This is a genomic window from Novosphingobium sp., from assembly GCF_025351285.1.
Classification (GTDB): Bacteria; Pseudomonadota; Alphaproteobacteria; order Sphingomonadales; family Sphingomonadaceae; genus Novosphingobium.
Genome location: NZ_JANXWG010000082.1, coordinates 1 through 55,751, shown reverse-complemented (window position 1 = coordinate 55,751; position 55,751 = coordinate 1). Strand labels below are relative to the sequence as shown.

56 protein-coding genes, 1 tRNA gene and 1 pseudogene (1 of these 58 running past the window's edge) are annotated in these 55,751 nt (G+C 63.8%); 4 read left to right on the top strand and 54 right to left on the bottom strand.

What is annotated here, in order from left to right:
* The 16 genes from Q0R16_RS09910 to Q0R16_RS09835 all read right to left on the bottom strand — a co-directional run.
* Positions 1-810: the 5' portion of a gamma-glutamyltransferase gene (locus Q0R16_RS09910; RefSeq protein WP_295635727.1), read on the bottom strand. Its footprint begins 771 nt before the window's first position; 810 of the gene's 1,581 nt are visible here — the first part of the coding sequence; the start codon lies at positions 808-810; the stop codon falls past the left edge of the window.
* A gap of 7 nt (positions 811-817) precedes the next feature.
* Positions 818-1,738: a 5'-methylthioadenosine/S-adenosylhomocysteine nucleosidase gene (locus Q0R16_RS09905; protein WP_295635726.1), complete on the bottom strand. Its 921-nt coding sequence runs from the start codon at positions 1,736-1,738 to the stop codon at positions 818-820.
* Entirely contained in the window at positions 1,735-3,108 is a 1,374-nt protein-coding gene (locus tag Q0R16_RS09900; protein WP_295635725.1) for an NCS2 family permease, read from the bottom strand. Before Q0R16_RS09900 ends, Q0R16_RS09905 begins: the two co-directional genes overlap by 4 nt.
* On the bottom strand, positions 3,105-4,481 hold the full coding sequence (locus Q0R16_RS09895; RefSeq protein ID WP_295635724.1) for an AtzE family amidohydrolase: 1,377 nt from the start codon (positions 4,479-4,481) through the stop codon (positions 3,105-3,107). The genes Q0R16_RS09900 and Q0R16_RS09895 overlap by 4 nt, the downstream gene beginning before the upstream one ends.
* Entirely contained in the window at positions 4,478-4,657 is a 180-nt protein-coding gene (locus Q0R16_RS09890) for an AtzG-like protein (RefSeq protein WP_295635723.1), read from the bottom strand. Before Q0R16_RS09890 ends, Q0R16_RS09895 begins: the two co-directional genes overlap by 4 nt.
* Before the next feature lie 595 nt (positions 4,658-5,252).
* The gene (locus tag Q0R16_RS09885) at positions 5,253-6,452 is read right to left on the bottom strand and encodes an McrC family protein (RefSeq protein WP_295635722.1); all 1,200 of its coding nucleotides are present in this window, start codon (positions 6,450-6,452) and stop codon (positions 5,253-5,255) included.
* A 122-nt stretch (positions 6,453-6,574) separates the two neighbouring features.
* On the bottom strand, positions 6,575-7,294 hold the full coding sequence (locus tag Q0R16_RS09880) for a TerB family tellurite resistance protein (protein WP_295635721.1): 720 nt from the start codon (positions 7,292-7,294) through the stop codon (positions 6,575-6,577).
* Positions 7,295-7,445: 151 nt separating this feature from the next.
* Entirely contained in the window at positions 7,446-7,850 is a 405-nt protein-coding gene (locus Q0R16_RS09875) for a hypothetical protein (protein WP_295635720.1), read from the bottom strand.
* A 95-nt stretch (positions 7,851-7,945) separates the two neighbouring features.
* Positions 7,946-8,692: a hypothetical protein gene (locus tag Q0R16_RS09870; RefSeq protein WP_295635719.1), complete on the bottom strand. Its 747-nt coding sequence runs from the start codon at positions 8,690-8,692 to the stop codon at positions 7,946-7,948.
* A complete protein-coding gene (locus tag Q0R16_RS09865) occupies positions 8,689-11,310 on the bottom strand; it encodes an AAA family ATPase (protein WP_295635718.1) in 2,622 nt (873 codons plus the stop codon). Before Q0R16_RS09865 ends, Q0R16_RS09870 begins: the two co-directional genes overlap by 4 nt.
* A gap of 41 nt (positions 11,311-11,351) precedes the next feature.
* Positions 11,352-14,387 (bottom strand): type I restriction endonuclease subunit R, encoded by a 3,036-nt coding sequence (locus tag Q0R16_RS09860; RefSeq protein WP_295635717.1) that lies wholly within the window; start codon positions 14,385-14,387, stop codon positions 11,352-11,354.
* Positions 14,384-14,920 carry a restriction endonuclease subunit S gene (locus Q0R16_RS09855; protein ID WP_295635715.1) on the bottom strand — a complete coding sequence of 179 codons (537 nt, stop codon included), beginning with the start codon at positions 14,918-14,920 and terminating at the stop codon, positions 14,384-14,386. Before Q0R16_RS09855 ends, Q0R16_RS09860 begins: the two co-directional genes overlap by 4 nt.
* A gap of 5 nt (positions 14,921-14,925) precedes the next feature.
* A complete protein-coding gene (locus Q0R16_RS09850) occupies positions 14,926-15,618 on the bottom strand; it encodes a restriction endonuclease subunit S (RefSeq protein WP_295635713.1) in 693 nt (230 codons plus the stop codon).
* Positions 15,615-16,631 (bottom strand): virulence RhuM family protein, encoded by a 1,017-nt coding sequence (locus tag Q0R16_RS09845; protein ID WP_295635711.1) that lies wholly within the window; start codon positions 16,629-16,631, stop codon positions 15,615-15,617. The genes Q0R16_RS09850 and Q0R16_RS09845 overlap by 4 nt, the downstream gene beginning before the upstream one ends.
* Positions 16,628-18,202 carry a type I restriction-modification system subunit M gene (locus Q0R16_RS09840; RefSeq protein ID WP_295635709.1) on the bottom strand — a complete coding sequence of 525 codons (1,575 nt, stop codon included), beginning with the start codon at positions 18,200-18,202 and terminating at the stop codon, positions 16,628-16,630. Before Q0R16_RS09840 ends, Q0R16_RS09845 begins: the two co-directional genes overlap by 4 nt.
* The gene (locus Q0R16_RS09835; RefSeq protein WP_295635707.1) at positions 18,199-18,396 is read right to left on the bottom strand and encodes a type II toxin-antitoxin system Phd/YefM family antitoxin; all 198 of its coding nucleotides are present in this window, start codon (positions 18,394-18,396) and stop codon (positions 18,199-18,201) included. The genes Q0R16_RS09840 and Q0R16_RS09835 overlap by 4 nt, the downstream gene beginning before the upstream one ends.
* A gap of 826 nt (positions 18,397-19,222) precedes the next feature.
* On the opposite strand from Q0R16_RS09835, the gene Q0R16_RS09830 reads away from it, so the two are divergent.
* On the top strand, positions 19,223-19,447 hold the full coding sequence (locus tag Q0R16_RS09830) for a helix-turn-helix domain-containing protein (protein WP_295635705.1): 225 nt from the start codon (positions 19,223-19,225) through the stop codon (positions 19,445-19,447).
* Here Q0R16_RS09830 and Q0R16_RS09825 read toward each other — a convergent pair.
* A complete protein-coding gene (locus tag Q0R16_RS09825) occupies positions 19,425-20,663 on the bottom strand; it encodes an integrase arm-type DNA-binding domain-containing protein (RefSeq protein WP_295635703.1) in 1,239 nt (412 codons plus the stop codon). The two genes, Q0R16_RS09830 and Q0R16_RS09825, sit on opposite strands and share 23 nt — an antisense overlap.
* Before the next feature lie 158 nt (positions 20,664-20,821).
* Positions 20,822-20,908 (bottom strand) — tRNA-Leu (locus Q0R16_RS09820).
* Between the two features lie 243 nt (positions 20,909-21,151).
* Between Q0R16_RS09820 and Q0R16_RS09815 the strand changes: the two genes are divergently transcribed.
* Positions 21,152-22,117, top strand: coding sequence for a complex I NDUFA9 subunit family protein (locus Q0R16_RS09815; RefSeq protein ID WP_295635700.1), 966 nt, complete (start codon positions 21,152-21,154; stop codon positions 22,115-22,117).
* A 9-nt stretch (positions 22,118-22,126) separates the two neighbouring features.
* Here the strand turns inward: Q0R16_RS09815 and Q0R16_RS09810 are convergent, their stop codons facing one another.
* The 23 genes from Q0R16_RS09810 to Q0R16_RS09700 all read right to left on the bottom strand — a co-directional run bounded on the left by Q0R16_RS09810 (position 22,127) and on the right by Q0R16_RS09700 (position 44,320).
* The gene (locus tag Q0R16_RS09810; RefSeq protein ID WP_295635698.1) at positions 22,127-22,795 is read right to left on the bottom strand and encodes a glutathione S-transferase family protein; all 669 of its coding nucleotides are present in this window, start codon (positions 22,793-22,795) and stop codon (positions 22,127-22,129) included.
* A 64-nt stretch (positions 22,796-22,859) separates the two neighbouring features.
* Positions 22,860-24,374 carry a Ppx/GppA family phosphatase gene (locus Q0R16_RS09805; RefSeq protein WP_295635696.1) on the bottom strand — a complete coding sequence of 505 codons (1,515 nt, stop codon included), beginning with the start codon at positions 24,372-24,374 and terminating at the stop codon, positions 22,860-22,862.
* Between the two features lie 116 nt (positions 24,375-24,490).
* Complete coding sequence (locus Q0R16_RS09800) at positions 24,491-26,689, bottom strand: RNA degradosome polyphosphate kinase (protein WP_295635694.1); 2,199 nt, start codon at positions 26,687-26,689, stop codon at positions 24,491-24,493.
* Positions 26,690-26,811: 122 nt separating this feature from the next.
* Entirely contained in the window at positions 26,812-27,684 is an 873-nt protein-coding gene (locus tag Q0R16_RS09795; RefSeq protein WP_295635692.1) for a ParA family protein, read from the bottom strand.
* A gap of 111 nt (positions 27,685-27,795) precedes the next feature.
* Positions 27,796-28,530: a ParA family protein gene (locus Q0R16_RS09790; RefSeq protein ID WP_295635690.1), complete on the bottom strand. Its 735-nt coding sequence runs from the start codon at positions 28,528-28,530 to the stop codon at positions 27,796-27,798.
* Between the two features lie 205 nt (positions 28,531-28,735).
* Entirely contained in the window at positions 28,736-29,113 is a 378-nt protein-coding gene (locus Q0R16_RS09785) for a flagellar protein FliS (protein WP_295635688.1), read from the bottom strand.
* Positions 29,113-30,618, bottom strand: a complete 1,506-nt coding sequence (gene fliD / locus Q0R16_RS09780; RefSeq protein WP_295635686.1) for a flagellar filament capping protein FliD — start codon at positions 30,616-30,618, stop codon at positions 29,113-29,115. Before fliD ends, Q0R16_RS09785 begins: the two co-directional genes overlap by 1 nt.
* 30 nt (positions 30,619-30,648) lie before the next feature.
* Positions 30,649-31,812: an EscU/YscU/HrcU family type III secretion system export apparatus switch protein gene (locus tag Q0R16_RS09775; RefSeq protein ID WP_295635684.1), complete on the bottom strand. Its 1,164-nt coding sequence runs from the start codon at positions 31,810-31,812 to the stop codon at positions 30,649-30,651.
* Positions 31,813-31,815: 3 nt separating this feature from the next.
* Complete coding sequence (fliR, locus tag Q0R16_RS09770) at positions 31,816-32,598, bottom strand: flagellar biosynthetic protein FliR (protein ID WP_295635682.1); 783 nt, start codon at positions 32,596-32,598, stop codon at positions 31,816-31,818.
* Positions 32,595-32,873 carry a flagellar biosynthetic protein FliQ gene (locus Q0R16_RS09765; protein ID WP_295635756.1) on the bottom strand — a complete coding sequence of 93 codons (279 nt, stop codon included), beginning with the start codon at positions 32,871-32,873 and terminating at the stop codon, positions 32,595-32,597. Before Q0R16_RS09765 ends, fliR begins: the two co-directional genes overlap by 4 nt.
* Entirely contained in the window at positions 32,873-33,676 is an 804-nt protein-coding gene (fliP, locus tag Q0R16_RS09760; RefSeq protein ID WP_295635755.1) for a flagellar type III secretion system pore protein FliP, read from the bottom strand. Before fliP ends, Q0R16_RS09765 begins: the two co-directional genes overlap by 1 nt.
* A 14-nt stretch (positions 33,677-33,690) precedes the next feature.
* Entirely contained in the window at positions 33,691-33,966 is a 276-nt protein-coding gene (locus tag Q0R16_RS09755) for a flagellar biosynthetic protein FliO (RefSeq protein WP_295635680.1), read from the bottom strand.
* Positions 33,966-34,247 (bottom strand): flagellar motor switch protein FliN, encoded by a 282-nt coding sequence (gene fliN / locus Q0R16_RS09750; RefSeq protein ID WP_295635678.1) that lies wholly within the window; start codon positions 34,245-34,247, stop codon positions 33,966-33,968. Before fliN ends, Q0R16_RS09755 begins: the two co-directional genes overlap by 1 nt.
* A 24-nt stretch (positions 34,248-34,271) precedes the next feature.
* Positions 34,272-35,174 (bottom strand): FliM/FliN family flagellar motor switch protein, encoded by a 903-nt coding sequence (locus Q0R16_RS09745; RefSeq protein WP_295635676.1) that lies wholly within the window; start codon positions 35,172-35,174, stop codon positions 34,272-34,274.
* 48 nt (positions 35,175-35,222) lie between these two features.
* Positions 35,223-35,825, bottom strand: a complete 603-nt coding sequence (locus tag Q0R16_RS09740; protein ID WP_295635674.1) for a flagellar basal body-associated protein FliL — start codon at positions 35,823-35,825, stop codon at positions 35,223-35,225.
* Positions 35,826-35,875: 50 nt separating this feature from the next.
* Complete coding sequence (locus tag Q0R16_RS09735; protein ID WP_295635672.1) at positions 35,876-37,465, bottom strand: hypothetical protein; 1,590 nt, start codon at positions 37,463-37,465, stop codon at positions 35,876-35,878.
* 4 nt (positions 37,466-37,469) lie between these two features.
* Positions 37,470-37,925 (bottom strand): hypothetical protein, encoded by a 456-nt coding sequence (locus tag Q0R16_RS09730; protein WP_295635671.1) that lies wholly within the window; start codon positions 37,923-37,925, stop codon positions 37,470-37,472.
* A 10-nt stretch (positions 37,926-37,935) separates the two neighbouring features.
* Positions 37,936-39,246: a FliI/YscN family ATPase gene (locus tag Q0R16_RS09725; protein WP_295635669.1), complete on the bottom strand. Its 1,311-nt coding sequence runs from the start codon at positions 39,244-39,246 to the stop codon at positions 37,936-37,938.
* Positions 39,240-39,875, bottom strand: a complete 636-nt coding sequence (locus tag Q0R16_RS09720; RefSeq protein ID WP_295635667.1) for a FliH/SctL family protein — start codon at positions 39,873-39,875, stop codon at positions 39,240-39,242. Before Q0R16_RS09720 ends, Q0R16_RS09725 begins: the two co-directional genes overlap by 7 nt.
* Positions 39,868-40,878: a flagellar motor switch protein FliG gene (locus Q0R16_RS09715; protein ID WP_295635665.1), complete on the bottom strand. Its 1,011-nt coding sequence runs from the start codon at positions 40,876-40,878 to the stop codon at positions 39,868-39,870. Before Q0R16_RS09715 ends, Q0R16_RS09720 begins: the two co-directional genes overlap by 8 nt.
* On the bottom strand, positions 40,875-42,563 hold the full coding sequence (fliF, locus tag Q0R16_RS09710) for a flagellar basal-body MS-ring/collar protein FliF (RefSeq protein WP_295635663.1): 1,689 nt from the start codon (positions 42,561-42,563) through the stop codon (positions 40,875-40,877). The genes Q0R16_RS09715 and fliF overlap by 4 nt, the downstream gene beginning before the upstream one ends.
* 3 nt (positions 42,564-42,566) lie before the next feature.
* A complete protein-coding gene (fliE, locus tag Q0R16_RS09705) occupies positions 42,567-42,938 on the bottom strand; it encodes a flagellar hook-basal body complex protein FliE (protein ID WP_295635661.1) in 372 nt (123 codons plus the stop codon).
* Entirely contained in the window at positions 42,935-44,320 is a 1,386-nt protein-coding gene (locus Q0R16_RS09700) for a sigma 54-interacting transcriptional regulator (RefSeq protein ID WP_295635659.1), read from the bottom strand. The genes fliE and Q0R16_RS09700 overlap by 4 nt, the downstream gene beginning before the upstream one ends.
* 282 nt (positions 44,321-44,602) lie before the next feature.
* On the opposite strand from Q0R16_RS09700, the gene Q0R16_RS09695 reads away from it, so the two are divergent.
* Positions 44,603-45,427, top strand: a complete 825-nt coding sequence (locus Q0R16_RS09695) for a flagellin (protein ID WP_295635657.1) — start codon at positions 44,603-44,605, stop codon at positions 45,425-45,427.
* 221 nt (positions 45,428-45,648) lie between these two features.
* Positions 45,649-45,903: a GlsB/YeaQ/YmgE family stress response membrane protein gene (locus tag Q0R16_RS09690; RefSeq protein ID WP_295635655.1), complete on the top strand. Its 255-nt coding sequence runs from the start codon at positions 45,649-45,651 to the stop codon at positions 45,901-45,903.
* Between the two features lie 235 nt (positions 45,904-46,138).
* Here Q0R16_RS09690 and Q0R16_RS09685 read toward each other — a convergent pair whose 3' ends face one another.
* The 13 genes and pseudogenes from Q0R16_RS09685 to flgB all read right to left on the bottom strand — a co-directional run.
* Positions 46,139-47,038 (bottom strand): flagellar motor protein MotB, encoded by a 900-nt coding sequence (locus Q0R16_RS09685; RefSeq protein WP_295635654.1) that lies wholly within the window; start codon positions 47,036-47,038, stop codon positions 46,139-46,141.
* Between the two features lie 6 nt (positions 47,039-47,044).
* Positions 47,045-47,908 (bottom strand): flagellar motor stator protein MotA, encoded by an 864-nt coding sequence (gene motA / locus Q0R16_RS09680; protein WP_295635652.1) that lies wholly within the window; start codon positions 47,906-47,908, stop codon positions 47,045-47,047.
* Positions 47,909-47,983: 75 nt separating this feature from the next.
* Positions 47,984-48,913 (bottom strand): flagellar biosynthesis protein FlgL, encoded by a 930-nt coding sequence (locus tag Q0R16_RS09675; RefSeq protein ID WP_295635650.1) that lies wholly within the window; start codon positions 48,911-48,913, stop codon positions 47,984-47,986.
* 4 nt (positions 48,914-48,917) lie between these two features.
* On the bottom strand, positions 48,918-50,255 hold the full coding sequence (flgK, locus tag Q0R16_RS09670; protein WP_295635648.1) for a flagellar hook-associated protein FlgK: 1,338 nt from the start codon (positions 50,253-50,255) through the stop codon (positions 48,918-48,920).
* 3 nt (positions 50,256-50,258) lie between these two features.
* Positions 50,259-50,621 (bottom strand): rod-binding protein, encoded by a 363-nt coding sequence (locus tag Q0R16_RS09665; protein ID WP_295635646.1) that lies wholly within the window; start codon positions 50,619-50,621, stop codon positions 50,259-50,261.
* Positions 50,618-51,715 carry a flagellar basal body P-ring protein FlgI gene (locus Q0R16_RS09660; RefSeq protein ID WP_295635644.1) on the bottom strand — a complete coding sequence of 366 codons (1,098 nt, stop codon included), beginning with the start codon at positions 51,713-51,715 and terminating at the stop codon, positions 50,618-50,620. The genes Q0R16_RS09665 and Q0R16_RS09660 overlap by 4 nt, the downstream gene beginning before the upstream one ends.
* 9 nt (positions 51,716-51,724) lie before the next feature.
* The gene (locus Q0R16_RS09655; RefSeq protein ID WP_295635643.1) at positions 51,725-52,447 is read right to left on the bottom strand and encodes a flagellar basal body L-ring protein FlgH; all 723 of its coding nucleotides are present in this window, start codon (positions 52,445-52,447) and stop codon (positions 51,725-51,727) included.
* On the bottom strand, positions 52,444-53,232 hold the full coding sequence (flgG, locus tag Q0R16_RS09650) for a flagellar basal-body rod protein FlgG (RefSeq protein ID WP_295635641.1): 789 nt from the start codon (positions 53,230-53,232) through the stop codon (positions 52,444-52,446). The genes Q0R16_RS09655 and flgG overlap by 4 nt, the downstream gene beginning before the upstream one ends.
* Before the next feature lie 14 nt (positions 53,233-53,246).
* Complete coding sequence (gene flgF, locus Q0R16_RS09645; RefSeq protein WP_295635639.1) at positions 53,247-54,008, bottom strand: flagellar basal body rod protein FlgF; 762 nt, start codon at positions 54,006-54,008, stop codon at positions 53,247-53,249.
* Complete coding sequence (locus Q0R16_RS09640; RefSeq protein WP_295635637.1) at positions 54,008-54,820, bottom strand: flagellar hook-basal body complex protein; 813 nt, start codon at positions 54,818-54,820, stop codon at positions 54,008-54,010. The genes flgF and Q0R16_RS09640 overlap by 1 nt, the downstream gene beginning before the upstream one ends.
* A gap of 16 nt (positions 54,821-54,836) precedes the next feature.
* Positions 54,837-55,166, bottom strand: a complete 330-nt coding sequence (locus Q0R16_RS09635) for a flagellar hook capping FlgD N-terminal domain-containing protein (protein WP_295635635.1) — start codon at positions 55,164-55,166, stop codon at positions 54,837-54,839.
* Between the two features lie 29 nt (positions 55,167-55,195).
* Complete coding sequence (flgC, locus tag Q0R16_RS09630; RefSeq protein ID WP_295635633.1) at positions 55,196-55,618, bottom strand: flagellar basal body rod protein FlgC; 423 nt, start codon at positions 55,616-55,618, stop codon at positions 55,196-55,198.
* A gap of 2 nt (positions 55,619-55,620) precedes the next feature.
* Positions 55,621-55,751 (bottom strand): annotated as a pseudogene (gene flgB / locus Q0R16_RS09625) (flagellar basal body rod protein FlgB); the annotation flags it as partial.

Genomic DNA, 55,751 nt, shown 5'->3' with positions numbered 1-55,751 from the left:
TGCGGCGCGCAATCGGTCGAACAGCGCGAGGATCAGCAGCGACGCTGCGCCCTGCGTCGGTGGCGCGCTATTATAGAGGCGCGCGCCGGCGATCTTGGTGTTCAGTGGCGCGGGCTGTGTGGCCCGATGCGCGGCAAGGTCGGCGCGGCTGACCGGACTGCCGAGCGCAGACAGATCCTCAGCCACCAGATCGGCCAGCGTGCCGGTGTAAAAATCCTGCGGACCATGCGCGGCGATGTGGCGCAGCGTCCTCGCCAACATCGGCTGGCGCAGCGTATCGCCCTCGCGCAGCGGGCGGCCTTCGCGCTCGAAAATCGCGGCATAAGCGCCCGGCTGCCCGCGCAATTCGCCGCCCTTGGTCGCCGCGATGGCCGCTCCGCCTGCGGTGACCGCCACGCCGGCTTCGGCGTGCGCGATCGCGTCGCCAAGCAGGCGGTCGAGCGGCAGCGTGCCGCCGGCTTGTTCAAGCGCGCACCCCCACGCTGAAAGGGTCCCCGCCACGGTGTTCGCAGCCAGCGGTCCGCGCGTGGGCACTGCGTCATATCCGGTGTAAAGAGTCAGGTCGGCGTTGGCCGCAGCCCCACCGCAGCCATGAACCGCGTGAACCCGGCCGTCAGGCTCGGCGATCAGCCAGAACCCGTCGCCGCCGATCCCGGTCATGTGCGGATAGACCACCGCCAATGTCGCTGCGACCGCGACCGTCGCCTCGACCGCGTTGCCGCCGTCGCGCAGCACGCCAAGGCCCGCCTCCGCCGCAACATAGTGCGGCGCGGTGACCATGCCGTTCCGACCTGTGACTGTGGTCAACATGGCCGCATCACTTTGGCAGTGCAGCGACGAACGCTTTCACCACGGTCGCCGAATTGACCGAGGCGAGCGTCATGAACGTGTTCATCTGGTTGGCGCCGGCATCGCCGCCGGCCAGGTCCGACAAGCTGCGGAATACGATCACCGGTACGCGGTTGGCGAAAGCAACCTGCGTCACCGCTGCGCTTTCCATGTCGAGCACGCGCGCGTTCCATGCCTTGGACAGATAGTCGCGAAATTCGGCGTTGTCAGCAAACACCCCGGCGCTGACCCCGGTTCCGCCGACGACGATCTTCGGTTCATGCGCCAGGCAGCCTTTGGCTTGCCGGCTGGCGTCCGGGCCGATGCAACGCCGCAGCGCAACGCCCGCCGCAACCTTGCGCGCGAGCGCCACCAGCGCCGGATCAGCCGCAAGCGTGTAGTGCCGCCGTGCCGGTTCGGCGGCGTTGCCCACGCGGACCCCGCGCGGAAACATCATGCCGTTGTTGGCCGGTGCGATGGCATCGACCGGCTCGGGCGTCACCCAGTTGCCGGGTGTCCCGCGCGCAAACGACACTTCGAGATATTGCCCCCATTGTTCGGGCACGATTACATCCCCGATCGCCAGAGCCGGATCGACCCCGCCGGCAATGCCCGAAAAAACGATGCGCCTGACGTTGAAGCGATCGAGCACCAGTTGCGTGTTCATGGCGGCGTTGACCATGCTGACCGCGCTTTGCATCAGCACCACCGGCTTGCCCGCCATCGTGCCGGTCAGGAAGACCAACCCGTTGATATGATAGGCTTTCTGGCTTTTGATCGCGGGGACGAGCGCGTCCCATTCGGGCGGAAACGCGGTCATCACCACGGTACGCGGAGTGGCGTTGAGCCGTTGCGCGCAGGCCGGTGTCGCCAGCAATGCAAACGCCGCAAGGAACAGCAATCGGATCATGCCGCCGCGCTCATCCAGGCAAAGCGCATCACGAACAGGCCCGCCAGCACGAACAGGAACCAGTCGGCCCGCGTGGCATTGCCGCGCAGCAGTTTGAGCGCGGCGTGCGCGGTGATGCCGAAGGCCAGGCCGTTGGCGATCGAGAAGGTCAGCGGGATCATCGCCACGGTCAGAAACGCCGGGATCGCTGCCTGCGGATCGTCCCACGCGATCTCGGTCAGCGGCAGCAGCATCAGCCCGCCCACCACGATCAGCGCGGGCGCGGTTGCCGCCAGCGGCACCAGTTGCGCATAAGGCGCGACGAACATCGTCAGCAGGAACAAGACACCGGTGACGACCGCGGTCAGCCCGGTGCGCCCGCCCTCCTGCACCCCCGCGGCGCTTTCGACATAGCTGGTGACGGTGCTGGTGCCCGCCATCGAGCCGAAAATCGTGGCGGTCGCATCCGCCATCAATATGCGGTTGAGTTTGGGAATGCGCCCGTCCGGGCCGATCAGCCCGGCGCGCTTGGTCACGGCAACCAGCGTGCCGATGTTGTCGAACAAGTCGACGAACAGGAACACGAACAGGATTTCGATCAAGCCCAGCCCGTGTCCGCCACCAACGCCGAATACACCCGGCAGGTCGAGCTTGAACGCGGTGCCGGTCAGCGCAGCGAGGGTATAGGGTTCGGGCTTCATCACGACTTGCCCGAACAGCCAGCCGACGAATGTCGTCGCCACGATCCCGACCAGCATCGCGCCGCGCACGTTCCACACACTCAGCACCGCGATCGTCAGCAGGCCGAACAGCGCCAGTTCCGCACCCGGCGCCTTGAGATTGCCAAGCGCCACGAACGTGGCTGGATCGGCCACGATGATCCCGGCGTTCTTCAGCCCGATGAAGCCGATGAACAGCCCGATGCCCCCGGCCACCGCTGAAAACAGGTGCGATGGGATCACCGCCACGATCAGTTGCCGCACGCCCGTCAGCGTCAGCAGCAGAAACGCGCATCCCGAAATGAACACGCAGCCCAGCGCAATCGGCCAGGGCACGCCCATGTGCTGCACGACGGTAAAGCTGAAATAGGCGTTGAGCCCCATGCCCGGCGCGAGCGCCAGCGGCACGTTCGCAACGCAGCCCATCAGGATCGACGCGAACGCCGCCGCCAGGCACGTCGCCGCCGCCACAGAAGCCACCGGCATCCCCGCCTGGCCCAGGATCGCCGGGTTGACGAGCACGACATAGGCCATCGTCAGGAAGGTCGTGGCGCCCGCCAGCACTTCGGTGCGCACCGAAGTGCCGCGCGCGCTGAGCGTGAAGGTGCGTTCGAGGAAGCCGCCATCTGGTGCGCCGGATTGGGCCAGCGGTGCCGGCGTCGATGCTGTCATGCGGAGTCCCCCGTGAATGGTCCGGGCTCGAATGGTTCGGGCTCGAATGATTCGGGCGCCGAAAACCCGATCACACCTTGCGCTTCGAGCATCGCAGCAAACCCGAACAGCGCCGCTTCGCCACCGCGCCGCCCGATCAGTTGCAGCCCCAACGGCAGCCGGCCCGGGCGCAGCAGCGGAACCGCCAGCGCGGGCAATCCGGCAAAACTGATCGACTGGGTATGAATGCCCAGATCGGATCGGGCAGGCCGCATCTCCCCGTCGATGCGGATCGTCGGATCGTCGATCAGCGGCGCCACGCAAGGCGCGGACGGGGCGATCAGCACGTCGAAATCGGCGATGCACGCGTCGATCCTGGCGCAGAAGTCGGCGCGGAAGGCTTGCGCCGCGTCGTAAAGTTTGCGCGGGACCAGCGCGCCCGCGATCAGACGGTCACGCGTGGCGGAATCGAATGCCATCGCATCGCGCGCCAGTGCGGCGCGGTGCAGTGTCCCGCCTTCGTAAGCCGTGATCAGGAACGCAGCCGAACGCGCGCGGGCAATATCGGGCAAATCGATGACCGGAGCATCGCCGGCGATCGCGGCAATGGCGGCCGATTGATCGGGGTCCAGGTTTTCGGCAAAACGCCCGCCCAGCCGGGCAAGCCGATAGGGCGGTGCGGCATCTGCCACAGCAGCGCCGCGCAAAACGTCCCAGACGCAGCGCAAATCCGCCACTGAACGCGCGAACGGCCCCACATCGTCGAAGCTTTCGGCGAAGGGGAACACGCCCGCCATCGGCAAGCTGCCATGCGTGGGCTTCAGGCCATAAACGCCGCACAAGCTGGCCGGAACGCGGATCGATCCGTTGGTGTCCGAACCAAGCGAAAACGGCAGCATCCCCGCCGCGACCGCCGCCGCCGATCCGCCCGACGATCCCCCCGCCAATCGCGCGCGGTCGTGCGGGTTGCGCGTGGTGCCGTACGTCGCGTTGATCGTCGCGAAGCCATAGGCGAATTCGTCCATGTTGAGCGTGGCCACCAGCACCGCACCGGCCTTGCGCAACCGTTGCAACGCCACTGCATCGGCTGCCGCCGGCCCGGCATCGGCATAGATCGCCGATCCCGCCGTGGTCGGCAGGCCTGCCACGTCGAACAGATCCTTGACGCCATACGGAACACCGGCAAGCACTCCGGGATTGTGCCCGGCGGCGGTTGCGGCATCGATCAAGGCTGCCTCCGCCCGCGCGCGATCGGGCAGCAACTGCGTTACCGCATTCAGCCCGCCCTGCGCGAGCCCATCCGCGGCAAGTCGGGCGATGATGGTTTCGACAACGCTTGCCGCACCGACATGTCCCGCGCGGATTTCGCCCCCGATCTGGACGGTGTGCATCATGAAGCGCGTGATCGGCTGTTGTCGTCGGCCAGGATCGCAGCGTGGCGGTCTAGCACCTCGAGATTGGCCAAAACGCCGGGCATGCAGGCATCCGCGATCGGAAGGTCGAGCGCCTTGGCAGCAGCCAGGACTTCTGCCTTGACCCGGGGTATCGAAGCGCTTGCGGATTTCGGCATCTCAAAGCCCCCCAACCTCGCACCCCCTTGCGGGCCCAATCGCTGGCCGGATGATACTCTCGGATAGCGACCGGTCCGTCGATCGCAAAAAGGATTGCTTCGGTTGAATGCCCATGTCGAGCGTCATGCACGCGTTGCCGCAACCGATCCAATGCAATGATGGAGCCGCAGCGTTGCAAAAAAGTGATCGCGAGTGGGGTTTTTGCCTTTCGGCCAGACCGATCCTGCCGCGTTCGCTAAGCCGCACCACTGCAAACAGTGTAACAGGGGATCTGAAACGTCGGGTGGTAAAGTCCCGATTTGAATTGCGTGCCAGCATTTCCGCGCTGGCCGCTAACCCTCGCGGGATTCCCTTGACGCGGAACAAATGGTGCCAGAAGAGGGACCGTGATGTGTCGACAAAGCGTTATATCGCAATGCTTTATTGCGATTTTTCGATTTTCGATACCGTCGATAATACCGTCTTGGCATCGGCGTTGGGCCTCGATGAGGACTCAAATCGCTGCGGACGATCTATTTCGGATCAATCCGCGACACCAAAATTTATTTTGCGGCCTGCCGACGATTTCCCGCCTGAGAGCGGTGAAAAACCGAATCAAGCCACAGCCATTGACGTGACCGTGGAAGGTGCAATCAGCCCCTCCAGTTGTTGCTCAACCGCTCTCTTGCCAGCAACCAGATCAACGCTTGCAATCCGCAGGCGTTCATCGCCTTCCATCATGCCGTAACCTGCATCCAGCGCCTCACTGCCAAGGCTGGCGTGATGAGGATAGAGCAGCATCACCTCCCCGCACTGGTACAGACGAGCATAAGCCATCATCTGGTAGACATCGGACTGCGAAACGCCGCGCTTCTTGTCTTCTGGATTTCGGCCGATCAACTTCCATTTGGTATCGATCACCATCACGACCTGCCCATTCCGCTTGATGAGAATGTCCGGTGTCGTCTGGAAACGTTCTTTGCCGCCATCACCCTCCTCCATCAGACAATAGCGCAATCCGCCCTGCGAATGGACCGTCAGATCGCTACCCAGCAGCGCACGCCGCGCAAGTGCGGCGATGTAGGCCTCGAACAAGTCGTTCATGGCGAACAACAGGGTGATCCCCTGGCCCGCCTTTGCGTCGTGGTTAGTGCGTTGCCATTCACGTTTCAAAAACAGCTTTGCCAGCCCGTAAAGCGTCTCCCAGCGGCGATTGGTCCGATCTATCCGCACTTGCGCCCATGGCAGAGCATTGACCGGAACGTCACTCACCTCGGCTAGGAGAAATCGCAACTCATCAAGGCGTCGCTGTGTCTCCAATACGCGCGCGTGGCGGCGCAACATAAGCACGCAGGCCTTCATGACACGCAGCAACGGCGTGTCCGGCAGCAGTGTATCAAAACGGCAGGCCAGTCGGTCCGGTCGGACCGCATTGTGCGTAAACTGCCGGATGACATCGAGCCGCCCGCGCAACGCGGCGAGATTCTCTTCCTGCGCCATATAGGCGCGGGGAAGGCCGCGCCGGGCCTCAGCCAGCAGGCGATCAGCGAATAAGCGGATCAGGATGTCGAGCAGGGTTTCATTTTGCCGCGCCATAGCCAGGGCCTGCCCATCGCCGAGCTTGAGCCCGAGCGCGATGTCGAGCATGGAAACAAGACGGGTGCGGATGGTTTCATCATTATCATCCGACGTAGCATCGATCTTCGGCAGAATCTCAAGGCTGCACCCCGGCGCGGCAATCACGCCGACAGCCTGCTGCGCCCATATCTCGGTATAGCGATCTACAAGAATATTGGTCCCGGAACGGTTCGCCAACGGGTGAGATCGAGCGGCAAGCAACAGGGCATTCGCCTGACTACGGGTAAACGCCCGTTCAGCTGCTGGACCGGTGCCGTTGTGAACAGCAACCCGGCCCCATTCGTGGGCGCAGAGGTGTGTCACTGGCCTCTTTTCAGGTTCAAGGAGGGGAGCTTGCTGGCAAGGCTGCCCGCTGATTGTGCCGCATCCTTGGCCCATCCCGAGACAGTCTGACCGGCCTTTTGCAGGCTGAAGGCGCTTTCTTCCTCCAGCACGCGGGCAACGGCATCCAGGGCGAGTTCTTCGCGTTCATCCATTTTGCCATCAGCCTCGGCAACCTCGCGCAGGAAGGCCATCAACTCCGCCTGCATGGCTTGCGGATTACAGTCGGGATTGTCCGCCTGAAATGATGCGATTGCCTTTGCAATATCCTTGACCCGGGCAGCATCTACGCCCTGAAAAATCACCTCCAGCGCATGTGTCACGTAGCAGGTATCAAGGCCCCAATCCTGAATGAAATGACGCGCAATCGTAGCTTTCTCGACATCATCAATCTGGCCATCGATGGCTGAAATTCGAGCAGCTAGACCACCTATCAGGTCAAACAGACTTGCGGCCAGTAAGTCCATTGGCGTGTTGAGAAAATGCGGAATGACATCAACTCGGCTTCCAGAATAGCTCCGGAACAGGCGCGTAACGCCATAATATGCGCCGCCAGAGGCAACCGCCGCAGCGGCCACCCATCCCACTGGCGTTGCAGCCGCAGCACCGAAGCCAATGGCGGCAAGCAGGCCTTTCGATGCAAAGAATGTACCCGCCACCATTGGTGACGCGGCGACTGTAGCGCCGGTCGCAGCCATGCCGCCCACGTCCCAGACTTCTTGCAGCGATTTTTTACCCGGAGCGACGTGTAAGCGTCTTCTCCGATGCCAAGCCGCAGCTTGAAGCGCAAAGGATCAGCGACAACGCAGGTCACGCTAGAAAATCGGGCTTCCAGTTCGGCTTGCACGATCATGCCGCTGCTTCAGGCACCATGGCACGAAGCCGATGCTCGAAATCTGTCATTCTGTCACGGATCGCGGCATTGCCAAGATCAGCGACTGCGCCTCTGGCGAGACCGAGCGCCATGAGAAGCGGGGTGAATACCGCCGCCAGTGCAGCGCCGAAAAATGGAATGGCTCCAATGAGCGATCCGATGACAAAGCCTGCGATCAGGCCAAAACTGCTGTTCGGAAACTGCCTGAACAAATCGAATATGAACCCCAGAACATGCCGCCCTATGGCAATGACAGTGTCACCGGCCTTGGCCGAGATGTCAGCCATGCCGATCAGGATAGATTTGGCGTCCGCAGAAATGGCGAGCTGCTCAATCCGGTTTCTAAGGTCGGCGTGAGAAGGAGTGGTGAGTGCGGACATCTATTGTTCTCCATCACATAGATCAAATCTGGGACTACCCTGCCATTCGCCCCGCACGACCAACCCAACGGTGGTCGGTTGATATGGGCGCTGCATCACGGGTGGAACCGGGCAATGACGCGATCAGCATGATCGGACAGGCTTGGCGGGAAGCTGGTCAGCCATTCACGCCATGAACAAGCGGCGAATCGGACTGTTGAACCGGTTACCCCTCCGGCGAACTTGGCGATTTCGAATCGGTGGTCAGCAAATGCCTGGGCTTTAATGGCGCGGCCTTCCGTAGGCTCAGCAAAGAGGTAGAGCAGCACCGGCGACTTTCCCCGTCGCTTTGCCTCGGTCACCAAACCATAGCCGTGCTTCACCAGTTGCGCCGCATCGAGATGACGAAAGGCCGCTGGTTCCGCCAGCAAGTGGTCACGCATCGCGCACCAAGGCTCCATACCCTCATCCCAATGGTGCGAAGAGTATTTGGGCGACAGTTTTGCCAGCTTGGAATCGCGGAAAGGCTCGAAGCGCTTCGATTCAACGCCGATCAGCTGTGTTGCAGTTTCGACGGCAGCATCAAGCCAAGGGTGGCGCCCACCCGCCCATGGGAAACGCATCTGACGCTCAATATCGACGGTCAGCGCGGGCCAATCTAGATCATCCAGGCACGGAAACGGCGGCAACGTGCCCGGACTTTCGAGAAAGGGGCCGAAGCCATTGACCGCCAGAGCCGAGCTGCTTTCGGGACTGCCAAACTTGCCCGAGGCCAACTCTTGGCCTGCCGCCGCGCCGAGCGCAGTAGCAACCCGCTCGACAGACACACCGGGAAGGAGATGGCTGGCCAGTTCGTTGATCATCCTTGGGACTCTGCCGCAACGTCTGCTACCTTGCCGATCAACTGCGCGAATGCATCATGAGGAAAACGATCGCTTCCGTCCGGCTGCTTTTCCAAGCACACGAACCAGCTCTTGCGATCCTCACCCTCGCCAAGTGGGCACTTCAGGGTAACGGACCCGATGAAGCCGTCACCGAGCACCCCATGGATACGGCTCCAGTCCTCGAAGAAGTATTCCTGCAATAGCGGAATAACCTTGTCGCGCATGGCGGCGTGGACCTGTTCGGCTGTCTTGCAGCCTATGAAGAAGGCGTGCCCAATGCGGTGTTCCCGGTCGATTAGATACTCGATCCGCTGATTGATTGCCGTCAACACTGCCTTCAGGTCGATGCCCTCGACCACGCCCAGCAGGCCAGGTTCTGGAGCCATCTCCCGAAAATTGAATCGCCGCCGCAACGCAGTATCCAGCAGCGCGATGGACCGGTCTGCCGTGTTCATCGTGCCGATGATGTGGAGATTGGATGGTACGCCAAAATCCCGCTTCTTCGAATACGGCAATGTGAGCGTCAGCCAGTTGTCCATACCAAGCCGCTTGTCGGGTTCGATAAGCGTAATGAGTTCGCCGAAAACCTTGGAGATATTGGCGCGATTGATCTCGTCGATAATCAGCACAAACTGGTCAGGTAAGGTTTCGCTCAGAGGCGCTACCTCGCTGTCACTGTCGCCAGCAATCAACCGGCCTAGCGCGGGAAGATTAACGCACTTTGTCGGCAGTGAGTACAGCGTGCGCATGGTGAAATTGCCATCGACGATCGTGTCGAGTGGCAAAGGTTCGTCCAGGGTCAGGAGCCAGCGCACATCGCGGCGGTGGGCGTAATAGCCCTCAGCCGAAGGTTCAAACCGATAGTCGCCAGTGACCTCAGCAATCGCCCGAAACGCAGTATTGCCATAGGGCACAATGACAATGTCACCGATCTGCATTTCACAGCGAAACGGCCACGTCTGGGTCCAGTTACTAGGCGTCGTGTCCTCGGGGTTTTGCGCAAGCCATTCAGCCTTGATCGCTTCGAAGGTGGAGAACCGCTCATCGCTCCAATCGATGGAACCGCCCCAGCCAAGCGTGACGTAATTGTTGGCCACAGCGGAGTCGTAGACGTCATCCTCGGTGCCAATGGCACCTTGTCCCATTTTCCAGAATCGGCGACCGGCGAAGTCGTAGCCGGTCGCCGCAGCCGAAGGTGCCGTTCGAGTGCGGGCCTGGTCGGCCAATGCGCATATTTCCCGAAAGATACCGGCACGGGCTTCGAGCCGAAATCCCGCAGAACCGCCCTCATTTTCGCCAGTCTCTGGCCGCAGGCCTTCGACAAAGGTTTCATAGTCATAATTCTGGTGGAATGTGACGAAGGCAATCCGCTTCTCAGTTTCCAACTCGCGATAACGCGTCATCAGCGCCTTCCGACCCTCTTCCGTGGAAGGATACGCTGCATCCGGGTCACAGAGCTTCACGGCTTCGAGTGCCGTGCGATATGTTTTCCCCGTGCCTGGTGGCCCATAGAGAATGAGGTTTTGTGGGTCTGGTCTTACGTCGGCCATCGGAATGGCTCCTTCAGATAATACGAATGTCAGCTTTCTGGTCGTGCTCTGCTTTGGTCCCTCGGCAATCGGGGGCGGCACTTTGGCCAGCTCAAGAAACTTTCTGCCTTCAAGCGCCTGACAGATGTTTGGCCATGCCATATGCAGGCCCATCTCATTGTTCAGCGGGCCGACAACGATGGTGACACGATCATCGCCCCGCTTTCTGGCAGGTTCGATATATCGCTCCAGCACATATTGCCGGATGCGGTCCGCTTGCGTTTCCTTGTCATCAATGGCTGTTTCGTCGGGCCAATAACCCGGACGAGCTGGCTGCGGCGGCAGCCAGCCGAGGATCGTTTTTTCCGCCCCCTCAATAACTGCCCGGAATTCGTCGACAGACGTTTCGTCAAATTGAAATGTGCCCGTCAGGTCCAGCAGGTCGTGCTGATGGCTGAATTCGATAAATCCGCCATTCTTCCGCAACTGCACGCTGCCAAGGGTTCCGGCTGCCTTGTCCTCTCCCGGAGACCGGCGACCGAACCGTATCTCCGGGATGTTGGTGTGATACCAATCTAGCCCGGCGTCATGGACCGCCCGTGCCATGCCACAGAAGGCGGTGCGCTCTTCATCGGACCAATGCTTGCGGGCCTCCCGGAAACGAGGATCGCCATCGAAGCGCTTGAAGAGATCGTGGCAGCCGAGGGTATCATCATTCTCGTCGGTCAGGTCGTCGTTCGCCTTGGCGGCCTTTCCCCCAAGAAAACGACCATATTGCGCCAGCCAACTGTTCCAGTTGGATAGTCGGTTTAACGGCTTTTCCGAATCCGGCATAAGGATGCGATAGTCATTGCCGCCAGCTTTGGCTTCCTGCCGCATATTTCGGATGCGTTCGCGCAACTGCGCAAAGCCATCCGCAGCATGTGCCGCCGCAAGATCGCGGTGCGGCGATCCGAGTGCCGCAAGGTTCTTTTCGATGGTCTTGACGGCATGGACCCGCGAATTTCGCCCTGCTTGGGTTTTGGCGCCCCCGGCTTCCAACCAAGCCCGAAATTCAGCCTCACGCATTTCCGCCCCTTCCGCGAACTGTCAGTTGCCCCACCGTCACGTCATGACAGCCCGAAATATCGATCAAAGAAGGCGGCCAGCTTATCCAGCACCGCCTGCTTCTTTACGGCATGGCCGTTGCCCTTGGAGAATCTGGACACTGGCGGCAGGATTTTCGTGATCGCGATTCCTGTTGAAGGGATCGCGCCATCGCGGAACGCATTGTCGATGAAGCCATGTGTCGCCTCTGCGTTGAGGCCTTCGTCCGCAATTATCCGTTCGAGTTCTTCCGCTTTCCTGGCCGCAACAAACGCTTGCCACTGCGCATCGACCTTCGCTGATGACGAAACGGAATCGACAAACCGCTCAATCAGGTCCTTCTTGTTCCTGAGCGATGGGCTGGAATTGATGGCGCGCTCGATGGTCGCCAGAATTTCCTTGTCGCCGCCGGTTCCCTTCGATGAAAGGTAACGCTCGACCAGCAGCAGGATATAATCGACGTTGATCTCGACCTGCTTGATCAGTTCGATTTCGAACACAACGTCGTCGTTAATCGCCTCTTTGTCCGCGTCGGACACGCTGCGAAATTCGGCATAAAGGTTGAGATACAGGCTCTGATAGTCCTGAAACTCGCGCTGACTGAGGATTTCGTTGCCTGCAAAATCATCGAACGCGGTCAGAATATTGCGCAAACGCAGGATCGAGCCGAACAGTTTGATAAAGGCTTTTTGCGCAGCTTCCCCAATGATCGGCTGGCCGAGCGGGTATGTGCCAAGCAGTTCGGCGACCCGCTTTTCATACTCCCCATAATATTCCGCATAGGGCTTGAGCAACACGATGCCCTTGGCGTCCTTGTTGCCAAACAAAGCCAGCGCGTCGTTGGTTTCCTTCTCCAGATTGCGGAACGACACAATGTTGCCATAGGTCTTGACCGAATTGAGGATGCGGTTCGTGCGCGAATAGGCCTGGATCAAGCCATGCGCCTTCAGGTTCTTGTCTGCCCACAAGGTGTTGAGCGTCGTGGCGTCGAACCCGGTGAGGAACATGTTGACCACGATCACCATGTCCAGTTCGCGCTTTTTCAGCCGTTGGGACAGGTCTTTGTAATAATTCTGGAATTTGTCAGCCGAGATGTCGAAGCTGGTGTTGAACAGGGTATTGTAATCCCGGATTGCACCTTCCAGAAAATCGCGCGAACCCTGATCCAGCCCATCAGTTTCAAATTCTTCCTCGCCCAGCAGGCCGCCTTCCTCGTCCTCGTTGGCGGCAAAGCTGTAGATCAGGCCAATCTTCAGCCGCTGCGCTTCTGGCAAGGACTGCTGCTGTTTGGAAAATTCCGCATAATAGCGTTTGGCTGCATCAATCGAAGCTGTCGCCAACAACGAGTTGAAACCGGTCAGCCGCTTGCCATCATGCCGGTAGGAACTGCTGCGCTTGGTCTTCTGATCAAAGTGTTCGCGGATGTAGCCGACGATTTGGGCAATCCGTTCCGGTGCCAGCAATGCCCGCTCGGTATCGATGGCCGATACCTGCTTGTCCTTGATCCACGTTCCGGCCTTGATCGTGTTGATATAATCGATCCGGAACGGCAGCACGTTCTTGTCATTGATGGCATCGACGATGGTGTAGGTATGCAGCTTGTCGCCAAAAGCCTGCTGTGTCGTGCGCCGCCGGGGATCGCCGCCAGTGCCCGAATTTTCCGCAAAGATCGGCGTGCCGGTAAATCCGAACAGGTGATAGCGTTTGAACACGCGGGTGATCTCGGCGTGCATATCGCCAAACTGGCTACGGTGGCATTCGTCGAAGATCACGACGACATGATCGTTATAGACGTCATGCTTGCGGTTCGCGGCGACAAAGCGCGACAGTTTCTGGATGGTGGTGATGATGATCCGGGCGTTCGGGTCTTCCAGCTGCCGTTGCAGCACGGCGGTGGACGTGTTGGAATTGGCCGCGCCCTTCTCGAACCGTTCGTATTCGCGCATGGTCTGGTAATCCAGATCCTTGCGGTCCACCACGAACAGCACCTTGTCGATACCGGGCAGGCTGCGCGCCAGTTGCGCGGCCTTGAAGCTGGTCAGCGTCTTGCCGCTGCCGGTCGTGTGCCAGATGTAGCCGCCCGCCGCCGCTGTGCCCAATTGCCGCAGATTGGTGGACCCGGCGATCCGCTGCAAAATCTTTTCGGCGGCGACGATCTGATAGGGCCGCATCACCAGCAGCTTGCGGTCCACATCAAACACGCAATAGCGCGTCAGGATGTTGAGCAGCGTATGCTTGGCAAAGAACGTCTTGGTGAAGCCGGCCAGTTCGGTGATCGGGCGGTTGGCCGCGTCGGCCCACCAGCTCGTGAATGCAAAGCTGTTGGAACTCTTCTGGCGGCTGCGCTTTCCGCGCTGTTCGGCCAGATGGCCATCGCGCACGGTGTTGCTGTAATATTTGGTCAGTGTGCCATTGCTGATAACGAACAGCTGGACATATTCGAACAGGCCGGACCCGGCCCAGAAACTGTCGCGGGCATAGCGGTTGATCTGGTTGAACGCCTCACGGATGTCCACGCCGCGCCGCTTCAGTTCGATGTGGACCATGGGTAGGCCATTCACCAGCACCGTCACGTCATAGCGGTTGGCCCGCGCGCCATTAGCCTCATACTGGTTCAGCACCTGAAGCGTGTTGTTGTGGATGTTGGCCTTGTCGATCAGGTAGATGTTCTTGGTGGTGCCGTCATCGCGCTTCAGCACCTGCACATGGTCCTGCTGGATGCGGGTCGTTTTCTCGATGATGCCGTCATTCGCGCCCGCGATTGCCGTGGCAAAGAACCGTTCCCACTCCGCGTCTGACAGGGAAACCTTGTTCAGCTTTTCAAGTTGGAAGCGCAGATTGGCGATCAACTCGGCTTCGGATGTCAGGGGCAGATAGTCGTAGGCCTGCGCCTGCAATTGCCGGATGAACGCACGTTCCAGCGCATCTTCGGATTGGTAGGTGGCGTCCTGGACACTGGCGGTGTCCGGCACGAACTCGGCGACGACGGTGCTTTCTTCCGAAATCGCGATGGTTTCATAGCGGAAAGGTCGGCCAGGATTTTGGGGCGCTTCGCTCATGCGGCTTCCTGAAAGGTCAGCAATCTGTCGCGGTAATGTTCATATTGCTGGCGGCGCGCGCGGATTTCGGCCGGAAGCCCGCTGGACAGATCGTTCACCAGCGCATCGAATGTGTCGAGGATGGCGACAATGCGTTCCTGTTCGTCGAGCGGGGGAACGGGAACCTTGATTTGCGACATGACGTTGCTCATCAACTTGGGGTTGCCCATACCGCTGCTCACATATCGCTGTGCCAATTGGCCCAGCATGAAGAACAGGAATTTGGTGCTCATTTCCTTGTCATTCTTCACACGAAGCAGGCCGCAGACGTTGGTAATGCTGAATTTCTTATCCCGGTGATAGAAAACCGAACCAGCATTCGCACCATCCGTTGTCCAAGTGATCGATTCAAAATCATAGTCAAAAGAGTCAATATAACCGAAAATCCCACCGTTAGCAGTCTGCGACGAATAAACCGGATAAGCGCCCGCATGGTCGCGCAAATAGTCTTTCGACATCACGCGCCCACGATTGATCTGGCAAATCTCACCCAAGGCCATTATCCTTGTTGCTTGCTTGCTTGCTTGCTTGCTTGGCTATCCGTGCTCTCGGCGAAACTGAGCAGGGTATCGCGATAGTGCTGATACTGCCGACGCCGCGCCTCCAGCTCCGCCTCCAGCTCCGCCTCCAGCTCCGCCTCCAGCTCCGCCTCCAGCTTGGTGAACCTGTCAAGAATTGCAACAATTTCCCGCTGAATTTCGAGCGGCGGGATGGGGATTATAATTTTCGCCAGACTCTTTGCTGAAACGTCTATGACTTTCGTGCCTGTCGCATGTCGTTTTTTCTCGGCAAAGAAATGCGGTGTTTGCAGATAATAGGAAAGATACTTGGCATCCTGATCGTGCTTAAGCACCGTGGCATGTCCACCAGTGACGATCTGGGATTCTCCCAGCCATGCGACTGCCTTGCATACATCATCGATATTTTCGCTGGTGTTCGTAATGATCAGGTCGCCCGGATCAACCTTGGCGAGCCGCGCCGCCTTTTCGGCGGGAACAAATGATTTCGTTGCGGTGGCCCAAATGCCATAAAAAGTGTAAATTTGGCCGTAGTGAATGCAGCCAACGCCCGCCTCCACGAAGTCAGATTTGGGCATTCCATTGCCGCGAACCAATTCGCCGAATTCACCTATCGCCCTGGACTCCACCCCATCCGGGCAAAGCTCCGCAATCAGCGCATCGATCCGGCTCATGCCTTGTCCTTCCCGCTGATTTTCTTCTGCACCTTCTTCACGGTTTCCAGATAGGCGGTTTCCACCTCCGAAGGCTGCTCGGCAATCTGGGCACGGTATTTGGCATATTCACCGTCGGCGTGGGCCACCGCCTGTTTATGGCTGACCGTGCCAGCGCCGTGCAGGGCCTTGCCCCCCATCGCCACGATCAGTTGCGACAGGTGCGCCAGCCAGTCCTTCATATAGGTGGGTTCATGATTCAGGGCACGAAACTCGGCGGCATCGAAATAGGCCGACACCAGCGTATTCAACCGCTTCAGTTCATCGGCATCCAGATAGTTTTTGGCGATGCCCGCTTCGGCCTTGGTTGGCTGCGCACCGCTGAAAGACAGCAACCCCATGAACGGTTTGCTGGCGTCCGCGCGCTGTTTAATGACTTCCGCTGCCGTCTGTCCATGCGCGGCGTGGTGCAGCTTGTTTTGCACGGTTTTGAAAAACGCGGCGCTGGCTTCGGCACGCGGATCATAATCGATGCTGGTGGCATAAAGATCGAGCACCTGCCGGTATAGAACCTTCTCGCTGCTGCGGATGTCGCGGATGCGATCCAGCAGCTCTTTCCAATAGCTCCCGCCGCCCAGGTTTTTCAGGCGGGCATCGTCCATGGTGAAGCCCTTGACCAGATATTCCCGCAGCCGCTCGGTGGCCCAGATGCGAAAGGCCGTGGCGATGCGAGAACGCACCCGATAACCAAGGGAAATGATGAGATCGAGGTTATAAAACGGAAGGGTTCGCGTGACCTCGCGCACGCCTTCGGTGCGAACCTGTCGGAATTCCCGACAGGTTGCCGCCTCGTCCAGTTCGCCTTCGGCGTAGATGTTGGCGATGTGCTCCACGACGTTGGTGCGCGATGTCTGGAACAAATCCGCCAACTGCTGCTGGCTCAGCCAGACCGTATTACCATCAAGCCGCACGTCGATGGCTGGCGCATCGCCGCGCTGATACAGAATGATTTCGCCGCCCGGCTGCTCGCTCATGCCGCCGCCCCTTCCAGATCGGCCACGATCGCGTCGATCTGCTCCCGCAACACGGCCTGCCGTGAAACGATGGCGGCGATCTCGGCATTCAGCGTGGTGATGTTCACTGCCTGCCGCGTGTCCAGTTGTTCCACATAAGAAGACACGGCAATGTTGTAGCCGTTTTCGGCAATCTCGCTGTTGTCCACCAGTCGCGCGAAATGCGCCACGCTCTCCCGCGCGGCAAAGGCGTCCAGAATCTTTTGGCGATGTTCGCCCGCCAGCTTGTTCTTGTTGCCATGCCGCGCAAATTCGGCACTGGCATCGATGAACAGGGTCGCATTATCAGCCTTGGATTTTTTTAGCACGACGATGCAGGTGGCGATGGTGGTGCCGAAAAACAGATCGGGCGGAAGCTGGATCACGGCATCGACATAATTGTTGTCGATCAGATATTGCCTGATCTTCTGTTCCGCGCCGCCGCGATAAAGCACGCCGGGAAATTCAACGATGGCCGCCGTGCCGTTCACCGCCAGCCAGTGCAGGATATGCAGGGTGAAGGCGAGATCGGCCTTGCTCTTGGGGGCGAGCACACCCGCAGGAGCAAAGCGCGGATCGTTGATCATCAGCGGATTGGCATCACCATCCCATTTGATCGAATAGGGCGGATTGGAGACAATCGCTTCAAACGGTTCATCATCCCAATGCGCCGGATCGGTCAGGGTATCGCCGTGCGCAATGTCGAACTTTTCATAGTTCACATCGTGCAGAAACATGTTGATCCGGCACAGATTGTAGGTGGTCAGGTTGATTTCCTGGCCGAAAAAGCCCTGCCGCACCTTGTCCGGTCCCAGCACCTTGCTGAAATTGAGCAGCAAGGAACCCGACCCGCAGGCCGGATCATACACCTTGTTGATCGCATCCTTGCCGACCACGGTGATCCGGGCCAGCAGTTCCGATACCTCCTGCGGCGTGTAATATTCCCCGCCCGACTTGCCGGCGGTGGAGGCATACATCTGCATCAGATACTCATAGGCATCGCCGAACAGATCGATGCTCTTGCCCGAAAATCCGCCGCGCGTCAGCGGCAGATCGCCGATGGCATCGAGCAGTTTGACCAGCTTTTCGTTACGCTTGGCCACAGTCGGGCCAAGTTTGCTGCTGTTGACGTCCAAATCGTCAAACAGGCCCTTCAGATCGTCTTCGCTATCCGCACCATTGGCTGAGCCTTCAATCTCGGCGAAGATTTGGGACAGCGTTTCGTTGAGGTTCGCATCATTTCGCGCCCGCGCCCGGACATTGGCGAACAGGGCTGAAGGCAGGATGTAGAACCCCTTTTCCTTCACCGTTTCGGCGCGACCAAATTCGGCATCGGCGTCGCTCAGACTGGCATAGTCAAAATCGGGCGAACCGGCGCGGCGTTCCTGCTCGTTCAGATAGGCGACCAGGTTCTCGGAGATGAACCGGTAGAACAGCATCCCCAGAACATAGGTTTTGAAATCCCAGCCATCGACGCTGCCACGCAGATCGTTGGCGATGCGCCAGATGGTCTTGTGCAGTTCGGCGCGCTCGGCTTCTCTGAGGTTGCTCACAGGCGCGCGCTTCCAATGCCAGAGCGTTGCTGCGTTCCGCCTGCTTCGATGTCCTTCAAGCGCTCATACTCCTCGACTGCCATCACTACCACAACACCGCGCCCATGCTTTTCGACCAGCACCGGGCTTGCGCGCGCCGTGTCGATCATCAAGCCAAAGCCGTTCTTCGCCTCTCGCGCCGACATGGTTTTCATTGCTGGCCTCTGCATTGGAGCATTGCGCCAATTAAGGCGAAATGGCTCTTTTAGGCAATGATTGAATGCCTGATGGCAGCGATGTCTGTCGTAATTCCGGCGAGTAGGTTGGCGTAGGATGTGGAGGGCAAGATAAAAGGAGTGCCAGCATCTGGCTCTTAAGTGGTTAGTTCAGCTGAGGAATTTTGTATGGCACCGAAGGGAGGCTGCCATACGATAGTGCGCAATGGCGCGGAAATCTGCGGCGCAAACGTATGGCACCCCTGATTTTTGGGCGGTTGTGCTCAATCCGGTTCGGTCAACGATAGGCCGAGCGCGATGGATGCCCGTGATGGGGCGGTGTGGCGATGTAGGCTGCTGGGCCTCCGGCGGCGCAATCTTTCGATTTTGGGCGGTGCCATACCGTTTCGGGGCTGAAATCCGGGTGTTTCGACGGGAGCGTATGGCACCGGAAATTCGGTGCCATACGGAAATGCTGTTATAACTCATAGGCTTAACAACCGAGTGCTGGCACCTCTTTTATCTCGCCCTCCAAAACAGCCCTAATTCTGCTGCCTTGCCGATTCCGCCGATGGTATTCCGCAGCCACCTAAAGGCCACCAAGCAACGCTTGCCTGCGATGGGCACGAAATGCCCTGCTTTGATGAAGTTTGGCCGGGAAGCGGAACACCCGCCGCAAACCTCCCTACCTATCCCGCTCTTTCCGGCAGCCTGTTTGTCTGCGCTGGGCTGCGAGGCGTAGTCAGGCGCAGAGGCGGCGATAGAGCGATCCCGCCGCTTCGGGCAGAATGGCGCGCACGAAATCCATCTGACGAAAGCGAAGTTCATGCCCCGCGCCCTATCCAAAACCGCCACCATGCCGGAAACCCCGCAATTGCCTCTGGAGCCGTTGACCGTGCGTATCCCGGTCGCGGTGCAGCTGACAGGAATTGGCCGGTCGAAGCTGTATGAGCTGATCGCGGCGGGCGAGGTCGATGTCGTCAAGATCGGCGCGTCAACACTCATCACCGTTGCCAGCCTGCGCCGCCTTATCCAGAAATCGCGGCGCTAGGGGGCTTGCGGAAGCTGCCTTGCAGGATCTTCGCGCCTGATCGGAGCTGATCAAGATAGTCGGACCAGCTTTTCATCATGGCCAGCCGTTCCTCCCAATGTTCACCGCGAGCATAAGCCCGGCGGACGTCGTCGGTCTCGGCATGGCCATGCTGGCGTTCGATGGCGTCCGGGTTCCAATGGCCCTGCTCGTTCAGCAACGTGCTGGCCATGGCGCGGAAGCCGTGCGCGGTCATCGTTTTACTATCAAACCCCATGCGCCGCAGGGCGAGGTTGATCGTGTTTTCGCACATGGGACGATCCCGCTTGCCTTGGGCCGGAAAGAGGTAGCGGCGGTTGCCGCTGATCTCGCGCAGTTCCTCCAGGATGGCGAGCACCTGCCGGGCCAGCGGCACGCGGTGGGCGACGCGCATCTTGGTTTTCTCGGCGGGGATGGTCCAGACGTTCTTGGTCAGGTCGAATTCGGTCCATTCGGCGTGTCTGAGCTCGCCAGGACGCACGAAGACGTGAGGGGCGAGGCGAAGGGCCGCATGGGTGACCGGATAGCCCGAATAGGCGTCTATTGCCCGAAGCAGCACACCTGCCTCCATCGGGGAGGTAATGGCCGCCCGATGCGTGACTTTGGGCACGGTGATTGCGCCGCGCAGGTCTGCCGAAATATCACGGTCAGCGCGCCCGGTGGCGATGGCATAACGGAAGACCTGCCCGCAGGTGCTGCGCAGCCGTCGCGCTGTCTCATAGTGGCCGCGCTTCTCAACCGCGCGCAGGACCGCCAGCAATTCGGGCGCTTTGATCTCACCAATCTTGCGCGCGCCGATGATGGGGTGGGCGAACTCCAGCAGCCATTTCAGCTTGCCCAAGGTGACTTCGGCGCGGCCTTCGCGGCGGGCTTTGTCGAGCCATTCCTCGGCCACGGCCTGAAAGCTGTTCACGTTGGCCAGCGGTCCGGTGATCTTGTCGATCTTGCGCTTGGCCGACGGATTCATGCCATCGGCAATCTGCTTCTTGATTTCCAGCCGCTTGGCTCGCGCCTCGGCCAGCGAAACGGTGGGATAGACCCCAAGGGCTGCGGTGGCCCGCTTTTCGCCGAAGCGATAATCGACGCGCCAGCATCGCTGACCGGCCTTTGTGACCAGCAGGTATAACCCGCCCCCGTCAGAAAGCTTGTAGGGCCTATCGCGTGCAACTGCCTTTCGGACGGCCAGATCGGTAAGCATGAGGCCACCTTCTTGTCGGTTTCGATACCGTCAAAAATACCGTCGGATACCGTCAATTGCAACGAATTTGACCGGATGCGGGTGGACGCTCCTACCGTCAAAAACCTTTGATTTTGGGGACTTCTCCGGACATTTATGGACATGTCCGGAGGAAGCGATGGTGCCCAGAAGAGGACTCGAACCTCCACGCCCTTGCGAGCGCCAGCACCTGAAGCTGGTGCGTCTACCAATTCCGCCATCTGGGCACGGGGCGCGCGCCGTGATGGCCGCGCCGGGTAGGACCGGGCCGATAGCGGTCGTGGTGTCTGGTTGTCAATGGCGCATCGTGGCGCAAGGGCACGCTTCTTTGCATCGGGCGCGGGGAAATGCGCATTGCACCTGATGGCCGTTGAAACCGGGGCGCCGTTTGTGCCAAGGGACCGAATGAGTTTTTCGGCCGTTTCCTGACCGTTGCGGGCAGAGGGCGGCTTGCAATGGGACGCATGTACATGACAAGCGGCAGGGCACGCGACCTCGACGGCAAATTGATTGCGCTGATCGGCGGTAGCGGTTTTTTCGGGCGGCATCTCGCGCAGGAATTGCTGGCGCGCGGGGCGCGGTTGCGGGTGTGCAGCCGGTATCCCGAAAAGGCTTACACGGTACGCCCGCTGGGCAACCTGGGGCAGGTGCAGTTCGGGCGAGTTGATGTGCTGAAACCCGAATCGCTGGCGCCGGCGCTGGCCGGGGCGGATGCGGTGGTAAACCTGGTCGGTGCGTTTGCGGGCAACCTCGACGGCTTGCAGGGCAAGGGTGCGGGCGGCATTGCCGAAGCCGCGCGCGTTGCAGGCGTAGCGGCGTTCGTTCATGTTTCGGCGCTGGGGGCCGATGCGGCGTCCAGAGTCGCCTATGCGCGCACCAAGGCCGAGGGCGAGGCCGCGGTGCGCGCCGCATTCCCCGCAGCCACGATCGTGCAGCCATCGGTGCTGTTCGGCGAGGACGACAAGTTCGTGAACCTTATCGCCGGCCTGGTATCGATGCTGCCGGTGCTGCCGGTGTTCGCGCCGCATGCAAAGTTGCAGCCGCTGTTCGTCGACGACGCCGCCGAAGCGATCGGCAATGCGTTGGCCTACCCGCTGGCGCATGCGGACAAGACTTACGAGCTGGCCGGACCCGAAGCGATCGATATGGCCGATCTGCACCACCGGATTGCGCGCGCGCAAGGGCGGTCTCCGCTGCTGATCGAACTGCCCGATGCGGCTTCAAGTGCGTTCGCCACGCTCACCGGCTGGCTGCCGGGTGCGCCGTTGAGCCGTGACCAGTGGGCGCTGCTACAGCCCGGTAACGTGGCAACGGGCGCGGTCCCGGGGATCGAGGCGCTGGGCGTGACGCCGCGCCCGCTGGGGCTGTTCCTCGATCGCTGGATGGTGCGCTATCGCAAGCACGGTCGCTTCGGCAGCGAGATCCGCCCGGTCTGAGGCGAATAATCAGGCGTTCACGTCGGCATAGTGACTGGGTGGAGCGACGCCTTCCATCCGTTCGGACAGCAGCGGGCGGAAGCTCGGGCGGCTCTTGAACACCGCATACCAGCTTGCAGCTTGTTCGTGGTGCGACCAGTCGATCCCGCCCAGGTAATCGGCCACCGAGATTTGCGCGGCCGCGGTCAGGTCGGCCAGGCTCATCGTTGCGCCCGCCAGCCACGGGCGGCGATCGATCAGGTAATCGAGGTAATCGAGGTGCGCGTCGGCCAGTCGCATCGCCTCGCGCAGCGCCTTGCTGTCGGGCGGCTGGCGGGTGAGCCGCTTGTGCATCTTTTCGTTGAGCAGTGGCGCGGTCACGTCGTCGAAGAAGTTCTCGTCGAACAGGGCGACCAACCGGCGGATTTCGGCGCGGTTGGCGGCTGTGCCGATGATCATCTGCGACTTGTCGACGGTTTCCTCGAAATATTCGCAGATCGCGCGGCTGTCGACGAGCGTGATGTCGCGGTCTTCATTGCGCAGCACCGGGGTGTGGCCGGCGGGGTTGAGCTGGAGGAATTCATCGCGCCGTTCCCACGGGTTTTCGCGAACCAGATCGTAGCCCACGCCTTTTTCGCCCAGCAACAGGCGCACCTTGCGGCTGAACGGGCAAAGCGGGAACTGGTAAAGCGTCCACATCGCAGGTCTCCATTGGGGATTACCCATGACAAGGCGGGGTGGCCGCTGTCCAGCCGTGCGCGCGTCAGGCCATCGAATTAACTGTGGGAGACGAATCTGGGGGCGATGAAACCAGATCGATCCGTGGCGCGGCCAGCTCGAACGCATTGGCCAGTCCTGTCAGCCGCCGTTCGAGCGTCGTGTCTACCAGCGCATGTAGGTCGCGCGGCAGTTCCAGCACAAGTTGGCCACCCTCGGCGCGGATGGCGGTGCGCAACAGCAAAGCCGGCGCTCCGCCCGAAATGCGCTGCGCCAGCCGCATCGCATAGCCCCAGCCGCGCGCACGGCGCAGATCGTCCTCCCCAGCCAATTGCGTCAACAACGCGGGTTGTTCGGTTCCGCCCCCAATTCCTCCCATCGCCACCAGCAGCGATGCCGCCATGATCGCCCGGTCGGCGGGGCTGGCGCCGGTCCAGTTGCCATGCAGCGCCAATTCTTCGGCGCCGAGCGCGCGGAAATCGGGGTTGCTGCTCCAGCCGGTGCCGCGCAGCAGGCAGGCCGAAAGCCGCAACCGCGCCAATGTCGGCGCCTCTGTGCCGAACAACCCGCCCAGCCACGCATCGAGCGCTTCGGCATAGCCGGGAAACTGCTGCTGGTTGGCGGTCACGAAGCGGACGCCTTCGATCAGCGGATCGCGCGCGCGCTGTTCGGGCGGGAGCGCCTGGTGGAGCAGGCCTTCGCGCAGGCCCTGCGCCGAAATCACCAGCGCGCTGGGCCGCAAGGCTTCGACCAGCGCCGAAAGCAGCCCGGCGCCATCGTCGATATGCGCGATCCGCGCCGACTTGATTCCCGGCAGCGCCTTCAACGCCAAGCGGTCCATCGCGCGCACCGAATCGTACAGCGCGCGCGCGTCCTCGGGTGGAATGGCGTAATTGCCGAGCACCGACAGCGGCGCCCCGGTCTGCTGCATATGCACCCGCGCCAGCGCGCGCCATGCGCCACCCACCAGATAGAGTGGCCTCCCCGCGCAATTGTCGAGCCAGGCCAGCTTGCCGAGCACGGTCTGGACATGGCGGCGCAACTTGCCGTGGCCGCTTGCGCGGATTTCGGCGACGCGCATCGTGCCCAGCCGCAGCGAGGTGCGTTGCAGCACCGCATCGCCCGCCACGCGCACCAGTTCTAGGCTGCCCCCTCCCATGTCGGCCACCAGCCCGTCGGCACCCGGCATGGCCGCCAGCACGCCCTGGCCCGAACCGACCGCCTCGTCCTCGCCCGAGAGGATCTCGGCGGGGAGCCCGAGCGCGCGCACCGCTTCGATGAACGCTTCGCCATCGGCCGCCTCGCGCACCGCGGCGGTTGCCACCACGCGCAACGAGGCGAGATCCATGCCATCGAGCAGCGCGGAAAAGCGTTGCAGCCCGGCCAGCGCAATGGCTGCCGTCGCCGGATCGAGCCGGCCGCCCTGGACTACGCCGCGCCCGAGGCCGGCCATGATCTTTTCGTTGTACAGCACCACCGGCGCGCGCGGCGCTCCGCCGAACACGACCAGGCGGATCGAATTCGAACCGATATCGATGATCGCGCGGCGATCCGACATCATCGGGCCGATCCGGTCAGGTCACCTGGAGGCAGATTGGATTTGAACATCGACGGCTGTTTAGGGAGCGCGTGCAATGCCAGCAAGCGCGGCTGCCCCTCAAAATCGGGCAAAAATAATCAGTGCGGGTCGGGAACCACCGGATGCGGCAGGTGTGCGGCCGATAGCGGGGTCAGCGACAAGGTCGGCACCGCGGCGTCTTCCTCCAGCGATGCACCGCGCCCCGACAGCGACGGATTGGTCATGAAGTAGCGGTGCAGGTTGAACGGCTGCGAGCCCGGTACGATGCGCTGGTAGCTGCCGTCGCGCTGCATCAGCCAGCTCTGTTCGTCGTCGAGCAGGTTGGCGAGCATGACCTGTTCGAGCACTTGCGCGTGGACCGTGGCGTTGCGCAAGGGCAGCGCATATTCCACCCGGCGTTCGAAATTGCGGTTCATCCAGTCGGCCGAGGAAATGTACAAGTCGGCCCCCGCGCTGGGCAGCGGCGCGCCGTTGGCGAAGGCCCAGATGCGGCTGTGTTCCAGGAACCGGCCGATCACCGACTTGACCGTGATCGTTTCGGACAGCCCCGGCACGCCCGCTCGCAGGCAGCACACCCCGCGCACCACCAGCACGATCGGCACGCCGGCGGCGCTCGCTTCGTACAACTTGTCGATCGCGCTGCGGTCGGACAGCGAGTTCATCTTGGCCCAGATGCCCGATGGCAGCCCCTCGCGCGCGTTGGCGATTTCACGGTCGATCAGTTCGAACAGCTTGGGCTTGAGGGTCAGCGGGCTGATCACCATCTGCTCAAGGTCGCTCGGTTCGAGGTAGCCGGTGATGTAGTTGAGCACTTCGGCGGCATCGCGCCCGATAGCGGGATCGGCGGTGAAGAACGACAAGTCGGTGTATATCCGCGCGGTGACGGGGTGGTAGTTGCCCGTGCCGAAGTGGCAATAAGTGCGGATCAATTTCCCCTCTCGCCGCACCACCAGGCTGATCTTGGCGTGGGTCTTCATCTCGATGAAGCCATAGACAACCTGCACGCCCGACCGTTCGAGCTGCGCCGCCCAATGCAGGTTCTGCTCCTCGTCGAAACGCGCCTTCAGTTCGACCACAGCCGTCACCGACTTGCCCGCTTCGGCCGCGTCGCACAGCGCCCGGATCACCGCACCCTGCTTGCCGGCGCGGTAGAGCGTCTGCTTGATCGCCAGCACGTCGGGATCGGCGGCGGCCTGGCGCAAGTAGGCCAGCACCACGTCGAAGCTCTCGTAAGGGTGATGGACGATGAGGTCCTTCTGGCGGATCGCCGCAAAGCAATCGCCATCGTGTTCGGCTATCCGTTCGGGAAAGCGCGGCACGTAAGGCACGAAGCGCAAGTCGGGCCGGTCCATCTCGACCACCAGCGACAAGTCGGTAATGCCCAGGAACCCGTCGGTCTTGACTGTGAATGCGTCTTCGCCGCCCAGTTCGCGCTTGATCAGCGCGGACAAGTCTGGATGGATCGCGGTTTCGGTTTCCAGCCGGATCACGCGGCCGCGCCGGCGCCGCTTGATCGCGCTGCGGAAGGTGCGGACGAGATCTTCGGCCTCTTCCTCGAAGTCGATGTCGCTGTCGCGGATCACGCGGAATGCGGCCGATCCCAGCACGGTATAGCCGGGGAACAGCCGCCCCGAAAAATGCCGCAGCACCACTTCCAGGCTGACGCAGCGCGCGCCGTCCTCGAGCACGTGCAGGCGCGGAAGCGCGGCGGGCAGCATGATCAGTTCGCGCACCGGCTCGCCATCTTTCAGCCGTTTGAGCTCGAACAGCATCGAGAGGCCGAGATTGGGGATGAACGGAAACGGGTGCGCGGGATCGAGCGCCTGCGGGGTGATGACCGGGAAAAGCTGTTCGCGGAAGAACTTGCCCAGTTCCCGCTCGGCCGGGCCGTCGATGTCGCGCGCCGTCATCACCTGGACGCCGGCTTGCGCCAGCAGCGGTTTCAATTCGCTCCACAGCGCTTGCTGTTCGGCCATCAGCGCATCGGCTTCTGCGGCGATCAGCGGCAGTTGCTGGGCAGGGGTCAGCCCGTCGATCGAGGCGTCTTCGACCTTCTGGAGCACTTGCCCGCGCAAACCGGCGACGCGGACCATGAAGAATTCATCGAGGTTGGCGCCCGAAATCGACAGGAAGCGCAACCGCTCGAACAGCGGGTATGCGGGGTTGGCGGCTTCGGACAGCACCCGGCGGTTGAACTGGAGCCACGACAGCTCGCGGTTGAAATAGCGGCCGGCCGGGTCCGCAGTCGGTTCGGCGTTTGCGATTTCAAGCGAGGGGGAAAGGGATTTGAGTGCCATGGCGGGCGCAAGCTAGCCTTGCAGACCCCTGCACGGCAAGCCGCACGAGCGCTGCACTGCAATAAGACCGACCTGTGACTGGCCCATGACCAGCTTGGGACTAGCCTGTGACCGGCCCGCGGTCAGGCCACGCGCAATTCCAGGGCAGGTGCGGACACAACGCGTGCCGGTACGCGCTGCGCAAGGGGCGGATGCTCGATGACGGCCGGATGCTGGATGGCGGCCGGATGCTGGATGTTTGAGCAGGGCGCTGGCGCACCATTCAGCGTGCCGAGCTTGGCTTCGACTGCATCCCACACGCCTTGCAGCGCGCGCGCAGCCGAACACGTGGGTGAAACCTCGCCCAGCGGACGGCGGAGCACCGCGGTGCGTTCGACATCGCTTGACGCCGGGACGATCGGCCAGCCGGCGGCTTGCCCGGCGCGCAATTCGCGGTGGATGGTGCGGCGGCCATCATACATCGACAGCACCGGCAGGATCGGCGGATGGCGGCCATGCTGACGCGCAATCTCGCTGCGCACCAGTTCGAGCGCGCGGAACGACAGTGGTGACGGCGGCAAAGGCACGATCACGAGGTCGGCCGCGCCGATCACCTGTTCGCTCACTTCGTTAAGCACCGGCGGGCAATCCAGCACGATCCGATCGTATTCGGCCGAAAGCTGCATGGTAAGGGCGGCCAGCCGCCGCCGCTGGCCAAGCCGCGCAAACGTGAGCGCGAGACTGCGCAAGCTGGGATCGGCCTGGAGCAGCGACAGTCCGGCATACTGAGTGGGTGCAATCAGGTCGCGCGGGCGACCGTCACGCTGAAAGATCGAGGCCGCTCGTTCGGCGCGGCGTTCGGGCTGACCCAGCAGGAAGCCGGCGCCGCCCAGCGGATCCAGATCCCAAAGCAAGGTGCGATGATTGGATACCAGCGCCGCGCGCCAGGCCAGATCGACCGCGATGGTCGTCTTGCCCACGCCGCCCTTAACGCTGTAAACCGCGATTACCGCCATTGCGGATTGACCCCCGACCCGAGTTATCGGTATAAACTTCCCTATATTACCGATTCGTGCAATCGATTCCTGCGGCCATGTGCCAGCGCAACACAGAATCTTCCGCCATCGCTAACCGGGGCTGGCCAGCTTGCGCTCCACCGCCGCCCACAGCGTGGCAATCGCGCGGGCTGGCGGCTCATTGGGCGCGAATGCGCCAACCGGTTCGCGGCGTTCGGCCATCTGCTCGATCCGGCTGGCCATCGGGATCACCGGCCAGTCGGGCATTTCCTCAAGCGCAGCGCGGTGCAGCCGCCGGCGCCGATCCACCATCGAGAACACCGGCAGGATCGGCGGGTGAGTCTTGTGCGAACGGACCAGTTCGGCGCGGATCGCATCAAGCGCACGGCGCGCCAGCGGGGACGGCGGCAACGGCACGATGATCAGCGCGGCGGCGCGGATCACTTGCGCCGAAAGCTCGTTCAGCACGGGCGGGCAATCGAGCACGATCCGTTCATAGCGCCGCGCCAGTTCCTCGGTCAGCCGCGCCAGCCGGCGGCGCTTGCCGATGCGCTCGAAAATCGAATCGAGGCTGCGCAGGCTGTCGTCGGCCGGCAGCAGGTCCAGCTTGTCGTAAGCGGTCGGCTGGATCAGCTCTTCGGGCGCGAGTTCGCGCGTGAAGATCGAAGCGGCGCGGGTGGCGAGCGGCGGATCAATCCCGGTGAGGAAGGCCGCGGCGCCCTGGACATCGAGATCCCACAACAGCGTCTGCCGCCGCGACACCATCGCCGAATTCCAGGCGAGCGCCGCCGACAGCGTCGACTTGCCGACGCCGCCTTTCACGCTGTAGACTGCAATCACCGCCATGGTTCGAGCCTAGCCACGCACCCACACGATGCAAGTGCGTTGCAGATTTCGTGTGCCTGATCCGGAACTGCGTTCCGGATAGCCTGTGCCGTCCCGCTCCCCCGGCCCTACCACCCATTGAGTGTACCCTGTGGGTGGTAGGGCCGGGGGAGCGGGACGGCACAGGCTTCGAAATTCGCTATTTCGCGAATTTCGACAAAGGCTTTCAGTGGGCAGTGCCACGCATCGCGCCACGGATTTCCTCGAAGTCGGCGCGGATCTGCCGCAGCGTTGCGCCGTCGAACCGCACCGCGCTGTCGAGCACCGAACGCCGGGCCGCGCCGTAAAGCTGGATCAGCGCAAGCCCGGTCGGGCCTTCGGGGCTCACCCCCAGTTGCAGCGCGGTCAGCGCCGCCACTGCGCGGGTCAGCGCCGCGCTTTTCATCGCATTGTCACCACGATCGGCGGCGAACAGGGCGCGATCGAGCGATCCGCATAGCTGTTCGAAGCACACGTCGACGAGTTGGAGCGGGTCGGAACCCGAAACGCGCGCCTCGAAATCGATGCGGCGATAGGTTTCGCAGGGGTCGCGGGGGCGCAGCATCAGTTTGTCCTGTTGCTCCAGGACGTTGCCTGGTTCTGGAGGTAAGTGAGTGTCGACTTGGAGTTGGCGACGATCGAATTGGAATGCGCAAACTGAGTTACCAGCCGGGTGCGCAATTTGTCCTGCTGGGTGGTCAGCGTGGTGCGCTGCGTCCCCAGTTTGGTCTGCAAGCCGGTGTAGCGGGCGATCGAGCCCGACAATGAACCCGGATCGCTGGCCGAAGTGAGGTTGCGCGATATGCCGTCGAGCGTGCCGTAAACTCCGTAGAGCCCGGTCGTGAACATGGCTGCCACGTCTTGCGGATTGGACTTGAGCGTGGCGTTGAGCCTCGTCGTGTCCAGCTTGAAGGTGCCGTCCTTGTTGACCGACAGCCCCAGGTCGGACAGCGTCGAAGGCGCACCCGCCGCCGCATTGGGCATGATCCTGGTGCCGGCCAGGCCAGCCAACTGGCGGCGCAGCGCGCGCGCGCCGCTGTCCGCCGAAAGCCCGCCCGAGGCCGGATCGAGATCGGTGTTCAATTCGCCGACCAGCACGTTCAGCGCATTGGTCATGTCCTGCATCGATGCGGCGATCTGCGTGGTGGGATCGCTGAAGGTGATCTGCGTCGGCGCGCCGGGGTTTGTGCCGGTCAGGTTGAGCGAGATCCCGGGCGCGGCGCTGGGAATGGTGTTGCTGGTGGCGGTGCGGCTCACCCCGTCGAGCTTGTAGGCCGCATCGCTGGCGCTGGCGGCGATTGTGGCCGTGGGTGTGCCGGCAGCAACTGCAGCCGCCGCGGTGGCTGGATCGAAGGCAAGTTTGGCCAGGCCCGGATCGCCGGCGATTTCGGTGGCGCTCAGCGTAAAGCCGCTGGCTGCGCCCTGCTGGCCCTTGAGCACGAGATGCGCACCATCGCCGCTGGTGGCGACGTAAGCGGTGATCCCGGCGCCCGAGCCATTGATCGCACTGGCGACATCGGACAGCGTGGCGCCGGCAGCGATCGAGACCGTGACCGGTGCGTGGGCTGCATCGGGGGTGAACGCCGTGCCCGCAATCGTGCCGAAGTTGATGGTGAGCGAGCCCGACCCGGCCAGCGTGGTGGGTGCGGCAAAGGCTTGCGAATTGAGCACTTGCGGGCTGGCCAGCCTGGTCACTTCCAGGCTGTAGCTGCCGCTCACGCCCGAACTGCCCGGGGGCAGGCTGGCGCTGGCAACCGCGCTGTTGGCGACCGACGGCTGCGCCGACAAGCTGCCGGTGCGCACCACGCTGCCGAGCGAGCTGGCCAGCGTGAGCAGGTCGCTTTTGAGCTGGGTGGCTTGCGAGATCTGCGTGGTGAGCCTGGTGTTCTGGTTGTCGAGCCGCACCAGCCGGCCGGCGAATTCCGCAGTCGCCAGGTTGCCTGCCAGTTGCGTCATGTCGATGCCGGTTCCGCCACCGAGCGCCGTTGCCAGCGCCGAACCGATGCTGGCCGAGTCCGCGACAGTCTGCGTGGTTGCGGTCGAGCCGGTGGAGGAGGTGGACGTTACCATGAGACGAAGAACGACAGCAGCGGCATCGGGTTAAGCCCTGTTTTCAACGGCTGGTCGCAGAAGTGCGCGATCTTCGGGCTTGCCTTCGGCATCGAAGCGCAACGTCTGCGGCACGTCCACTTGGGGCATCGGCGGCGCATCGCCGCGCTTGAGCGACAGCACGAACGCCAGCACCGAGGCGACCGCGGCGTACAACTCCTCGCGGATCATCTGGTTTTCGCGCGTGGTGAAATAGACCGAGCGCGCCAGCGGCGGGATTTCCAGCGTCGGCAGACCCAGTTCGGCGGCCAGGTCGCGCATCGCCAGCGCCTTGTCGCCGCGTCCCTTGGCCAGCACCACCGGCGCGGGCGCCTTCTCGGGATCGTAGGATAGCGCCACCGCGAAGTGCGATGGGTTGGTGATGAGGAACTGTGCTTCCTGCATCGCGCGCTGGACGCCGCCGCGCGAAAGCTGGCGCGCGCGGTTGCGCTGCGCCTGCTTGGTTTCGGGCGAGCCTTCGGATTCCTTGCCTTCGTCGCGCATTTCCTGCCGGCTCATGCGCAGCCGCATGAAACGCCGCACGAGCTGGACCGGCACGTCGAACATCGCGATCGCCATCAGCCCGGCGGCCATCGTGAACGCCAGCGAGGTCAGCATGTCCCAAGCCATGGCCAGTTCGGCCGAGAGCGTGCCGGTGCCCAGGCCGACCATCGTAGTCAGCCGTGGCTTCGCCCAGAGGTAAAGCATCGAGCCCAGCAGCGCGAGCTTGAGCAGGCCTTTGCCCAGTTCGATCCAGCCTTGCGTCCCGAACACTTTGCTCAATCCGGCCAGGGGGTTGAGCCGCGACGCCTTGGGCGCAAGATTGCCCGGCACCCAGCGTCCTTCGCCCAGCGTTAACTGGAGTGCGACCGCCGAAACCATCACGCCCCCGCCCAGCACCAGCACCGGCGGCATCGCAGCAATCAGCGCGGTGAGCAGCAGTTGCTGCGGCGAAAAGCTCTCGATCGTGGCGTGGTCCCACACGAAACCGCTGCGCACGCTGGCGGCCAGCTTGCCGAACACCCACGGCCCGGCAAAGCGCAGCCACGCCGCGCCGATCAGCACGGTGACCGCGGTGGTCAGTTCCTTCGATCGGACGACGTCGCCCTTTTGCGCGGCATCGCGCTTGCGCTTGGCGCTTGGTGCGAAGGTTTTCTCGCCGGCGTCCTCTGACATGGTTCAGGGACCGATCAGCGTTGCGACCTGGTCGATCGCAGTGAGGCTGAGTTCGCTCGACCGGTCCGCCACCAGCGGCGCGGCGGCGATCAGTGCGGCCAGGCCCGCCAGCACACCCGCCGGCAGCCCGAGCGAGAACAGGTTGAGGCTGGGCGCCGATCGGCCGATCACCGCGGTCGCGACTTGCACCAGCAGCAGGATCAGCGTGACCGGCAGCGCGATGGCGATGGCGGTGGCGAACATCGTCGTGCCGAAGCCCAGCAGCGCGTGGATGCGGTCGGGCCCGAACCAGTGCCCGCCGGGCGGAAAGGTCTCGTAACTCCGCAAAATCAGCGCAATCCAGCCCAGGTGCGCGTTCAGCCCCAGGAACACCACCGTCAGCACCACCGCGAAGAAATGGCCGAGCGCGGGCGATTGCGTGCCGCTTTGCGGATCGATCGAAGCGGCCATGTTCATGCCCATGCCGCCGCCGATGATCTCGGCCGCGATCGTGGGCGCGGCGAACGACAGTTGCAGCACGAAGCCCAGCACCAGCCCGATCAGCACCTCTTGCAAGGTCGCCATCAGACCGGCGAGCGACAGCAGTTGCACCGGCGCGGCGATGGGCGTCCACGCGCAGACCATGACCGCGATGGCGCCCGCCACGATCACCCGCGCTTGAGCCGACACGCCTGCCGCGCCGAACAGCGGCGCCGCAACCATGGCCGCGCCGATCCGCGTCATTGCGAACACCAGCCGCCAGAATTCGGCCTCAAGGTGGCCGAAACCGAAGTCGAGACCGTTCATCGAGAAATCGTGGCGATGGTGGTGAATATGTCGCGGGTGAAATCGCCGATCAGCGTGAGCATGGCGCCGCCGAGCACAACCAGCACCAGCGCGGTGACGGCCAACTTGGGCACGAAAGTCAGCGTCTGTTCGTTCACCGACGTGGCCGCCTGGATCACGCCGACCACCAGCCCGACCGCGAGGCTGGCGAGCAGCACCGGAGCGGCAACGAGCATCGTCACCCACAGCATCCGGTCGGCCAGCGCCAGCATGGCGGAGGTTTCGTCCGGCCCCATCACGCGAAGCTCGCCGCAAGACTGCCCATCAGCAGCGCCCAGCCGTCGACCAGCACGAACAGCAGCAGCTTGAACGGCAGCGACACGATCGTCGGGCTCATCATCATCATGCCCAGGCTCATCAGCACCGACGAGACCACCAGGTCGATCACCAGGAACGGCAGGAACAGCATGAAGCCGATTTGGAACGCCGTTTTCAACTCGCTGGTGACGAAGGCCGGCAGCAGGATCGAGAACGGCACATCGGCCGAATTGCCGAACTTCGGCGCCTTGGCCATCGTCGCGAACATCGACAGGTCATGCTCGCGGGTCTGGCGGATCATGAAGCCGTGGAATTCGTGCGCGCCGTTGGCCAGCGCGGTTTCGGCGTTGATCATGCCCGCCGAATAGGGCGCGATCGCGGTCTGGTTCACCTTGTCGAGCGTTGGCGCCATCACGAACAGCGACAGGAACAGCGACAGCCCGATCAGCACCTGGTTGGGCGGCGATTGCTGGAGGCCCAATGCCTGCCGCAGGATCGACAGCACCACGAGAATGCGCGTGAAGCTGGTCATCATCAGGATCAGCCCGGGCAGCAGCGTGAGCAGCCCCATGACCAGCAACAATTGCAGCGACAGCGACAAGCTGCCGCCCCCTGAACCATTACCGGCCTGATTGCCCTTGATCTCGCCGAATGCGCGATCGAGCGCGCCGGGTACGGCGGCTGGGGCGGCGGCGGTCGGGGCTGCGACGGAGGTGGCTACCGGCTGGACCGGCACGGCCTGAGCAAGCACGGGCGTCGCTGCAAACAGCGCGAGCAGCATCAGGATCCGGCGGATCACGCCGCGCCCTCCGCTTGCTGCCGTGCCGGCGCCTCGGCCAGCCGGGCAATCCCGCCGCGCGAGACCGAAACCAGGATCTCGCGGCCGTGGAATTCGATTACCGCCAGCTTGAGCGTAGGCGACATCATCTGTGTTTCAATAACCCGCACCGAACGCGGGCCTTGCTTGGCGGCAAAGCGATCCTGCGCGCCGCGCGCCAGCTTGAGGCTGCCCCACACCAGCGCCGCAATCAGCGGCAGCATGACCAGCAGCTTGAGGATGTACCAGAGCATTACAGGCCCCCAACCGGGACAGTGGAGGCCGAAGTCCCGCCCACCAGCTCGACGATGCGCAAGCCGAACCGCGTGCCCTCGGCCACCACTTCGCCGCGCGCGATCAGCTTGCCGTTGACCATCACGTCGAGCAGTTCGTCGGTCAGCCGGTCGAGCATGACGACGCTTTCCTCGGCGAGCGAAAGCACGTCCTGCAGCGTCATCCTGGTGCGGCCGAGCTCTACGGTCAGCCGGACATCGACGTCCTTGATCAGGTCGAAACCGCGCATGGGAATGGTCATGAAATCAATGCCTTGTTTGTTTGACTAGGAAAGAATCTGGATAGCGACGCGTTCGTCCGAAGCGCCCACGCTGCCGTGCGCCACGGTCACGTCGCCGATGCGCAGCGGCACCCGCCGCGCCACCGAGACCGGCAGCACTTGCCCGAGTTCGAGCTGCGACAGCGCGGACAGCGGCAGCGCCATGTCGACCAGCACCGCCGAAAGCAGCAACGGCATCGACGCGAACGGTTCGGCCTGCGGATCGGGCGCGCGCGGGGCGCTGCGCGGGCGCGGGGCCGGCTGGTCGCCCCCGTTTGCATTTGCGCCGAACAGCATTTCGAGCGTGGTCAGCGGAAAGGCGAGGTCGATCGTCCAGGTGGCGCGGGTGGCCTCCTCGATCTTGAGCGACATCACCGCCAGTGGCGTATCGCCGGCGAATGGTGCAAGCTGGGCCAGTTCGCCATCGCGGCGCAAAGGGCGGATCGCTTCGGCCTGGCCGCCCAGCGCGCTTGCGATCGCGCCACCCAGCAGCGCTTCGAGCCGCTCGATCGCCAATTCCGCAGCGAGCGGAAAGGCGCGCGGCAAAGTCTCCGGCGGCAGCCCGGCACCACCGAACGCGCGGTCGACCAGAGCAAAGACCGCCGCGGCGTCGATCACCACGAGGAACGGCGCGCTGCTCACCCCGGCGCCGAGCAGGCAATTGGCGGCAAGCGGTGCCGAAGCGAGTTCGTAGTCACCGAACGTGGTTTTCTGAGGGGTGGCGCGCGGGATCTCGAGCCGGACATCGCCGATCAGCGGCGCCAGCGCACCCGGCAAGGCCTTGGCGATGCGCTGCCCGACGCGCTCCAGCCCGCCGATCAGTTCGGTGGCGCCAGGGCCCGGGCGCAGCAACGCCGCGCTGTGCTGTGCCAGCGCGCGCTCGGCAACGAAGCCACGTTGAGGTTTCATGGGACGGTACTTGCCCTTGCTACGGTCTGAAGTTTCGTGCGCCGAGGATCACTGGACCAGGAAGCTGCGGAAATAGACCTGGTCGACCCCGCCGAAGCCTTCTTCCTCGGTCAGGACCTTGTTGATCGCCACGGTCAGCCGCTCCTGCAGGTGGTCCTTGCCTTGCGCGGTGTGCGCATCGGTGTCGGGCGTATCGGCCAGCACCACCAGGATCGCTGAACGGATCGCCAGTTCGTGCTTCTTCAGCCACATCAGCACGCGCCCGTCGCGGTGCGTGGAACAGGCAATGCTCATCTGCACGAGCGACGGCGAATCGCGCAAGTTCGAGGTGAATTCGTCGGTGAAGGTGTAATAGGCGGTGCGGTATGCGCTGCCGCCTTCGCCCTCGACTTCGGTGCCCTTGGCTTCTTCCTTGCCGCCTTCACCACCCTTGGGCGCGTAAGGGTCTTCCTCGCCCTTTTTCAGCAGCTTGGGCACGTCGGCCTCGTGCTTCGATTCCTTGACCCCGCCGATCACGCCGATCTTGACCAGCGCGAACGCCGTGCCGGCACCGCCGCCGATCATCACCAGAAGGCCCATCACCACCAGGATCATGCCCTTGCCCTTCCTGGGCTTGGCGTCCTTGTCCTTTTCCTTCTTGTCGGCGCTCATCGATCAATCCCCCTGGAAGCTATGCGTGTGGCCTGTCGCGGCGGCGCCGATCAGGCGAAGATGTCCGGATCGGGGCCGTCGCGGTTGGCGGCCTGTGAAGCTGTGCGCGGCAGCGGTCGGTTCCCACCCGGCTGACGTGGATCGGGCTGGCGTTGATCGGCCTGGTTCTGGCCGGCTTGACCTTGGCCAGCCTGGCCTGAACCGGTTTGCGCAGACCCTTGACTGGTCGAACTGCCGAAGCTGCTCGATGATTGTTGCTGGCCGTTGCCGGGCTGTCCTTGTCCGGCGTTTGCGCTTGCATCGGCGGCCGCGGCTGCCGAAACGGCTGAAGCAAAGCCGGGGTCGGCGCTCGCCATCGTTACCGCCAGCGCATCGCCTTCGTGGCGGAAGCGCAGCGCAACCGGGCCGAAGTCGGCATGCGCCAGCGACACCGAAACCGGCGCCGTCATAGCCTGAGGCGATGCGTGTTCGCGGGCGCGGGCGATCGTGTCGACCAGCGTGGCAAAATCAACGCGCCCTGCGGGCGAGACGGATGCCGCTGCCGTGGCTTCCGATGGATTGCCGAACGCCACTGCAACCGCGTGCATGAATGGTGCGACCAGCGGAGCAGGCGCAAGGGTGGGGGCGGCCTGTGCAAGTTCACGCGGCGCTGCGTCCAGCCGATCGGCAGGGTCAGAATCAGCAGCAGCGGCAGCGGCAGCGGCAGTGGTGACGGTTACAGTGCGGCCGCGCGGAGTTTGCTGGAACAAGGCTGGTGGCCGCTCGCCGCTGCCTTCGACCGGCGCCGCGCTCATCGGCAAGGCTACCTGCATCGTCGCTGCAACCGGCAGTGGCGACGCGTTGGCGGCGAGGCGGGTCAGCGGAGCAGCCAGTGCGTTCCGCACCATTTCAGTCGCACCGATCGGCGCAGGGTCTCCCGCGGTCTGCTTTGCGGCCGACGCTGGCAGCACGCGCCTGGCGGTCTCGGCTGCAGGTTCAGCAGCAGCCTCACGCCCGGAACCGAGGGTTTTCGCGGGCAGACGCACAATGGCGACAGCCGTGGGCTTCGGATCGTCTGTCGCCGGTGCAGGCGGTTGCGGCAGGATCAGCGGGCTCGCGATGGCAACTGGCGCGATCGCAGGGGCGGGCACGTCGGTTGAAGCCGGGTCTGCAGGCGTGGAGTCGTCGGCCGGCGCGGCATCGGCGGTTGAATCATTGGCGGAGCTCGCAACCGCCGGGAAGGCGATGGCCGGCACGACTGCGCTGGCGATGCCGGGTTGCGGCAGAACTTTGCCGGTTGGCGGCGGAGTTCTGCCGGTTGCGGCAATCGCTCCCTCGGGAACCGATCGCGCCATGACCGCGAAGAACTGCGCGATCGGCCGAGTGCCGGATGGCGCCGCCGGGCTTGCGGCAACGGGGTTTGCAGCAAGTTCCGAAGGCTGAGGTGTGGCCGTCTGCGCATTCGGCAAACCCGCCAGCAGGGCGCTGAACGACACCGTATCGGCGCTCCCCGAGCCTGCACCCGCCGTTTCCGGTCCCTCGACAGGCACCGCCGGATTGCCGATCCCGCCCGCAATCGCAAGCAGGCCAGCGCCGGGTGCCGGGGACAGAAGGGCAGTTGTCGCGATCATCGGCATGGGCTCCAGCGGCTTGGTTCGCATCGTGTTAATCAAGAAGCGTGCCAGTTGGTGGGCCAGATCCCGTTTCGGTGTTCGCCCGGCGCGACGATCCCACCGGTTGCGCGGCGGTCTTGCGCGCCATGGTGCGCTGGTGGGCGATGGCGCGTTCCTCGACCGCGGCGCGGCGTCGTTCGGCCTGCGCGGCTTCGGCGTTGCGCGCATCGGCGTTGGTGCGCGCCCGATCGGCATCGGCGCGGGTACCATCGGCGACGCGGCCAAGCCCTTCGACGAAGCGGTATTGGTGAACCAGCGCATGGCCGTCGCCGGCGTCGGCGCGCGCGGCATAGTGGCCGTGCATCGCCTGGGTGCGTTCCATCAACGCGGTCAGTTGCGCCAAAGTACCCTCGGCCCGGCCTGCCTCAGTCAACGCTTGATGGCGCGCGATACTGCGCAGCCGTTCGAGCCGCTGGAGCCGCGCAAGTTTCTTGCGGTCCTCAGTCATGTGTTAGCGGTCATGGGCCAAGCAGTGCGTGTAGTGCGGCCACGCTGTCATCGAGCGGGATCACATCGTGCGCATCCTGGCCCATGAACCGCACCAATTCGGGGTGCATCGCGATCGCAGTGTCGAGATCGGGGTCGGCGCCGGCGCGGTAGGCACCCATCAGCACGAGATCGCGGTTGGCCTCGTAGCTCGCCACCAGCGCGCGGAACCGGCGCGCCAGCCGGGCGTGATCGGGCGCGACAATGTCGTTCATCACGCGGCTGAGCGAGGCGGCAATGTCGATCGCCGGATATTGCCCGCGCTGCGCCAGATCGCGGCTGAGCACGACATGCCCATCAAGGATCGCGCGCGCGGTGTCGACCACCGGGTCGTCGTGATTGTCGCCATCGGCCAGTACGGTGTAGAGCCCGGTGATCGAGCCGCCGCTCGCCGCCGACTTACCCGCGCGTTCGACCAGCTTGGTGATCGTGGCGAGCGCTGACGGTGGATAACCGCGCGCCGCACCGGGTTCGCCCAGCAGCAGCCCGATTTCTCGCGCGGCGTGGGCCACGCGGGTCAGGCTGTCCATGATGAGCAGCACGCGCTTGCCCTGGCTGCGGAAATATTCGGCCAGGCTGGTGGCGAGCAACGCGCCGCGGATGCGCAAGTTGGGGGCGTGATCGGCGGGCACAGCCACCACTATGCTGCGCGCGCGCTTGGGCCCGACCATGTGCTTTTCGACGAAATCCGAAACTTCGCGCGCGCGTTCGCCGATCAGGCCGACGATCACCACTTCGGCGTGCGCGCCGTGCGCGATCATGTCGATCAGCACCGATTTGCCCACGCCCGATCCGGCCATCACGCCGATCCGCTGGCCAACCCCGAAGGTGGTCAAGGCGTTGAGCGCGCGCACGCCCACGTCGAAACATTCGCGCACCGGCGCCCGATCGAGCGCGCCGGTGCGGATGCCACCGGCGGGCCATTCCTCGCGCGCAGAAATCGCCGGGCCGCCGTCGATCGGCTTGCCCTCGGCATCGACCGCGCGGCCGAGGAACCCTGCGCAGACGGGCAGCATTCCGGGCCGACCCTCGGTGCGGACCTTGCCGCCCGGACGCAGCAGCACCGGATCGCCAAGCAGCATCATCAGCGTGTTCGACCCGCGAAAGCCGATCACCTCGGCACCCAGATTGCCGATCCGGCACATCGTCCCGATCGGCACCGACAGCCCCGAAACTTCGAGCAGACCGCCGTCGCAAGCGGTGAGCAAGCCGTATCGAGCGGGGGTGAAATCGGGTTGCACCACCGACATACCATCGAGCAGGCCGTCAAAAGTGCTCAACATTCGCGGAGCGCCTCGACCAGCGCGGCGTGCCATTGCTCGGGGCCGTCCTCGACCCCGCCATGGCGTCCCTCGATGCGCAAGCTTCCGCGCGGGAGCAACGGGTCGGGTGTCATTGCCCAATCGGCCGGCAGGCGCGGCTGGACCAGTTCCAGATCGTCTGGATGAAGCCGGATCACACGATCGTCATCGGCGCGCGCCAGCATGGCAGCGGCGGACTCGACCCGCCGGGCCAGCGCGGCGGGATCGAGCGCGGCACCTCCCAGCGCGGTTTCGCACAGCGCCATGACGGTTTCGCGCAGCCGATCGGCCAGAGCGCGCGTCTGTTCGGCATCTAGCCGGGCGGCGGCGATGGTCAGCGCGCCCCAGGCATCCTCGCGCGCGATACGTTCGGCTTCGGCTTCGGCGCGGGCCTCGGCAATGCCCTGGTCGTAACCCGCAGCGTGCGCTGCCACGATCGGGTCGGGCACGTCGGCGTGCATTTCGGCGGCTGGGGCCGGTGGCGGCGCGGCCCGTTTCGAGGCAAAGCGCGCATCGCCCAGAAAGCCGCCGGGTGCGCGGCCCAGCATTGCCAGTGAAGCACGAACTGGGCCGACTTCCAGACCGACAGTGGCCACCAAAGTGTCAGACATAATCGTCGTCGCCCGCGCCGAACACGATCACGCCTTCGGCCGCGAGCCGGCGCGCGACGGTGACGATGGCCTTCTGCGCTTCGATTACTTCGGCCATCTTCATCCGGCCAAGCTGCGCGATTTCGTCGCGCAAGCCGTCGGCGGCGCGGCTCGACATGGCGCGGAAGAACAGCTCGCGCTGGTCTTCGCCGATGCCCTTGAGCGCGGCGATCAGGCGTTCGCTTTCCACCTCGCGCAGCAGCGCGCCCATCGCCTTGTCGTCGAGCGCGAACAGATGCTCGAACTTGAACATCTCGCCCTCGATCGTGCGCGCCAGCGCTTTGTCGAGCTTGGCGATCTCGGGCATCACGCGTTTTTCGACCGTGCGTGCCGAAGCGTTGAGGATCGCGGCGGCTTCCTGCACGCCACCCAATTCCAGCGGCGCGGCGCCGTGGCGTTCACCGATCCGCTGCGCCAGTACGGCTTCGAGCATTGCGATCGCTTCGGCCGAGACGGGGCCGAGCGTCGCCACGCGGTGCACCACCGCGCTCTGGATGGTATCGGGCAAGGCATGAAGCACTTGCGCGGCGACATCGGGGTTGAGCTGCACCAACAACACCGCGATCGCTTGTGGTGGTTCGTCGCGGATCAGCGGCACCAGCACATCGGCGTTGAGCCAGCGCGCGATTTCGATCGGCGAAACCTTGGGTGGGCCTTCGGGGGCGATCCGTTTCATCAGGTTGTCGGCCTTGAGTTCGCCCAGCGCGCCGATCATCAGGTTGGACACGCGTTCGAACCGGCCGTGATCGGTCAGCCCTTGTGTATCGGCATGCTCGACGAAGCCGGCGATGGCATCGACGATCGAGGATGGGCCGATTTCGCCCAGCGCCACCATGCGTTCGCCCAGCAGGCGCAATTCGTCGGGCTCAAGCTGCGCCAGCAGGCGGCTGGCCTGGGCATCTTCCAGGATCATCACCATCACCGCGGCGCGGTCGGGCCCTGCTATTTCGGACAGCGCGGTCATGCCGTTTTCGCTTCGGCGTTTTCGCCCTGCTTGAGCAATTGGCGCAGCGCGATGACCGCGCTTTCGGGGCGTTCGTGCGCGAGTTGCTGGGCCAGGCCGATCTGGCGCTGGAGCAGGTTTTCGTCGATCTGGCCGGTCTCGGGATTGACCGGATTGGCGGCCACGACTTCGGCGGCGAGATCGACTTCGGCTGCGGCGTCGTCGTCATCCTTGTCGTTCACGGCGGCTGCGGGCGCGGCATCGCGCTTGAGCGCCTTGACCAGCGGACGCACGCCCATCAGCATGAACATCAGCACCGCAATCAGCGCGACCGCGTTGCGCACCACCATCGCAAACCACGGCGCTTCGTAGAATGGCACCGGCACGGTCACGTCCGGCTCGAACTTGCGCACCACCACGGTGACGACGTCGCCGCGCTGCGGATTGGCGCCGACCGCGGCGCTGACCAGTTGCTTGATCTGGTCGATATCGGCAGGCTTGGCCTTCTTGAACGCGGCGTCCGACAGCCCGACCGCGACCGATAGCCGCTTGAGCTTGCCCGGGGTGGCGGTGCTGACCGCAACCTCGCGGCCGAGCTCGTACGTCTTGGTCGATGCGCTCTCGCCCGATTGCGGCGCGGGGCTGGCGGAGGCCGCCGGAGATGGCGTCCCCTGCGGCGCGCCCGGTTGCGCTGCGGTGGGTGGGGGCGGGGTGTTGGACAACACGCCCGGCACGCCGACCGCGCCGCTGGTGCCCGAATTCTGCGATTGCGAAGTGATCTCGCTGCGCACCACGCCGTTCTTGTCGTAGCTTTCGCGCGCCGAGGTCTGCTGGTCCATGTCGAGCTCGACCTGGATCTGGGAGCTGAAATTGCCTTCGCCGACCATCGGCGCCAGCAATTGCGACACCTGCCGGCGCAGCTTGTCTTCCATACGGCCTTGCAATTCGAAACGCTCGGCATCGGCACCGCCGTGCGCCGAGAGCAGCCGGCCGTGCTGGTCGACCACCTTGACCGCGTCGGGCGTCATCCCCGGCACCGATCCGGCGACGAGGTTCACGATCGCCTGGACCTGGCTTTCGGCGAGTGAACGCCCGCTGGCGAGCTTGACCATGACCGAGGCGGTGGGGGGCGTGTTGTCGCGCACGAACACCGATTTTTCCTGTTCGGCCAGGTGGACGCGCACCGATTCGACGCCGTCGATCTGCTTGATCGTCAGTTCCATCTCGCGTTCGCGCGCGGCCAGCATGCGTTCGCCTTCCAGCCCGCGCGAGGCGCCCATCGGCAGCTTGTCGAGCATCTGTTGCCCGGTTTCGGGCTGCGCCAGCGCGCCGTCGGACGCCACCAGCATCCGTGCCTTGTAAAGGTCATCTTCGCCCACGGTGATTGCGCCGGTGCCGTTGTCGATGTGATATTTGATCGAGGCCTTGTCGAGCGCGCCGGCCACGGTCGCGCGTTCGCCATCGGACAGCGTGGAATACAGCATCCGCTGCGATTGCGGCGCCAAAGCCTGCCACATCAGCGCCGCGCCGCCCAACCCGGCGGTGAGCGCGAACCACGGCAGCGCCTTCCTCACCGGCGGCTGGCCGGCAAAGCTGCGCAGGCGGCTGAGCGCGGAACCGCCCGCCGGATCGGTCAGCGGGGTAAGGATCGAGTCGCGCCCAAAGCCAGCGGACGGTTCTGCGGAAAGGGGCACGAGATCGGCCATGGCTTAAACGCCCATCCTCATGATGTCCTGGTAGGCGGAGATCAGCTTGTTGCGGACTTGCAGCGTGGCTTCGAACGCAACGCCGGCTTCCTGGCGGGCCAGCATGACCTTGGCGACATCCATCACCTGGCCCTTTTCGTAGCCGTCGGTGAGCGTTTCGGCCTTCGCCTGCGTGGACTGGACGCCATCGAGTGCGGACTTCAGCGCGCCGGTGAACCCGCCGGTCGACCCGGTTGTCGGGGCACTGACCTGCGCTGTCGCATCGGGCGCGTGGAGGTTTTGGAGCAGTTGTGATCGATCGATGATCTGCTGGCGCAGCGCGATGATCTGCTGGATGCCACCCGCGCCCCCGCCTATCCCCCCGATCCCACTCATCGCCGGCCGCCAATTATATCAGCTTGTCGGCCTCCGCCGACGGTGATGCCGGCCTCACGAAAGCTGGCGAGGCGATAGCGCAGCGTGCGTTCGGATATGCCGAGTTCGCGCGCTGCGGCCACCCGGCTGCCCCCGCAGCGTTCGAGCGTGGCGAGGATCGCGCGCGTTTCCGAGATCTGCACGATGTTCGACAAGTTGGCGCTGGCATCACTCAGGCCAAGCGCGGTCGGTTCGCTGTTGCCTTGCCGCAGTTCGAGCGGTCGTGGGCTTTCGATCGGGCGGATCGGGCGGTCGAACGAAATGTGCTCGGGCCCGATCTCGGGCGCGACGCCTGCCAGCAACAGCGCGCGGCGGATCACGTTTTCCAGCTCGCGCACGTTGCCCGGCCAGGGGTGCGCGGCCAGCAGTGCCAGCGCGTGGTCACCCAGCCACGGCACTGCGGCGCCTTCCGGTGAATGCCGCAGCAGCATCGCGAACGCGAGCGGCGCGATATCGGCGCGGCGTTCGCACAGCGCGGTCAGCGTCAATGGGAACACGTTGAGCCGGTAATAGAGATCGGCGCGGAAGCGGCCTTCGTCGACTTCCAGTGGCAAGTCGCGGTTGACGCAGGCGATCACGCGTACGTCTACCTTGATCGGCCGGGTTGCGCCCAGCGGCACAACTTCGCCTTCCTGCAACACGCGCAGCAGCTTGGCCTGGAGCGACAGCGGCATCTCGGCGATTTCGTCGAGCAGCAGCGTGCCGCCGTCGGCCGCGCGGAAGAAACCTTCGGCAGCGGCATTGGCGCCGGTGAACGCACCCTTCTGGTGCCCGAACAGCAGCGCTTCGAGCATCGTTTCGGGCATGGCCGCGCAATTCACGCCGATGAACGGCCCGGTCGCACGCGGCGAGTGTTCATGGATGAAGCGGCTGAGCACTTCCTTGCCGGTACCGGTCGGCCCGGCGATCAGCACCGGGATGTCGCTTTGCGCGATGCGTTCGGCCAGCGCCAGCACCGACAGCGTTTCGGGATCGGCGGCGACAGGGCTGCCGGGGCGGCGCGTCGCGGCGATCAGCGCGGCTTGCGTCGCCGGGCTTTCGGAATCGGTATAGTGCAGCGTAAACGTTGCGTCGCGGCCCACGCGGCCCACGCGGTTTTCGCGGATCAGGGCCGGAGCAGCGCGACGTTCGAGCCGGATCGTCGTGCGGCTTGCAGTCCGCGAAGTGCTGCCCGCCAAGGGTGCGCCGGCGGCAGGTTCGCTGGCGTCGATCAGCGCCACCGGCGCTTCGCCCGCAGCACCGCTACCCAGGTTGCCCAGCACCGCGGCCGCCCGGCGCAGCAGCGGCATGTGCTTTTCCGCCGCCCGATCGCTGAACAACAGCGCGTCTCCAACTCCATTCATGCCCGTAATCCCCCTCGCGAAAAGCCCGGTTCCTTAACCGTTTCGCCGGGGTTCAATTTCGCGCGTAAACGTCAAATCCTTGGTAGGATTAATGCCCGTCACTTTACCTAGTTAAACTACGTAACTGCGCGAATTTGCCGCTGCCCCTCCCTTAATTCCGGCGCGCTTTTGCCGCTCTTTGCCGGGACAGCCGCGAACCAACCTGGTTTGGCCGGCGGTCTTCAAGGGAACGACCTTTCAGGCCGGGGCAATCAAGCCCGAACGCAAAGCGGAGATTTCAGCATGACCGTGATCAACACCAACATCAACGCCACCAAGGCCGCCAACGCTTCGAACATGGCTACGATGATGCAGGGCCAGTCGATGGAACGCCTGTCGACCGGCAAGCGCATCAACAGCGCCAAGGACGATGCTGCCGGCCTTGCCATCTCCACCTCGATGACATCGCAGATCAACGGCATGAGCCAGGGTATCCGCAACGCGAACGACGGCATCTCGCTGGCACAGACCGGTGAAGGCGCGCTCAACGAAGTCACCAACATGTTGCAGCGCGTTCGTGAACTGGCCGTCCAGTCGTCATCGGGTACTTACCAGGCCGCTGACCGCACCAACATGCAGCAGGAAGTGACGTCGCTGACCACGCAGATCGGCAGCGTCCTGACCAACACCAAGTTCAACGGCAACGCGCTGTTCAGCACCACGGCGGGCACCGACAAGACTTTTTCGATCCAGGCCGGCGCCAACTCGGCCGACGCGATCACACTGACCAGCAAGGCAATCGACGGCACCAATACCTCCGCCACCGCGCTCGACGTGACCACGGCGGCAAAGGCGACGACCACGATCGCCAATGTCGATCTTGCACTGGCCGACGTGTCTGCCACCAACGCCGGGCTGGGTGCCGGGGAATCGCAGCTCAACTCGGCGGTCAACAACCTGACCAACAACGCCACGAACCTGACCGACGCACGGTCGCGGATCATGGATACCGACTATTCGGCCGAAACGACCAAGATGGCCAAAGCGCAGATCCTCAGCCAGGCGTCGACCGCGATGATCCAGCAGGCCAACCAGAGCGCCCAGAACGTGCTTTCCTTGCTGCGTTAAGCTTAACCGACCAACCGAACCACCCGCCTCCATCGGGTGTGAGCCCGGCGATCCTCCCCCCCGGATCGTCGGGCTCCTTGGCGTCTGGCGCTTGTGTCGGACGCCGGTCGATTTACCCTTTTGCGGATAAGGGACCTCCCGTATCCCAGCCCCGCCCGCGACACCGGTCGCGGGCGTTCGTCTGCGACAACCGTCGTGGACGTTTGCGAAAGGGAGTCGCAATGCAATATATCATCATGGCCCTGGTGGGCCTCGTCGTCGGAGCAATCGCCCGGCTGATCTATCCCGGCCACCAGTCGATGGGCTGGATCGCGACGATCATCCTGGGCATCGCCGGTTCGTATTTCGCGGGCTTTGTCGCCAAGCTGATCCACAAGAACGATGCCGGGCAAGTCAATCCTGCCGGGTTCATCTATTCGATCGGCGGCGCGCTCGCGCTGATCTTCATCGCGCACAACCTGCTGCACCTGGTCTGAACAGCACGGCGCAGGCTTCAAAACCCGCTCGTTCGCGAGTTCTGGTCCAGGCGCTGATCCAGACACGATTGCGCCGGAGACGGGGGGACCGGCTCCGGCGCAATCAATTCAAAGCTGTTGCTGTCAGCGGGGCAATGCCCTGGCCGCCTCGATCGCGTCGGTCGGTAGCGTTTCGGCTGCGGACCGGCTGTCGGGTCGATCGCGCGCGCCGTGCTTGCGGCGACAGGATCGGTGGTTACTTCATCAGCACGATCGAAATCCGGCGGTTGCGCGGGTCTTGCGGGTTGTCCTTGATCAGCGGTTCCTTGTCGGCCACGCCTTCGATCCGGTGAAAGCGGCCTTCGGCAATGCCCGCGCGCAGCAGCGACTGCCGCGTGGATTCGGCCCGCCCGGCTGAAAGCGACCAGTTGTTCGGCCCGCCCAAAATCCCGTTGTCGCCACCCGGTTTCCACGGCAGCGCATCGGTGTGGCCGCGGATGGTGATCTCGGCCGGATCGGTGCCGACCGCTTGCGCAATCGCCGCCAGCAACTGACTGGCATCGGGGGTCAGCAGCGTCGTGCCCAGCCGGAACATCGAGAATTCGGCATCATCGACCAGGTCGATCCGCGTGCCTTCGCTGGTGTCGACCATCTTGACCTGCCGCGCCAGCCGGCGGAGCCGTTCGCTGGCCTGAAGCCGCTGCATCACCTTTTGCACCAGCTTTTGCTGCGGCGTCGGCTGCTGGGGTTGGGGCTTGCTGGCGTTGGTCTGCCTGGTCGCGGCGCCGCCTTCCTTGGGTCCGCCCGTCGTATCGCGCGGAATGGTCAGTGACTTGGTGCCGGTCTGGCCCTTGCGGTTGGGGTAATTGTCCACATCGGTTATCGATGAACCACCCAGCAGGCCGTTGGAGCCGGCCGAGCCCGCTTTCATCTTGACCAGGGTGGGGGTGAAATAGTCGGCCAGCCCCTTGCGCTGTTTCTCGGTGGTCGCACCCAGCAGCCACAACAGCAGGAAGAATGCCATCATCGCGGTCACGAAGTCGGCATAGGCGACCTTCCACGCGCCGCCGTGGTGGCCGCCGGCGATGATGGTGACCTTTTTGACGATGATCGGGGTGGGCGGCGGGTCTTGTCTGCCGCGCGGGGCCTTGGCCATGGCGGATTACTTTCCGCGCATCGCATCGAGCAGTTCGGACAGGCCGGGGCGGAATGCGTGGCCCAGGCCCGAGCGCGCCCCTTCCACCACCAGCGGTTGCGGCCAGCCGTGAAGGCTGGCGATCACCACTTGCTTGACCGCGTGGAAGATCATTTCGTCCTGGTCGATCACCTGCTTGAGCCGGCCCGCCATCGGCGCGACCACGCCGTAAGCCAGCAGCACGCCCATGAACGTACCGACCAGCGCCGATCCGATCATCCCGCCCAGCACCGAAGGCGGCTTGTCGATCGAGCCCATCGTCTTGACGATGCCGAGCACCGCCGCGACGATGCCCAGCGCGGGCAATGCGTCGGCCAGGTTCTGCAACGCGTGCTGCGGTTCGGCCATTTCGTGGAAGGTGGTTTTCATGGCGTTGTCCATGACCTCTTCCACCGCGTGAACTTCAAGCGTGCCCGAAGACACCACGATCAGCGTCAGCGTATCGCAGATCAGCGAAATCAGGGGCTTGTTGGCAAGAAGGCGCGGATATTCGGCGAAGATCGGCGAAGTGCCCGGCTCGGTCACATGGCTTTCGAGCGCGACCGGGCCATCGGAACGCAATGTTTTCATCAGCTTGGACACCAGCACGATTGCGTCGATGTGATCCTGCTTGTTGTGCTTGGGGCCCTTGAAAACCTTGGCAAAACCGCCGCCGATGCCCTTCAGCTCGAACATCGAGTTGCCGGTGACGGTGGCCCCGGCGGCGGCACCCAGGATGATCAGCAATTCGTGCGGAATCGCCTCCATGACCGGGCCGAGCGCACCGCCGGTGATGGCGAAGCCGCCGAACACCATGACGAAAAGGATGATGATCCCGACGATCGAAAACATAAGCGTCCCTTACCCCCCTGGGAATGACTCGAGCGTGAAACGCCACCGCCGGTTCCACCCGGCGCGGCGCACGAATTAATTGATCTTGTCGAACAGGTTAAGGCTCGCCAGCTTGGTGAAGCTTTCCTGGCTGGCCGACAGCACGAGCAAGGTTTGCTGAAGCTGCACCACGGTGCTGGCAATATTGGTGCCGCCCAGATCACTCTGTTCGGTGGTGCGCAAATCGCCCACCGTCTGCCGGTGTTGCGTGGCTAGATCGACGAACGCGAGCCGCGACCCCACTACGGTCTGCGCGTTGGCGATCGCATCGAGCCCGTTGCCCAGCGCGGTCAAAGACGATTGCGCAGCGGCTTGCGGGTTGCCGGAACCGGCCTGCAACGCGTCTGCAAGCGTCTTGATCGTGGCAAGCAAGTCGGTCGGCGCGCCGGCGACGTTGAAACTGAGGAATTCTGGCCCGGTCAGGCTGGTGGTCACGCTCTGCCCTTCGCCGAGCGAGACTTGCGTTGCGGTTGCCGCGCCGGTGTAGCTCGCATTGCCCGAGGCATCGAGCGTGTACGCCTGGCCGCTGGCGCCTCCTGCCACCTGGCCGCCGAACAGCGCGTTGCCGGTGGCATCGCGGGTATTGGCCAGGCTGACGAGTTGGGAGTGGATCTGCGAAAGCTGCACCCCGATCGAGGCGCGCTGGCTGGTGTTCAGGACTGCGCTGGCGGCCTGGGTGGCCAGGCCTTGCGCTTGCGTGACGGCGTCGGCGAAGCTTTGCAGCGTGGTGTCGGCCAGCGTCAGATCGGCGTTGGCGCGGTTGCTGGCGGTGGTGTCGATCGCGCTCAGCGTCTGCGCGCGCGTCAGTTCGCGCAGGCGTGCAGCCGCCACCGGGTCTTGCGACGCGGTGGCGAGCCTTTGCCCGCTGCTGATCTGGCCTTGCAGCGTGTTGGCCTGCGCCCGCAGCGCGCCGATGTCCTGCGTCGATCGATCGAAGAACGCGGACGTGGTGGTGGAGGAAATCATGGCCTTACCTCAGGTTCAACAGCGTTTCGAACAGCGTCTGCGCCACCTGGATCACCTTGCCCGAGGCCTGGAACGCCTGCTGGTAGCGCACGAGATTGACTGCCTCGTCATCGAGGTTGACCCCCGATTGCGCGGCCAGCGCGGTCTTGGCGTTGTCGCTGATCGTTTTCAGCGCATCGCGGGTGGTGGTGTTCGAAGCGACCGTGGCCGAAACATCGAACAGCAGCGCGTTGGTCTGGCCCGAAGGATCGGCGGCGGTCAGCGCGGTTTTGAGCGCGGTCAGGTTGCCGGCGTTGCGGCTCTGGGCACCGGCGCCGGCGGGAGCGGTGGCAATGGCCGATCCGGTGACTGCGGCAATGTCGAACGTCAGCGCATTGGTGCCGGTAAACAGCGGCTGACCGGCGGTGCCATCGAGCGCGACGCCGCTGGATTGCGCGGTGTTGACGGTCGAAATGATCGAGGCCGCGATCGTGTCGAGGCTCTTGCTCACCGTATCGAGTTTGGTCAGCGCGAGGTTCGCGCCAGCGAGACTGCCGCCCGAAAACGACACCGGCGCTACGCCGATCGCGTAAGCCAGCGTGCCATTCGGGTTGGTGGCGGCGGTGAGGGTTGAAGCGGTCACGCCCGCGACCAGGTTCGGCCCTGAGCTTCCGCCAAGCTGGACTTGCACGGTGCCGTTGGCGGCAAAGGTGGTGGTAACGTCGCCCAGCTTGCTCAGCTTGTCGAGCAACTGGTCGCGCTGATCGGCCAGCGCGGTCTGGTCGCTGGTGCCTGCACCCACCGCGACAATCCGCGCGTTGGTCAGCGCCAGTTGCGTGGCGATATCGTTGACTTGTGAAACGCCGGCTTGCGCATCGAATTGCAAACCCTTGCCAACCGAAACCAGTTCCTGCGCCGCGATGCGGAAGCCGCCCGCCAGCGTGCGCCCCTGCTCGATCACGGCGGAGCGCAGCGAGGCGTTGGTGGGATCGGGGCCGAGCTGCTGCAACGCGCTCTCGAACCCGGTCAGCGCATCGTAAATCCCTGAATTTTCGACCGAGCTTTCGATCTGGGTGAGCCCCGACAATTCGGTATCGGCGCGGGCGGTGTCGCTGCCGGTGCGGCGCACGTCGGACTGGCGGAAGGCATCGGCGTTGCGCGTGATCCCGGCGATGCGCACGCCCGCCAGGCTGACATCGCTTTGCGTGGTGCTGTTGCGCGTGCCGGCAACCTCGCTCAGGTCGATCGACCGGCGGACATAGCCCGGGGTCGCGGCATTGGCGATGTTCTGCGCCGAAACGTCCAGCGCCGCGCGGGCGGCCCGCGCGCCGCTGGAGGCAATGGCGATGAGATCGGAAGCCACGGCTTAGCCCCCCTTCGGCGGAGTTGGCGCAGCAAGCCCGACTTGCGCCGATAGTTGCTTCTCGATCATCGCCGCCAGCCCGAGCGAGCCCCTGGCGGCCGCGATGTCGGCAAAGCGTTCGTCCTGCATCTGGCGGAAGGTGTCGTTGGCCTGGCTTTTGAACAGCGTGTCGCCCATGTTCGCCGAGCGCGCCGAAGCGAGCATCTGGCGCACGAAGATCGCCTCGAACTTCTGCGCCGTGGCGTGCAATTTTGCCTGAGTTGCCGAAGGTACGGGCTTGGGCGCGACCGCACCGCCCATCGGCGAACCGACAGGCGATACGGCCGCACCCGGCGCGACGGTGGAAAATGATATGGGGGGGCTCATATCACCACCATCTCCGCCCGCAGCGCACCGGCCTGCTTCAACGCCTCCAGAATGGCGACGAGGTCGGACGGGCTGACTCCAAGCTTGTTGAGCGCGTTGACCAGCGACGAGAGCGACGCCCCCGGCTTGAACAGCGCGACGTGATTGCCGCCTTCGTCGACCGAGATCTGGCTGGACGGCGTAACCGTGGTCTGCCCGCCGCTGAAAGCATTGGGCTGCGACACCCTGGGCTTTTCGTCGATCTTGATCGTCAGCTTGCCGTGGCTGATCGCGGCGGGTGACAGCCGCACGGCGGCGTTGATCACCACGGTGCCGGTGCGGCTGTTGACGATGACCTTGGCGGCACTTTCGGCCGGGCTGACATCGATCATCTCGATCGCCGCCATCATGCTGGCGCGGTCATTGGCGGAGGCGGGCAGGGTAAACGCCAGGCTCACTCCATCGAGCACGGTGGCAATGCCGGGATAGCGGCGGTTGACCGCATCGCGCACGCGCGCGGCGGTGAGGAAATCCGATGCAAACAGGTTCCAGTGCAGTTGCGGGGCCGAATCGAACCCGGTCGACACCGCGCGCTCTACCGTGGCACCACTGTCGATCCGGCCGACGGTGGGGATATTGACCGTGAGCTGCGAACCATCGCGCGCCGAAATGCCCAGGCCACCGACCGCGAGGTTGCCTTGCGCCATCGCGTAGATCTGGCCGTCGGCACCATAAAGCGGTGCCATGATCAGCGCGCCGCCGCGCAAGCTCTTGGCCTTGCCGATCGCGGATACGGTCACGTCGATCGGCTGGCCGGGCTTGGCGAAGGCGGGCAATTCGGCGGTGATGAGAACGGCGGCGGCGTTCTTGAGGCCGGGCGCCACGCCCGGCGGCAATTGCAGGCCGAGCCGGCCCGAGGCGCCCTTCATGGCTTGCGTCAGGTATTCGAGGTTGTCGTCGCCGCTGCCCGCCAGGCCCACGACCACGCCGTAGCCGGTGAGCTGGTTGGCACGCACGCCCTGGAAAGCGCCGAGATCGCGCACCCGCTCGGAGCGTGCCGCAGCAGGTGCCAGCGCGACAAGCGCTACGAGGATCGAGGAGAAGAGGCGGTGCATCGGTAATCCTCAGAACGGGCTGACAATGTTGAAGAACTTGGACAGCCAGCCTTCTTTCGCCGCGCGGTTGACCGAACCGTTGCCGGTATATTCGATCCGCGCATCGGCGATCTGGGCGGACGAGATGCGGCTCTGCTCGTCGAGATCGGCCAGGCGGACGATCCCCGAAAGCTGCACCCATTCCTGCCCCTGGCTGAGCAACAAGCGTTTTTCCCCTTTGACCAGCACGGTTCCGTTGGCGCGCACTTCGGCAATGGTCACCGCCACCGAACCCGACAGGCTCGACGTCTGGGTGGTATTGCCCGTGCCGTTGAACGACGATCCGCCCGAGGCATTAAGGGCGTTGGGGTTGAGGAAACCGAGCGGTCCGGCGGTGGGCGGGATCACGTTGAAACTGCCGCTTTTCTGGGTCTTGCTGCCCGCGGTCTTGGAGGTGGAGGTCGATTCGACCAGCAGCACGGTGATCGGATCGCCCACATGGCGCGCGCGGCTGCCTTCGACCAACGCGGCATAACCGGTGCCGACATGGAAGATCGCGCCGTCGGCAATGGCCGGGGGCGGCACGGCGACCGGCGGCATCGACGCCGCAAAGCCTTCGGGCGGCTTCTTGGCATGGGCATGTTCGGGCGCGAGCAACAGCGCGATGAGGCTGAACCACACCAGCGCGGTTGCGCCGAGCAGTGCCCGCGAATGCTTGACCAGGTGCGGCCGATGGATTTTGCTGCCGCTCACAGCGTCTGGTTCGCGTTCTTGAGCATTTCGTCGACCGCGCTGACCATCTTCGAATTGATCTCGTAAGCGCGCTGGCATTCGATCATGTCGACCAGTTCCTCGACCACGTTGACGTTGCTCGCCTCCAGCATGCCCTGCTTGATGTTGCCGCGCCCGGCTTCGCCCGGAGGGCCGACTTGCGGTGCGCCGCTGGCGCCGGTTTCCTTGAGGAAGTTGTCGCCGATCGCCTGCAATCCCGCCGGGTTGGTGAAGCTGGCAATGGTGATCTGGCCCAATTGCGTGGGCTTGCCGCTGCCATCGACGGTGGCGGACACCGTACCGTCGGGTGCCACGGTGATCGCGGTCGCGCCCGCCGGCACGGTGATCGGCGGCTGGACGGCATAGCCTTGCGAGGTGACCAGTTGCCCCTCGGCCGAGCGAGTGAAATTGCCCGCTCGGGTGAACGCGGCCTGCCCGCCGGGCAGGTTGACCTGGAAATAGCCATCGCCGTCGAGCGCCAGGTCGAGCGCGTTGCTGGTGGTCTGCAACGATCCCTGCGTGTCGATCCGGCTGGTGCCCTGGAGCTGGACGCCGGTGCCCAGGTTCAGCCCGGTGGCGTAAGCGCTCTCGGTCGAGGACTGCTGCCCGGCAACGCGCGCGTCCTGGTAGGCGAGCGTCGCGAAATTGGCGCGATCGCGCTTGAAGCCTGTGGTGCCGACGTTGGCGAGGTTGTTGGCGATCACGCGCATCCGCGTATCCTGGGCTTCGAGCCCGGTGCGCGCGACGTGGAGGGCGGAACTTGGCATGGGTGTTTTCCTTCTTAACCGGCCGGAAGCCGCATCAGGCTCTGGCCCTGTTCGTCGATGTCCTTGGCGGTCGAGACCAGCTTGGTGCGGATGTCGAACAGCCGCTGCGCCTCGACCATCTGGATCAGCACGTCGGACGGGCTGACGTTCGACTGTTCGAGCGCGCCGACTTGCAGCTTGGCGTCCTCGTTGGCGGGCAAGCTGCCGCCTCCGATCACGCGGAACAGCCCGTCGAGGCCTTTGGCGATCTTGCTGCCGTTGGTGCTGGCCAGCTTGATCCGGTCGATCACTTGCGGCGGCGCGCCGGGGTTTTCGATCTGCGCCACGTTGACGCTGCCATCGGCGCTGAGCGTGACTTTCGATCCCGGCGGCACGCTGATCGGGCCCGAAGACCCGATCACCGGGCGGCCTTCACCGTTCTGGAGCACGCCGCCTGCGCTGACCGACAAGTCACCTCGGCGGGTATACGCCTCGGTGCCGTCCTCGCCCTGCACGCTGAGCATCGCATCGCCCGACAGCGCCACGTCGAGCGGGTTACCGGTCTGGGTGAGCGAGCCTTCGGCCATGTTGGCGCCGTGGACCTCGCCATCGGTCATCGCGCGCGCTTCGAGCGCGGGTGCACCATTGGGCCCGACCTTGAGCGTGACGGGGGTGGCGGTGAGCGTTTCGGCGCGGAAACCGATGGTCTGCGCGTTGGCCATGTTGCTGGCGATCACGCGCTGGCGGACCATCGATCCGTTCATGCCCGAATAGGCGGTGAAGATCAGGTGATCCATTAGTTGCGCAACTGGATCACGGTCTGGAGGATCTGCTGCGAGGTATCGATCGCCTTGGAATTGGCCTGGAAATAGCTTTGCGCGGTGATCAGGCTGACCAGTTCCTCGCCCAGGTCCACGTTCGATTGTTCGAGCGCGCCCGATAGCAGCGGTCCAGCGGGGCCGGTGCCCGGCGCGTTGTAGGTGGCCGCGCCCGATAGCCCGGTCGATTCCCAGCTCGACGATCCCAATTGCTTGAGCCCTTGCGGCGTGGTGAAGTTGGCGACCGCTACCGCACCGATGACCGCGTTCGTGCCGTCGGCGTACGCCGCGCTCACCGCCCCCGTCGTCGAAACGCTGACGCCGGAGAACTGCGCGCCCGCGGCATTGGTCAGCGGAATCTGGATCGCGGCGGGGGTGGTCGATGTGATCGTGCCGGTGGGCGATGTCGGGAAGCCGGTCAGCCGATTGAGCGACTTGTTGACGATGAAGCCCTGGCCGTCGATCTCGAAGCCGCCCGCGCGAGTATAGACCGTGTTGCCCGAACTTGGCGAAACGGCGGTGAAGAAGCCGTCGCCGTTGATCGTTAGGTCTAGCGCGGAACCGGTCTGCGTGATCGGGCCGAGCGAGAAGTTCTGCGTGATCGCTTTTACGGTCGATCCGATTCCCACGGTCAGGCTGGGGTTGGTCAACACCGAACTGGCGACGACGTCGGCGAACGACGCCGACGATTTCTTGAAGCCGGTGGTCTCGGCATTGGCAATGTTGTGGCTGATGACGTTGATGTCGGTCTGCGCGTTCTTGAGACCGCTGAGCGAAGTGTAGAAGGACATGGGTTTCTCCGAAGGTTCAGGTGGTGGGCGTGCTGTTGGCGGCAGGTCCCGCAGCCGGCGGGCTGGCGGCGATGACCTGGCCCAGCTCGCTGATCATCGTATCGAGCTTGCCGGCGATCTGGGTCAGCGTGCTGCCCATGCTGGTGGTGGCCGAAAGCGAGGTGAATTGCGCCAGTTGCGCCACCATCGCGGTGTTGTCCGAGGGCTTGGTCGGGTCCTGGTTCTGGAGCTGCGCCGACAGCATCTTGATGAAATCGCCTGCGCCGAGCGAGGCAAACCCGGTCTTGGGGGCGGCGGCGGTGGTCGCCGGACTGGCGGAACTGGTGGCGGAAACGGCAGTGGTCATCGGTGTTTTCCTTCGCGCGATCAGAGGGGTCAGGGTTTCATTCGCAGCGTGTCGAGCATCAGCTGCTTCGATGTCTGGAGCGCCTCGACCACGTTCTGGTACTGGCGGGCGCTGTCCATCATCTCGACCATCTCGGCACTTTCATCGACCGGGGCTGCCCAGACATCGCCGTTGGCATCGGCCAGCGGGTTGTCGGGCTCGTGCTGGCGGACGGGGTTGGCGTTCGATCGGTAGACGCCGTTGACCTTGACCGTGGAGGTGCCGGTGGCGGCATCGAGCTGTTCGGAAAACACCGTGCGCAACGGACGATATGCGTCCTTCTCGCTGCCCGATACGGTGCCTGCGTTGGCCAGGTTCGAAGCGGCGGTGTTCATCCGCACCAACTGTGCAGACATCGCGCGCTGCGCCTGGCCGAACACGCTGAGCGGGCCGTTTGGTGAGGTGGTGCCCATCGCTATTCGCCCTTCAACGCGCGCATGGTGGTGCCGACGCGGTCCTTGATGAACGACAGAGTGGCCGAATAGCCGACCGCGTTTTCGGCAAAGGCGGTCTGTTCGGTGGCCATCTCGACGGTGTTGCCGTCGA

Coding starts and splice junctions, on each gene's coding strand:
- Q0R16_RS09865 (WP_295635718.1), bottom strand. CDS start 11,310: ATGCGTGAGGCTGAATTTCGGGCTTGGTTGGAAGCCGGGGGCGCCAAA.
- flgF (WP_295635639.1), bottom strand. CDS start 54,008: ATGGATCACCTGATCTTCACCGCCTATTCGGGCATGAACGGATCGATG.
- Q0R16_RS09830 (WP_295635705.1), top strand. CDS start 19,223: ATGCCCCGCGCCCTATCCAAAACCGCCACCATGCCGGAAACCCCGCAA.
- fliF (WP_295635663.1), bottom strand. CDS start 42,563: ATGGCCGATCTCGTGCCCCTTTCCGCAGAACCGTCCGCTGGCTTTGGG.
- Q0R16_RS09815 (WP_295635700.1), top strand. CDS start 21,152: ATGACAAGCGGCAGGGCACGCGACCTCGACGGCAAATTGATTGCGCTG.
- Q0R16_RS09895 (WP_295635724.1), bottom strand. CDS start 4,481: ATGATGCACACCGTCCAGATCGGGGGCGAAATCCGCGCGGGACATGTC.
- Q0R16_RS09745 (WP_295635676.1), bottom strand. CDS start 35,174: ATGAAACCTCAACGTGGCTTCGTTGCCGAGCGCGCGCTGGCACAGCAC.
- flgG (WP_295635641.1), bottom strand. CDS start 53,232: ATGCCAAGTTCCGCCCTCCACGTCGCGCGCACCGGGCTCGAAGCCCAG.
- Q0R16_RS09825 (WP_295635703.1), bottom strand. CDS start 20,663: ATGCTTACCGATCTGGCCGTCCGAAAGGCAGTTGCACGCGATAGGCCC.
- fliR (WP_295635682.1), bottom strand. CDS start 32,598: ATGAACGGTCTCGACTTCGGTTTCGGCCACCTTGAGGCCGAATTCTGG.
- motA (WP_295635652.1), bottom strand. CDS start 47,908: ATGTTTTCGATCGTCGGGATCATCATCCTTTTCGTCATGGTGTTCGGC.
- Q0R16_RS09880 (WP_295635721.1), bottom strand. CDS start 7,294: ATGGCTGCGACCGGCGCTACAGTCGCCGCGTCACCAATGGTGGCGGGT.
- flgC (WP_295635633.1), bottom strand. CDS start 55,618: ATGGGCACCACCTCACCAAACGGCCCGCTCAGCGTGTTCGGCCAGGCG.
- Q0R16_RS09690 (WP_295635655.1), top strand. CDS start 45,649: ATGCAATATATCATCATGGCCCTGGTGGGCCTCGTCGTCGGAGCAATC.
- Q0R16_RS09875 (WP_295635720.1), bottom strand. CDS start 7,850: ATGTCCGCACTCACCACTCCTTCTCACGCCGACCTTAGAAACCGGATT.
- Q0R16_RS09890 (WP_295635723.1), bottom strand. CDS start 4,657: ATGCCGAAATCCGCAAGCGCTTCGATACCCCGGGTCAAGGCAGAAGTC.
- Q0R16_RS09660 (WP_295635644.1), bottom strand. CDS start 51,715: ATGCACCGCCTCTTCTCCTCGATCCTCGTAGCGCTTGTCGCGCTGGCA.
- Q0R16_RS09735 (WP_295635672.1), bottom strand. CDS start 37,465: ATGCGAACCAAGCCGCTGGAGCCCATGCCGATGATCGCGACAACTGCC.
- Q0R16_RS09860 (WP_295635717.1), bottom strand. CDS start 14,387: ATGAGCGAAGCGCCCCAAAATCCTGGCCGACCTTTCCGCTATGAAACC.
- Q0R16_RS09755 (WP_295635680.1), bottom strand. CDS start 33,966: ATGCTCTGGTACATCCTCAAGCTGCTGGTCATGCTGCCGCTGATTGCG.
- Q0R16_RS09725 (WP_295635669.1), bottom strand. CDS start 39,246: ATGTTGAGCACTTTTGACGGCCTGCTCGATGGTATGTCGGTGGTGCAA.
- fliE (WP_295635661.1), bottom strand. CDS start 42,938: ATGAGTGGGATCGGGGGGATAGGCGGGGGCGCGGGTGGCATCCAGCAG.
- Q0R16_RS09845 (WP_295635711.1), bottom strand. CDS start 16,631: ATGAGCGAGCAGCCGGGCGGCGAAATCATTCTGTATCAGCGCGGCGAT.
- Q0R16_RS09790 (WP_295635690.1), bottom strand. CDS start 28,530: ATGGCGGTGATTGCAGTCTACAGCGTGAAAGGCGGCGTCGGCAAGTCG.
- Q0R16_RS09775 (WP_295635684.1), bottom strand. CDS start 31,812: ATGTCAGAGGACGCCGGCGAGAAAACCTTCGCACCAAGCGCCAAGCGC.
- Q0R16_RS09740 (WP_295635674.1), bottom strand. CDS start 35,825: ATGAGCGCCGACAAGAAGGAAAAGGACAAGGACGCCAAGCCCAGGAAG.
- Q0R16_RS09785 (WP_295635688.1), bottom strand. CDS start 29,113: ATGCTGCGCCCCCGCGACCCCTGCGAAACCTATCGCCGCATCGATTTC.
- Q0R16_RS09695 (WP_295635657.1), top strand. CDS start 44,603: ATGACCGTGATCAACACCAACATCAACGCCACCAAGGCCGCCAACGCT.
- Q0R16_RS09810 (WP_295635698.1), bottom strand. CDS start 22,795: ATGTGGACGCTTTACCAGTTCCCGCTTTGCCCGTTCAGCCGCAAGGTG.
- Q0R16_RS09635 (WP_295635635.1), bottom strand. CDS start 55,166: ATGACCACTGCCGTTTCCGCCACCAGTTCCGCCAGTCCGGCGACCACC.
- Q0R16_RS09850 (WP_295635713.1), bottom strand. CDS start 15,618: ATGAGCCGGATCGATGCGCTGATTGCGGAGCTTTGCCCGGATGGGGTG.
- Q0R16_RS09795 (WP_295635692.1), bottom strand. CDS start 27,684: ATGGCGGTAATCGCGGTTTACAGCGTTAAGGGCGGCGTGGGCAAGACG.
- Q0R16_RS09805 (WP_295635696.1), bottom strand. CDS start 24,374: ATGATGTCGGATCGCCGCGCGATCATCGATATCGGTTCGAATTCGATC.
- Q0R16_RS09675 (WP_295635650.1), bottom strand. CDS start 48,913: ATGATTTCCTCCACCACCACGTCCGCGTTCTTCGATCGATCGACGCAG.
- Q0R16_RS09835 (WP_295635707.1), bottom strand. CDS start 18,396: ATGAAAACCATGTCGGCGCGAGAGGCGAAGAACGGCTTTGGCTTGATG.
- Q0R16_RS09870 (WP_295635719.1), bottom strand. CDS start 8,692: ATGATCAACGAACTGGCCAGCCATCTCCTTCCCGGTGTGTCTGTCGAG.
- Q0R16_RS09905 (WP_295635726.1), bottom strand. CDS start 1,738: ATGATCCGATTGCTGTTCCTTGCGGCGTTTGCATTGCTGGCGACACCG.
- fliN (WP_295635678.1), bottom strand. CDS start 34,247: ATGACCATTCCCATGCGCGGTTTCGACCTGATCAAGGACGTCGATGTC.
- Q0R16_RS09700 (WP_295635659.1), bottom strand. CDS start 44,320: ATGAATGGAGTTGGAGACGCGCTGTTGTTCAGCGATCGGGCGGCGGAA.
- Q0R16_RS09720 (WP_295635667.1), bottom strand. CDS start 39,875: ATGTCTGACACTTTGGTGGCCACTGTCGGTCTGGAAGTCGGCCCAGTT.
- Q0R16_RS09665 (WP_295635646.1), bottom strand. CDS start 50,621: ATGAGCCCCCCCATATCATTTTCCACCGTCGCGCCGGGTGCGGCCGTA.
- Q0R16_RS09800 (WP_295635694.1), bottom strand. CDS start 26,689: ATGGCACTCAAATCCCTTTCCCCCTCGCTTGAAATCGCAAACGCCGAA.
- Q0R16_RS09730 (WP_295635671.1), bottom strand. CDS start 37,925: ATGACTGAGGACCGCAAGAAACTTGCGCGGCTCCAGCGGCTCGAACGG.
- fliP (WP_295635755.1), bottom strand. CDS start 33,676: ATGCTGCTCGCGCTGTTTGCAGCGACGCCCGTGCTTGCTCAGGCCGTG.
- Q0R16_RS09765 (WP_295635756.1), bottom strand. CDS start 32,873: ATGGGGCCGGACGAAACCTCCGCCATGCTGGCGCTGGCCGACCGGATG.
- Q0R16_RS09900 (WP_295635725.1), bottom strand. CDS start 3,108: ATGACAGCATCGACGCCGGCACCGCTGGCCCAATCCGGCGCACCAGAT.
- fliD (WP_295635686.1), bottom strand. CDS start 30,618: ATGGTAACGTCCACCTCCTCCACCGGCTCGACCGCAACCACGCAGACT.
- Q0R16_RS09715 (WP_295635665.1), bottom strand. CDS start 40,878: ATGACCGCGCTGTCCGAAATAGCAGGGCCCGACCGCGCCGCGGTGATG.
- Q0R16_RS09640 (WP_295635637.1), bottom strand. CDS start 54,820: ATGTCCTTCTACACTTCGCTCAGCGGTCTCAAGAACGCGCAGACCGAC.
- Q0R16_RS09685 (WP_295635654.1), bottom strand. CDS start 47,038: ATGGCCAAGGCCCCGCGCGGCAGACAAGACCCGCCGCCCACCCCGATC.